54 protein-coding genes (1 of these 54 running past the window's edge) are annotated in these 57,287 nt (G+C 69.4%); 18 read left to right on the top strand and 36 right to left on the bottom strand.

The window, feature by feature from the left end:
- From Raf01_RS40045 to Raf01_RS40030, 4 genes are all read right to left on the bottom strand, one after another.
- Window positions 1-1,441, bottom strand: the 5' portion of a protein-coding gene (locus tag Raf01_RS40045) for an FAD-binding and (Fe-S)-binding domain-containing protein (protein ID WP_203923343.1). The gene continues 1,586 nt to the left of window position 1, outside the view; 1,441 of the gene's 3,027 nt are visible here — the first part of the coding sequence; it begins with the start codon at window positions 1,439-1,441; its stop codon lies beyond the left edge, outside the window.
- Complete coding sequence (locus Raf01_RS40040; protein WP_203923342.1) at window positions 1,441-3,210, bottom strand: thiamine pyrophosphate-dependent enzyme; 1,770 nt, start codon at window positions 3,208-3,210, stop codon at window positions 1,441-1,443. The genes Raf01_RS40045 and Raf01_RS40040 overlap by 1 nt, the downstream gene beginning before the upstream one ends.
- Window positions 3,211-3,310: 100 nt before the next feature.
- Window positions 3,311-4,162, bottom strand: coding sequence for an oxidoreductase (locus Raf01_RS40035; protein ID WP_203923341.1), 852 nt, complete (start codon window positions 4,160-4,162; stop codon window positions 3,311-3,313).
- Between the two features lie 107 nt (window positions 4,163-4,269).
- Entirely contained in the window at window positions 4,270-5,877 is a 1,608-nt protein-coding gene (locus Raf01_RS40030) for a hypothetical protein (RefSeq protein ID WP_203923340.1), read from the bottom strand.
- A gap of 131 nt (window positions 5,878-6,008) precedes the next feature.
- Here Raf01_RS40030 and Raf01_RS40025 point away from each other — a divergent pair, with 131 nt between their 5' ends.
- Entirely contained in the window at window positions 6,009-6,374 is a 366-nt protein-coding gene (locus Raf01_RS40025) for a YciI family protein (RefSeq protein ID WP_203923339.1), read from the top strand.
- 15 nt (window positions 6,375-6,389) lie between these two features.
- On the opposite strand, the gene Raf01_RS40020 is transcribed toward Raf01_RS40025, so the two are convergent.
- From Raf01_RS40020 to Raf01_RS39995, 6 genes are all read right to left on the bottom strand, one after another.
- Window positions 6,390-7,616, bottom strand: coding sequence for a low temperature requirement protein A (locus tag Raf01_RS40020; protein WP_203923338.1), 1,227 nt, complete (start codon window positions 7,614-7,616; stop codon window positions 6,390-6,392).
- A gap of 185 nt (window positions 7,617-7,801) precedes the next feature.
- A complete protein-coding gene (locus Raf01_RS40015; protein ID WP_203923337.1) occupies window positions 7,802-8,602 on the bottom strand; it encodes a phosphotransferase in 801 nt (266 codons plus the stop codon).
- Between the two features lie 76 nt (window positions 8,603-8,678).
- Entirely contained in the window at window positions 8,679-9,050 is a 372-nt protein-coding gene (locus Raf01_RS40010) for an acyl-CoA thioesterase (protein WP_203923336.1), read from the bottom strand.
- Window positions 9,051-9,099: 49 nt separating this feature from the next.
- Complete coding sequence (locus Raf01_RS40005; protein ID WP_203923335.1) at window positions 9,100-9,372, bottom strand: hypothetical protein; 273 nt, start codon at window positions 9,370-9,372, stop codon at window positions 9,100-9,102.
- Window positions 9,359-10,036, bottom strand: coding sequence for an HAD family hydrolase (locus Raf01_RS40000; RefSeq protein WP_203923334.1), 678 nt, complete (start codon window positions 10,034-10,036; stop codon window positions 9,359-9,361). Before Raf01_RS40000 ends, Raf01_RS40005 begins: the two co-directional genes overlap by 14 nt.
- A 90-nt stretch (window positions 10,037-10,126) precedes the next feature.
- The gene (locus tag Raf01_RS39995) at window positions 10,127-11,575 is read right to left on the bottom strand and encodes an alpha/beta hydrolase family protein (protein WP_203923333.1); all 1,449 of its coding nucleotides are present in this window, start codon (window positions 11,573-11,575) and stop codon (window positions 10,127-10,129) included.
- Between the two features lie 138 nt (window positions 11,576-11,713).
- On the opposite strand from Raf01_RS39995, the gene Raf01_RS39990 reads away from it, so the two are divergent.
- Together Raf01_RS39990 and Raf01_RS39985 are read left to right on the top strand one after the other, a co-directional pair.
- Window positions 11,714-12,952: a sensor histidine kinase gene (locus Raf01_RS39990; protein ID WP_239134331.1), complete on the top strand. Its 1,239-nt coding sequence runs from the start codon at window positions 11,714-11,716 to the stop codon at window positions 12,950-12,952.
- Window positions 12,940-13,578, top strand: a complete 639-nt coding sequence (locus Raf01_RS39985; protein WP_203923332.1) for a response regulator — start codon at window positions 12,940-12,942, stop codon at window positions 13,576-13,578. Before Raf01_RS39990 ends, Raf01_RS39985 begins: the two co-directional genes overlap by 13 nt.
- A 15-nt stretch (window positions 13,579-13,593) precedes the next feature.
- Here Raf01_RS39985 and Raf01_RS39980 read toward each other — a convergent pair whose 3' ends face one another.
- The 4 genes from Raf01_RS39980 to Raf01_RS39965 form a co-directional block, all read right to left on the bottom strand.
- On the bottom strand, window positions 13,594-14,766 hold the full coding sequence (locus Raf01_RS39980; protein WP_239134330.1) for a cellulose binding domain-containing protein: 1,173 nt from the start codon (window positions 14,764-14,766) through the stop codon (window positions 13,594-13,596).
- An 84-nt stretch (window positions 14,767-14,850) separates the two neighbouring features.
- Window positions 14,851-16,221, bottom strand: coding sequence for a cellulase family glycosylhydrolase (locus Raf01_RS39975; RefSeq protein ID WP_203923331.1), 1,371 nt, complete (start codon window positions 16,219-16,221; stop codon window positions 14,851-14,853).
- Window positions 16,222-16,440: 219 nt separating this feature from the next.
- Window positions 16,441-18,282: a DUF2207 family protein gene (locus Raf01_RS39970; protein WP_203923330.1), complete on the bottom strand. Its 1,842-nt coding sequence runs from the start codon at window positions 18,280-18,282 to the stop codon at window positions 16,441-16,443.
- Window positions 18,279-18,869, bottom strand: coding sequence for a LemA family protein (locus Raf01_RS39965; RefSeq protein ID WP_203923329.1), 591 nt, complete (start codon window positions 18,867-18,869; stop codon window positions 18,279-18,281). The genes Raf01_RS39970 and Raf01_RS39965 overlap by 4 nt, the downstream gene beginning before the upstream one ends.
- Window positions 18,870-19,123: 254 nt before the next feature.
- Between Raf01_RS39965 and Raf01_RS39960 the strand changes: the two genes are divergently transcribed.
- Window positions 19,124-19,972 (top strand): hypothetical protein, encoded by an 849-nt coding sequence (locus Raf01_RS39960; protein WP_203923328.1) that lies wholly within the window; start codon window positions 19,124-19,126, stop codon window positions 19,970-19,972.
- Between the two features lie 55 nt (window positions 19,973-20,027).
- Here Raf01_RS39960 and Raf01_RS39955 read toward each other — a convergent pair whose 3' ends face one another.
- From Raf01_RS39955 to Raf01_RS39940, 4 genes are all read right to left on the bottom strand, one after another.
- Entirely contained in the window at window positions 20,028-20,873 is an 846-nt protein-coding gene (locus tag Raf01_RS39955; RefSeq protein ID WP_203923327.1) for a hypothetical protein, read from the bottom strand.
- Between the two features lie 142 nt (window positions 20,874-21,015).
- Window positions 21,016-22,194, bottom strand: coding sequence for a TIGR03118 family protein (locus Raf01_RS39950; RefSeq protein ID WP_203923326.1), 1,179 nt, complete (start codon window positions 22,192-22,194; stop codon window positions 21,016-21,018).
- A gap of 320 nt (window positions 22,195-22,514) precedes the next feature.
- Window positions 22,515-22,796: a hypothetical protein gene (locus tag Raf01_RS39945; RefSeq protein ID WP_203923325.1), complete on the bottom strand. Its 282-nt coding sequence runs from the start codon at window positions 22,794-22,796 to the stop codon at window positions 22,515-22,517.
- 51 nt (window positions 22,797-22,847) lie between these two features.
- The gene (locus tag Raf01_RS39940) at window positions 22,848-23,387 is read right to left on the bottom strand and encodes a M15 family metallopeptidase (protein WP_203923324.1); all 540 of its coding nucleotides are present in this window, start codon (window positions 23,385-23,387) and stop codon (window positions 22,848-22,850) included.
- An 87-nt stretch (window positions 23,388-23,474) separates the two neighbouring features.
- Between Raf01_RS39940 and Raf01_RS39935 the strand changes: the two genes are divergently transcribed.
- A complete protein-coding gene (locus Raf01_RS39935; protein ID WP_203923323.1) occupies window positions 23,475-24,170 on the top strand; it encodes a response regulator transcription factor in 696 nt (231 codons plus the stop codon).
- Entirely contained in the window at window positions 24,163-25,275 is a 1,113-nt protein-coding gene (locus tag Raf01_RS39930) for a sensor histidine kinase (RefSeq protein WP_203923322.1), read from the top strand. The genes Raf01_RS39935 and Raf01_RS39930 overlap by 8 nt, the downstream gene beginning before the upstream one ends.
- Before the next feature lie 55 nt (window positions 25,276-25,330).
- Here Raf01_RS39930 and Raf01_RS39925 read toward each other — a convergent pair whose 3' ends face one another.
- The 8 genes from Raf01_RS39925 to Raf01_RS39890 all read right to left on the bottom strand — a co-directional run bounded on the left by Raf01_RS39925 (window position 25,331) and on the right by Raf01_RS39890 (window position 33,088).
- Window positions 25,331-27,106, bottom strand: coding sequence for a carboxylesterase/lipase family protein (locus tag Raf01_RS39925; RefSeq protein WP_203923321.1), 1,776 nt, complete (start codon window positions 27,104-27,106; stop codon window positions 25,331-25,333).
- A gap of 209 nt (window positions 27,107-27,315) precedes the next feature.
- Window positions 27,316-27,957: a response regulator transcription factor gene (locus Raf01_RS39920; protein ID WP_203923320.1), complete on the bottom strand. Its 642-nt coding sequence runs from the start codon at window positions 27,955-27,957 to the stop codon at window positions 27,316-27,318.
- Complete coding sequence (locus tag Raf01_RS39915; RefSeq protein WP_203923319.1) at window positions 27,957-29,189, bottom strand: sensor histidine kinase; 1,233 nt, start codon at window positions 29,187-29,189, stop codon at window positions 27,957-27,959. The genes Raf01_RS39920 and Raf01_RS39915 overlap by 1 nt, the downstream gene beginning before the upstream one ends.
- Before the next feature lie 92 nt (window positions 29,190-29,281).
- Window positions 29,282-29,767: a GNAT family N-acetyltransferase gene (locus Raf01_RS39910; protein ID WP_239134329.1), complete on the bottom strand. Its 486-nt coding sequence runs from the start codon at window positions 29,765-29,767 to the stop codon at window positions 29,282-29,284.
- A 67-nt stretch (window positions 29,768-29,834) separates the two neighbouring features.
- The gene (gene vanX, locus Raf01_RS39905) at window positions 29,835-30,443 is read right to left on the bottom strand and encodes a D-Ala-D-Ala dipeptidase VanX (protein ID WP_203923318.1); all 609 of its coding nucleotides are present in this window, start codon (window positions 30,441-30,443) and stop codon (window positions 29,835-29,837) included.
- Complete coding sequence (gene vanA-Sc / locus Raf01_RS39900) at window positions 30,440-31,480, bottom strand: D-alanine--(R)-lactate ligase VanA-Sc (RefSeq protein WP_203923317.1); 1,041 nt, start codon at window positions 31,478-31,480, stop codon at window positions 30,440-30,442. Before vanA-Sc ends, vanX begins: the two co-directional genes overlap by 4 nt.
- Window positions 31,473-32,432, bottom strand: a complete 960-nt coding sequence (gene vanH / locus Raf01_RS39895) for a D-lactate dehydrogenase VanH (RefSeq protein ID WP_203923374.1) — start codon at window positions 32,430-32,432, stop codon at window positions 31,473-31,475. The genes vanA-Sc and vanH overlap by 8 nt, the downstream gene beginning before the upstream one ends.
- A 203-nt stretch (window positions 32,433-32,635) precedes the next feature.
- The gene (locus tag Raf01_RS39890; RefSeq protein ID WP_203923316.1) at window positions 32,636-33,088 is read right to left on the bottom strand and encodes a VOC family protein; all 453 of its coding nucleotides are present in this window, start codon (window positions 33,086-33,088) and stop codon (window positions 32,636-32,638) included.
- Between the two features lie 138 nt (window positions 33,089-33,226).
- Between Raf01_RS39890 and Raf01_RS39885 the strand changes: the two genes are divergently transcribed.
- Genes Raf01_RS39885 through Raf01_RS39870 form a run of 4 tightly spaced genes read left to right on the top strand, consistent with a single transcriptional unit; the run spans window position 33,227 to window position 35,297 of the window.
- Entirely contained in the window at window positions 33,227-33,616 is a 390-nt protein-coding gene (locus Raf01_RS39885; RefSeq protein WP_203923315.1) for an ArsR/SmtB family transcription factor, read from the top strand.
- The gene (locus Raf01_RS39880) at window positions 33,600-34,172 is read left to right on the top strand and encodes an SRPBCC family protein (RefSeq protein ID WP_203923314.1); all 573 of its coding nucleotides are present in this window, start codon (window positions 33,600-33,602) and stop codon (window positions 34,170-34,172) included. The genes Raf01_RS39885 and Raf01_RS39880 overlap by 17 nt, the downstream gene beginning before the upstream one ends.
- Before the next feature lie 51 nt (window positions 34,173-34,223).
- Complete coding sequence (locus Raf01_RS39875; protein ID WP_203923313.1) at window positions 34,224-34,796, top strand: TIGR03086 family metal-binding protein; 573 nt, start codon at window positions 34,224-34,226, stop codon at window positions 34,794-34,796.
- Window positions 34,797-34,829: 33 nt separating this feature from the next.
- Window positions 34,830-35,297 carry a VOC family protein gene (locus Raf01_RS39870; protein ID WP_203923312.1) on the top strand — a complete coding sequence of 156 codons (468 nt, stop codon included), beginning with the start codon at window positions 34,830-34,832 and terminating at the stop codon, window positions 35,295-35,297.
- Here the strand turns inward: Raf01_RS39870 and Raf01_RS39865 are convergent.
- The gene (locus Raf01_RS39865) at window positions 35,292-36,272 is read right to left on the bottom strand and encodes an aldo/keto reductase (protein WP_203923311.1); all 981 of its coding nucleotides are present in this window, start codon (window positions 36,270-36,272) and stop codon (window positions 35,292-35,294) included. The genes Raf01_RS39870 and Raf01_RS39865 overlap by 6 nt on opposite strands.
- A 113-nt stretch (window positions 36,273-36,385) precedes the next feature.
- Here Raf01_RS39865 and Raf01_RS39860 point away from each other — a divergent pair, with 113 nt between their 5' ends.
- Entirely contained in the window at window positions 36,386-37,294 is a 909-nt protein-coding gene (locus tag Raf01_RS39860; RefSeq protein WP_203923310.1) for a LysR substrate-binding domain-containing protein, read from the top strand.
- A gap of 129 nt (window positions 37,295-37,423) precedes the next feature.
- Window positions 37,424-38,806: a hypothetical protein gene (locus Raf01_RS39855; protein WP_203923309.1), complete on the top strand. Its 1,383-nt coding sequence runs from the start codon at window positions 37,424-37,426 to the stop codon at window positions 38,804-38,806.
- Window positions 38,807-38,824: 18 nt separating this feature from the next.
- On the opposite strand, the gene Raf01_RS39850 is transcribed toward Raf01_RS39855, so the two are convergent.
- From Raf01_RS39850 to Raf01_RS39840, 3 genes are all read right to left on the bottom strand, one after another.
- Window positions 38,825-39,736 carry an SMI1/KNR4 family protein gene (locus Raf01_RS39850; protein WP_203923308.1) on the bottom strand — a complete coding sequence of 304 codons (912 nt, stop codon included), beginning with the start codon at window positions 39,734-39,736 and terminating at the stop codon, window positions 38,825-38,827.
- Between the two features lie 63 nt (window positions 39,737-39,799).
- Window positions 39,800-40,750, bottom strand: coding sequence for an NAD-dependent epimerase/dehydratase family protein (locus tag Raf01_RS39845; protein ID WP_203923307.1), 951 nt, complete (start codon window positions 40,748-40,750; stop codon window positions 39,800-39,802).
- Window positions 40,741-41,244 (bottom strand): hypothetical protein, encoded by a 504-nt coding sequence (locus Raf01_RS39840; RefSeq protein WP_203923306.1) that lies wholly within the window; start codon window positions 41,242-41,244, stop codon window positions 40,741-40,743. Before Raf01_RS39840 ends, Raf01_RS39845 begins: the two co-directional genes overlap by 10 nt.
- Before the next feature lie 91 nt (window positions 41,245-41,335).
- On the opposite strand from Raf01_RS39840, the gene Raf01_RS39835 reads away from it, so the two are divergent.
- The 4 genes from Raf01_RS39835 (at window position 41,336) to Raf01_RS39820 (ending at window position 45,346) form a co-directional block, all read left to right on the top strand.
- On the top strand, window positions 41,336-42,019 hold the full coding sequence (locus tag Raf01_RS39835; RefSeq protein ID WP_203923305.1) for an MFS transporter: 684 nt from the start codon (window positions 41,336-41,338) through the stop codon (window positions 42,017-42,019).
- Window positions 42,020-42,147: 128 nt separating this feature from the next.
- Entirely contained in the window at window positions 42,148-43,440 is a 1,293-nt protein-coding gene (gene serS, locus Raf01_RS39830; RefSeq protein ID WP_203923304.1) for a serine--tRNA ligase, read from the top strand.
- A 164-nt stretch (window positions 43,441-43,604) separates the two neighbouring features.
- On the top strand, window positions 43,605-44,570 hold the full coding sequence (locus Raf01_RS39825) for an ATP-binding cassette domain-containing protein (protein WP_203923303.1): 966 nt from the start codon (window positions 43,605-43,607) through the stop codon (window positions 44,568-44,570).
- A 26-nt stretch (window positions 44,571-44,596) separates the two neighbouring features.
- Window positions 44,597-45,346 (top strand): ABC transporter permease, encoded by a 750-nt coding sequence (locus tag Raf01_RS39820; protein WP_203923302.1) that lies wholly within the window; start codon window positions 44,597-44,599, stop codon window positions 45,344-45,346.
- On the opposite strand, the gene Raf01_RS39815 is transcribed toward Raf01_RS39820, so the two are convergent.
- Complete coding sequence (locus tag Raf01_RS39815) at window positions 45,328-48,303, bottom strand: AfsR/SARP family transcriptional regulator (protein ID WP_203923301.1); 2,976 nt, start codon at window positions 48,301-48,303, stop codon at window positions 45,328-45,330. The genes Raf01_RS39820 and Raf01_RS39815 overlap by 19 nt on opposite strands.
- A gap of 126 nt (window positions 48,304-48,429) precedes the next feature.
- Here Raf01_RS39815 and Raf01_RS39810 point away from each other — a divergent pair, with 126 nt between their 5' ends.
- Window positions 48,430-48,762: a hypothetical protein gene (locus Raf01_RS39810; protein WP_203923300.1), complete on the top strand. Its 333-nt coding sequence runs from the start codon at window positions 48,430-48,432 to the stop codon at window positions 48,760-48,762.
- 88 nt (window positions 48,763-48,850) lie between these two features.
- Here the strand turns inward: Raf01_RS39810 and Raf01_RS39805 are convergent, their stop codons facing one another.
- The 5 genes from Raf01_RS39805 to Raf01_RS39785 form a co-directional block, all read right to left on the bottom strand.
- Window positions 48,851-50,263: a non-reducing end alpha-L-arabinofuranosidase family hydrolase gene (locus Raf01_RS39805; protein WP_203923299.1), complete on the bottom strand. Its 1,413-nt coding sequence runs from the start codon at window positions 50,261-50,263 to the stop codon at window positions 48,851-48,853.
- 34 nt (window positions 50,264-50,297) lie between these two features.
- Entirely contained in the window at window positions 50,298-51,764 is a 1,467-nt protein-coding gene (locus Raf01_RS39800) for an arabinofuranosidase catalytic domain-containing protein (RefSeq protein ID WP_203923298.1), read from the bottom strand.
- A 13-nt stretch (window positions 51,765-51,777) separates the two neighbouring features.
- Complete coding sequence (locus tag Raf01_RS39795) at window positions 51,778-53,142, bottom strand: glycoside hydrolase family 10 protein (RefSeq protein WP_239134328.1); 1,365 nt, start codon at window positions 53,140-53,142, stop codon at window positions 51,778-51,780.
- A gap of 745 nt (window positions 53,143-53,887) precedes the next feature.
- A complete protein-coding gene (locus Raf01_RS51040; RefSeq protein WP_203923296.1) occupies window positions 53,888-54,931 on the bottom strand; it encodes a cellulose-binding domain-containing protein in 1,044 nt (347 codons plus the stop codon).
- 323 nt (window positions 54,932-55,254) lie between these two features.
- The gene (locus Raf01_RS39785) at window positions 55,255-56,139 is read right to left on the bottom strand and encodes a PaaX family transcriptional regulator (protein ID WP_203923295.1); all 885 of its coding nucleotides are present in this window, start codon (window positions 56,137-56,139) and stop codon (window positions 55,255-55,257) included.
- Window positions 56,140-56,436: 297 nt separating this feature from the next.
- Between Raf01_RS39785 and Raf01_RS39780 the strand changes: the two genes are divergently transcribed.
- Complete coding sequence (locus tag Raf01_RS39780) at window positions 56,437-56,919, top strand: hypothetical protein (RefSeq protein ID WP_203923294.1); 483 nt, start codon at window positions 56,437-56,439, stop codon at window positions 56,917-56,919.
- Window positions 56,920-57,287: the final 368 nt, after the last annotated feature.

Here is a 57,287-nt window from a genome sequence, read left to right as displayed (position 1 = left end):
CCAGGTGCGCGGCCCGGGTGACGAACGACCGGAAGTCGGCGATGCCTGCCGCGGTGACCAGATCGAACGGGATGCTGGTGTGCACGCAACCGTGGCCGAAGTGCCCGTACAGCGACGCCGCGCCGTACCCGTACTCGTCGAGCAGCTTGCCCAGGTCGCGCAGGTAGTCCCCGACGCGCTCGGGCGGCACCGCGGAGTCCTCCCAGCCGGGCCAGGTGTCGGCCATTCCGGGTACCCGCGCCGTGGCGCCCAGCGCCGCCTCCCGCACCGAGTCCAGCTCGGCCTGGTGCTCCGGGTCGGCCAGCAGCCGGTGCGTGCGCAGGCCGCCGTCCTTGTCCAGGGCGTCGCGCAGTTCTTCGGCCCGCGTCCGGGCCTCTTCGTCGGACTCGCCGGTCAGCTTGACCATGAGCCACGCGCCGGCCGGCGGCAGTTCGTGCAGCGCCACGGTGTTCATCCGGCGGTCCCGCTCGTACTCGATGAGCTTGTTGTCCAGCCCTTCCAGGATGTACGGGTGGTGCTCGTTGACCAGCGGCACCCGGTCGGCGGCGGAAGCGATGTCGTCGTAGCCGGCCAGCAGCAGCGCCACGTGGGTCGGTTCGGGCAGCAGGTCCAGCTCGGCGCGCAGGATCGTCACACAGGTCGACTCGGAGCCGACCAGCGCGCGGGCCAGGTTGAATCCGTTCTCCGGCAACAGATCGGGCAGGTTGTACCCGGAGATGCGCCGCGGCAGCTGGGGGTAGCCGGTGCGGATCTGCCCGAGGTACGCGTCCCGCAGGTCGTGGACCTGCCGGTAGATCTCCGCCCGCCGGCCGCCCTCGTCCAGGATCCGTTGGTACTCTTCGTCGCTGGTCGGGCCGACCCACATCCGTACCCCGTCGTAGGTCAGCACCTCCATCCGCCGCACGTTCGCGGCGGTGGTGCCGCTCCACTGGGCTGTCGACCCGCAGGAGTTGTTGCCCAGCATCCCGCCGATCGTGCAGTGGTCGTGGGTGGCCGGCTTAGGGCCGAACACCAGACCGTGCGGCCGGGTCGCCTTGTTCAGCTCGTCGAGGACGATGCCGGCCTGGACCACCGCCGTGCGGTGTTCGGCGTCGACGGATTCGACGGCGTTGACGTACTTGGCCAGGTCCAGCATCACCGCGACGTTGGTGCACTGGCCGCCGAGGCTCGTGCCGCCGCCGCGGGAGAAGACCGGCGCGTCGTACCGGCGGCAGACCTCGACCGCGGCCACCACGTCGTCGATGTCGCGGGGAATCACCACCCCGATCGGCACCTGCCGGTAGTTGGACGCGTCGGTGGAGTACACCGCCCGGCTACCCGGGTCGAACCGCACCTCGCCCCGCACCGCCTCGCGCAGCGCCTCGGACAGCTCGAACGGCTGCTCTCCCCCGGCCTCGCTCGGTTTGCGCGCCCGCGGAATCGGCAGCGTGACGACCGTCATCAGCGATCCTTCAGCTGCTGGACTCGGTCCTTGAACAGGGTGGTGGCGATGGCCGCCTTGTGCGGCTGGCCGCGCAGGAATGCCCCGGCGAACTTCTTGGCCTGCTCGTAGGTGACCTTCCCGGGCATCGGCGGCTCGTTCGGATCCACCATCACGTCCACCAGCGCCGGCCCGTCCGTCGCGAAGGCGGTACGCAACGCGTCGGGCAGATCGCCCGCCTTCTCCACCCGCACCCCGTACCCGCCGGCTGACCGTGCCCAGCCGGCATAGTCCGGCTGCGGGTCACCGAAGCGCACTCCGTGCTCCGGGTAGCCCAGTACCATCTGTTCCCACAGGATCTGGCCCAGGCCCGCGTTGTTGTTGATGACCACCTTGATCGGCAGCCCGTGCCACACCGCGGTGTGGAACTCCGCCATCAGCATGGCGAAGCCACCGTCGCCGATGAACGCCACCACCTGCCGGTCCGGGTACGCGTGCTGGATCCCGATCGCGTACGGCAGCCCGGGCGCCATCGTGGCGAGGTTGCCGGACAGGTAGAACTCCCGCCTGGCCCGGATATTCCAGTGCCGGGCGGCCCACGTCGCGATGGTTCCCGAGTCACAGGTCAGCACCGAGTCGTCGGTGCACAACTCGTCCAGCAGGTGGGCCAGGTACTGCGGCGCGATCGGGTCGCGGTCGGGGGACTCCAGGGCGGCCATCTTCGACCGCCAGTCGCTCATCTTGTCCTGGTACTTCTTCAGGTGCGAGCGGTCGTCCCGGGTGCGCAGCAGCGGCAGCAGGTCGGTGAGGCTGGCCCCGACGTCGCCGACCAGCGGCACGTCGGTCGGCATCCGGGAACCGATGCGGGCGGCGTCCGTGTCGATCTGCACGACCGCGACCTTGCCGGGCTCCGGCAGGTGCTTGGTGTAGGGGAAGTTGGTGCCGAGCATCAGCAACGTGTCGATGTCGTCGACCAGTTCGGCGCTCGGCGCGGTACCCAGCAGGCCGAGACCGCCGGTGGCGAACGGCGAGTCGTCGGGGATGACCATCTTGCCGGACAGCGTCTTGATGACCGGTGCGCCGAGCACCTCGGCGACCCGCTCCACCAGCGGACCGGCACCCCGGGCACCGATCCCGGCGAGGATCGCGATCCGCTCGCCACGGTTGAGGACCCGGGCGGCGGCGTTCAGGTCGTCGTCGCGCGGGCGCACCGGCGGAGACAGGTACACCGGCGACGTGGCCGGGGCGTGCGCCGGAGCGACGGTCGGCCACGGATTCTTGCCGGCGTCGGCGACCTGGATGTCGTTGGGGATGGTCAGGTGCGCCACACCCCGGCGGGCGTACGCGGTGCGTACGGCCAGATCCACCAGCCCGGGAAGCTGCGCGGGGTTGGTGACCATCTCGTTGTACTCCGCGACGTCCTCGTACAGCCGGTCCAGGTGGACCTCCTGCTGGTACCCGGTGCCCAGCACGCTGGTCTCCTGCATGCCCGTGATGGCCAGCACCGGCGCGTGGTCCAACTTGGCGTCGTACAGGCCGTTGGCCAGGTGGATACCGCCCGGCCCCGAGGTGGCCAGGCACACACCGACCCGGCCGGTCGCCTTGGCGTACGCGGTAGCCATGAACGCCGCGGCCTCTTCGTGATGCACCAGAACAAAGCGGACCTTGCCCTGATTGCGCCGCAGCCCTTCCATGATGCCGTTGATACCGTCGCCGGGCAGCCCGAAGACCGTGTCCACACCCCACTCGGCGAGCCGGGCGATCAGAGCTTCAGAAACGATCGCAGTCATAGCGTCGGGTACCCGACGCTATGACCCACCAATCATGGCCAATGCGATCGAACTCTCACATCCCGTCGCCCGACTCCCGGGCGCGTCCCCCACCGGGGGATCAGGACGCGAACGCGGTCGAGCGGGCGAGGTGGTCCCAGGCGTCAAGGTCGCGGCGCTGCCCGTCGAGCTTGGCGCGGATTGCTTCGGCCGCCTCTCCGCCGAGCGCGAGCCGCAACGGCGGCTGGTCGGCGTCGACCGCCTCGATGATGGCCTCGGCGACCCGTACCGGGTCGTTGGGCTGGTTGCCGGCCAGCTGTGCGAACAGGCGCAGGGCCTCACCGACGCTGTCGTCGTAGTCCTCGATCTCCGGTGACTTCGCGCTCGCGCCGCCCGCGAAGTCGGTGCGCACCGGGCCGGGCTCGACGATCGTGACCCGCACACCGAGGTGGGCAACCTCCTTGGCCAAGGCCTCACACATGCCCTCGACGGCGAACTTCGTGGCCGCGTAGGCGGTCTCGCCGGCGAGCATCGGTGCGACGCCCTCCAGCGAGGAGATCTGCACGATGTGTCCGGAGCGCTGCTGCCGCAGCTGCGGCAGCGCCGCGCGGGCGACGTTGAGCGAACCGAAGACGTTGGTCTCGAACTGCCGGCGCAGCTCGTCGTCGGGCAGTTCCTCGAGTGCGCCGAACAAGCCGTAGCCGGCGTTGTTGACGACGACATCGACCCGGCCGAAGGCCGCCACCGCGGCGGCCATCGCCGCGCGTGCCGCGGCGGGATCGGTCACGTCGCACTCCGCCGCGATGGCGCGGCCCGGGTAGCGCCGTTCGAACTCTCCGACGCGCTCGCGGTCACGGGCAGTCACGACGACCTGCTCCCCGCGCTCCAGCAGGGTCGTGGCGAGCGTGCCGCCGATCCCCGAGGAAGCGCCGGTGATCAGCCAGGTACGCGTGGTACGGGGCGATACATTCATGGCTCTTTCGCCTTCCCTCTCGGTCTTGCCCCTCGCGCCGGGTACCCGGAACCCACCGGGACAATGCGTGGCACCGGCGACCTGTCGCAAGAACCTCGACGGCCAGCTCAGGAAGCCTTGCTCGTCCAGACCGTGGCCCCCGCCGCGCCGCAGACCGCCACGCTGCCGTCGTCCCGCACCACGAGATACGTGCCGCCCTTGCCGGTGGTGTGGGTGCTCCACAGCGGCGTGCCGGCGCTGTCGGAGATGACCAGGTTGCCGTCGGCCTGCATCTTCGCGGAGGCTCCGGCATGGCCGTAGGTCGCGCTGCTCCAGACGACCTTGTTGGCCGCGTCGTAGAGCACCAGGTTGCCGTCGACCTGCTCCAGGAGCCGGTACTTGCCCTGCGGGGACTTGCGGGACTGGTTGGCGTGCAGCGATTGGCTGGCGGTCAGCTTGGAAACACCGTCGGTCGCGGTACCCCAGAGGGTCTTCGCCTTGCCGCTCACCACGGCGACGTTTCCATCGTTGCCCACCACCGCGGACACCCCGGTGTTGCCGGTGGTGGCCGAGGACCACAACGGCTTGCGGTCGCTGCTGTAGACGACCAGGTTGCCGTCGGCCTGCATCGCCGTGTACGCGCCGGGATTGCCGCCCGTCTGTGAGGTCCAGAGAGTCTGGTTGCTCGCGTTGGACACCACGAGGTCGCCCTGTGGCGACTGCACCAGCGTGTACCGCCCGTTCGGCGACGAGCGCTTCTGTCCGGCCAGCAGTCCCTGCCCGGTGTACAGCCGCGACAGTTCGGTCTTGCTCGACCAGACCGTGGTGTGATCGGCGCGGTAGACCGCGGCGCCGCCGTCGTCCTGGACCGCGAACGAGGCACCCAGCCCGCCGGTGGCCGTGTGCCAGAGCGCGCGGCCCGTCTTGGCGTACACGACGAGGTCGCCGTTGCTCTCGAAGCTGGCGTACGCCCCGGGGAATCCGAAGGTCTGGGACGACCAGAGCGGTCGCTTCGCCTGGTCGACCAGGACGAGATTGCCGTCCGTCTGTTGGACGAGCGTGTCCCGGCCACGGGGCGACCGCAGGGTCTGCCCGACGGTCAGCCGGTCGCCCGGCTTCAAGGTGGTACGGGCCGCCCCGGAGGCGGACGGCGACGGGCTGACCGATGCCGTCTGCTGCGCACCGGCGGCCGGGGCGGGCTCCCCCACCGTGGTGTCGGCGCTGCGACCGGCGCCACCGTTGCTGGCCGCCTCCGCGCCGTGGTCGCCGCCGGTACCGGCCAGCTTCACGGCGACGACACCGCCGGCCAGTACGGCCACCACGGCAGCGGCGGCCAGCGCCAGCCGACCCCGTCGAGGGCGGCGTACCGTGGCCAGCGGCTGGGTCGGCGAGTCCACCACCGGCGCGCCCGGCGACACCGGGGCCGGTCCCGGGCCGGACACCGGTGGCGCGGCGCGCGCGTGCGACAGAGTGGGCGACGCCGTCAGGTAGGGCGGCTGCGTCTCGATTCGGAGCTGGGTCTCGAATCGGGGCTGGGTCTCGAACCCGGTCGGGATGGAATCGGTCGGTGGCGACGGCTCCGGCGACATCTCGGGGTCCGCTGGTTCCGCGTCCGGGACCGCCGGTGGCCTCTGGCTCGGCGCGGCCGGCCAGGCGCGGCGGCCGGTGCCGGGCGAACCGGCGAACGGACCGGGGTCGGCGGAGGGCTGGCCGTATTGGTCACCGTACGACGTCACTCGACCGCCTCACCATCGTCGTGGCCGCGGGCGCTAAACACAGCCGGTAGCACCCCCGTGGCTTTCCGCCGCTCGGTAGGGTAGCGACGCCGCTCCTCCCGCTCAACCCCGAGATCGAAGGGAGATCCGTCATGGCCCAGTACGCGGTGCTGATCTATGCGAACGACTCCGCCCACGCCCCCGACTCGACGCCAGAGGATCGTGAGGACTGCGATCGGCACGCGGACGAGCTGACCGGCCGCAATGCGATGCTCGCCGCGTACGCGCTGACGCCCAGAGCCATGGCGACGTCGATTCGCGGCGACACGGTCACCGATGGGCCGTTCCTGGACTCCAAGGAGATCGTCGCGGGGTTCTACGTGATCGAGGCGCCGACCCTCGACGTGGCCGTGGCGATCGCGCGCACCAACCCCGTGGTGGATCAGGGCGGCGGCGTCGAGGTTCGGCCGATCCACAGTGGAGGGCCCGTCGAGCGCTCGGAAGAACCCGCCGGGTGACAGACCCGAACGCGCTCAGACCGATGTCACCTCGGCGACGTCGACCGCCGCCTCTCCCCGGCGGAACCGTTCCCAGAAGATCTGCCCGACGAGCAGCGCGGTGAGCAGGCCGAGCGCGACCAGCGCGGGCAGGAACCGGCCGGCCGGCAGCAGCACCGGCGCGGCGCAGGCGGCCACCACCTCCGCCCGCGGCACGGACCGGACCGTCAGGGCAAGGAACACGGCGCGCCCGCCTAGGAAGAGGGCAACCCCGCCGTACAGAGCCACCGCCGAGCCCCAGTCCAGCGACGCGCTGAGCAGTCCCGGCATCGGCTGCCGGTCCACCCGGATGAGCACCTGCTGCGAGCCGAGCGCGAAATAGATGACGCCAGCGATCATCGGGAAGTGCGCCAGGCTGTAGGCGCTGCTGGCGGCCTGGTTGCGTGTCTGGCCGGCCAACTTCTCCAGCGCCTTCGCGGCGGCCACGGCGGTGTCGTCGAAGTAGAGCCACCACAGGCACACCGTGGCGACGAACCCGAGGACCGCCGCCAGTAGCTCGGGCCAGCGGACGATCGCCGGAGCGGCATGGGCTCCCGCGGCGACGAGGGACTCGCCGAGTGCGATCATCACGACCAGGCCGTGACGTTCGCTGAAGTGGGCGGGGCTGCGCAGTTGCCAGCCGCTCAGCTTCGAGGCGAGATGCCCCCCGCCGTACTCGATCGCGAACACGGCAGCCCACAGGACGGTCTGCGCGACCCCGCCGAGCATCGCGCCGAGGATCAGCGGCACCCAGGACACGACGACCGCGATCTCGAAGATGCCGAGCGTCCGCCGCGACTGCCGACTGCCCGCGGACGCGTAGAAGAACAGGGCGAGGTGGAGGAACTGCAGGGCGATGTAGGCCAGTGCCAGGACGACCGCCGCGCTGGCCGCGCCACGATGGGTATGCCAGGAACCGGGAATGACCAGCGCGATCACGAAGATCGCGAGCATCGCGAGAAGGACACCGGCCCGAACCAGACCGACGTCGGCGCGGGCCCGGTTGCTCAGCCAGACGTACAGCGTCCAGGACATCCAGAGCAGCAGCAGGAGGACGAGCCCCCGAACCATGCTCACTGCGGCCGGCGGACTTCCCATGACCGCGATGACCCGGGTGAGCGCGAAGATGAACACCAGGTCGAAGAAGATCTCCGACATCGTCGCCCGGTGCCCGATCCTGGTCTTCACCGGTCGAGCCCGGAAGATGTTCGTTACCCGGGGCACTTCCCCATGATTGGGCATCCGGTGGTGCGGTACCGCCGCTTCGGGCGAGGTGTACGGATCCGGAGCGGGCCTCCGCTGGTCGGGCCGGGCTCTCCGGCGGTCGGCGACCGCGGCGGCTCACCGAGCGTGCCGGGGCGCGGCAGCGCGGGGCGCGCGTCCCCGACGCCCCGGGCCGGGCGATCCCGCTACGCCCGAACGGCGTTGTCGAGCAGAGACCGGTGGCGGATCATCCAGGAGGCCGCGCGGGCACGCCACGCCAGCGCCCACAGCGGCGACGGGTCGACGGACTCGGGCGTGACCCGAGCCTGGACCGCCTCGGCGGCACAGTTCCGGATCGCGACCTCGATCAGCCGGTCGACCAGGCCGCTCCGGTCGGCCCGGGGAAGCTCGTAGCCGTCGAGGAACAGCCGTAGCTGCCGCGCCCGGGCGGGCGGGTCGGGCAGGTTCTGGCGCTGCGCGACGTCATCGTCGTGCAGTTGGGCGTTCCACCAGGCGGTACCGGCGATCTCGTCGAGCCGGTCGGCCGGCCCGGCCAGTTCCCAGTCGATGAACGCGACCGGCTGTCCGTCCCGGGCGATGATGTTCCACGGTCCGGCGTCGCAGTGCGTGATCACCGACCCGGGCCCGTCATCGTGCATCCACCACGGATGCCAACGGGCGTCCGCCGGTGGCCGGAAGGAAGCGGTGGCGACGTGCAGGTCGCGCAGCATCCTGCCGACCCGCCACACGCTCTCGTCCGACCAGGCGTGCGGATGCACCAGGGAGCCCTCGACGTAGCTGAGCACCTGATTGCCGTCGGCGTCGATGCCATCGCCGATCACCGTGGGGCAGGCGGTGAAGCCGACCCGTTCGAGGTGGCGGAGCAGCGCGTGAACCGTGCCGGTCCAGGCCCCCGCGGGACGCCTGATGGTGTCGCCGCGACGGATGACCTGACTTGGCCCGCCGTCGGGGGCCGACAGTGGCTCGACGGACGATGGGTGGTCCACGAAAGTCTCCTCGTGTCAGTGGGATACGCGGAAAGCACGCTGGTCACCGCGCCGGCGGTCGCGGCCCGACCACCGATCACGCCAGCGCGGCGCGGACCCGCTCGGGTACGGGAGCCGGTGTCTTGCTGCCCGGCTCGACGTTCACGTACAGCAGCGTGGCGGTGAAGACCGGCCGGTCGCCGACGCTGCCGGTCACCGTCAGGTCGAAGGAGCTCCTCCCCCACCGGCTCACCGCCGGCACCAGGTCGAGCACCTCGCCCCGGCGGGCCGGAGACGACCACTCCACGGTCGCCTTCTTCACCATCACGTCGATCGCGTCCTCGCCGAGGGTGTCGGTGATCCAGCGGTCCACGGTCTCGTCGACATACACCAGGTAGTTCGCGTTGAACACCACACCCTGTACGTCGCACTCGTTGTACCGGACCCGGATCCGCACCGTGTAAGCCACGCCGCGGATGATAACGAGACCGGGTCGCCCGCACGGACTGCCGTCGCCCTCAGCCGTCCACGGGCGGCGTGAGTCCGTGACCGTCGAGAACCAGGAGCGCGGTCCTCACCGCCGGGACCAGCCCGCCATGCCGATCCCGGGCGAGTTGCTCGAGATCGCGTCGGGGCACCGCCTGGAGCAGCTCCCGAAGCCGGTCCGTCACGTCGGCGTCGCGATACACCGACCACCACTGCGCCGCATCGAGCAGGTCGACGACCGCCGACGCGTCGCCGCTCAGGCACTCTCGCGCGGCGGCGGGCGATTCGTGACTACCGCTGTTCACCCAGCGATTGGGGCAGCACCGCACCACGCTCCAGTTCCCGGCACAGCGCGGCCGGGTCGCGGTAGACCGCGATCGCCCCGGCCTCCTGAAGCTCCGCCCGGCTGGTGCCGCCGCACTCCACCGCGAGGCAGGGCACACCGGCACGGCCGGCGGCCTCGACGTCCCAGACCGAGTCGCCGAGGAACACCGCGTCGCTGGCCGCCGTACCGCTGCGTTCCAGTGCCACCTGGAGGATGTCGGGTGCGGGCTTGCTCGTGGAGGCGTCCGCCGCACTGGTCGCCGTGGTGATGACATCGTCGGCCGCCAGCACCTTCCGCAGCGCGGTCAGTTCGTCCGCCGACGCCGACGAGGCAAGGACGACGCCCAGCCCCCGCGCCGCGCAGGCACGCAGCGGATCGCCGGCGCCGGGCAGCGGCTGCAGCTGTGGCCAGTACGGCTGGTACAGCGAGGCATGGGCTGCCGTCAGCGCGCCGGACAGCTCCTCGTCCGGTTCCTCCCCGAGCAGGTACGGCAGCAGCCGGTCCGACCCCATGCCGACCGCCCGGTGGATCCGGGCCATCGGTACCGGACGACCGTGCGCGGCCAGCGCCTGCCACCACGTGACGGCGTGCAGGTACGTCGTGTCGACCAAGGTGCCGTCGACGTCGAACAGGACTGTTCCCATGACGACGGGTACCCACCCGCCACCACGGACAACCGCACGCCCCGCGCTTCGTCGCGGGGTGGCGATCCCCGCGACGAAGGCACCGGCGGGTCAGGGAACGAGCAGGCCCCAGTGGAGGGCCCAGGGGATGAACAGCAGGCCGGCCGCGAACAGAGCCACCTGGATCGGGCCGGCCGCGTTGCGGTGGTGACGACTGGTCTGGGTCGTCGCGCGGCGCCCGACGCGCCGAGCCAGACTGGTCGGACCGCGCCACCAGCCGACGGCGAGTGCCACGGTGGCGACGACTGTACCGGCGGCGAGCAGTTGCAAGACAAGCCACGGAACCGGTCGGCCGGCGAGCACCGGCCCGGTCACCTTGGCCGCGCTGGCGAGCATGAACAGCATGTAGAGCATGGTGCCGGCGATGGTGACCGGGCCGAGCACGGCCAGACAGCGCGCCGACCGGGGCGAGTGGCCGCGGGTACGGCGGCGGACCCGGCGGATCAGGCCGGCCACCGGGTACGCGACGAAGGCGACCAGCAGCACCGCGAGGATGGACAGCTGCGCCCACGCGCTGTCGTACCAGGCGGGTGGCGACAGCGTCGGCGCGACCCGGCCCGCGTCCGAGGCGAGGCTCTGCACCGCCGGTGGCTGGGTCGGGTTCCCGATCCAGGCCGCCTCGTAGTCCCCGTAGTCGGCGGGAAGGGTGGGCAGGCGGTCGAAGCCATCGTCCGCGGTGACGTGCAGATCGTGGTTGACCGCCGGGACGACCCGAGCAGTGTGGTGGGAGTTGCCGCCACCGCGCAGTGCCTCGCCGATCAGCTGGCGGCTGGCCGCGGGTACGGCGTCACGGTCGAGCTGGCCCCACTCGGTCAGCACCGGCTGACGTACTTGTCGCCACAGCGGCAGCGGGTCGAAGTCGGCCTCGGGAAACAGGTGGGCGCCGATGGCGCTGCGCATCGCCGTGCCCCGCATGGTGCGCACCAGCGATCCGCTGACTCCGGCGTGGCGCAGGTACTGCCCGTACTCCCAGGCGGTCTGCTCGGCCACGGTGGTCCCGACCGCGCCGACCGTGATGAGGAACGCGACGTCGGCGGAGCGGTTCGCGGCGATGGGAGCCACGAACGCCCCCTCGGACAGTGCCCACAGACCGACCCGGCCCGGGTCGGTATCCGGTCGCGAGCGCAGCAGCCGCACCCCGGCCAGCGCGTCGTCGGCCAGCACCGAGTAGTCCCGGTGCAGCAACGAGTACCCGACGGTGCGTTTGTCGTACACCAGCGTCACGATGCCGTGGCGGGCATACGCCCGGGCATCCGGCATGAGGTACCCGCGACCGCGATTGCCCGCGCCCTCCAGCATGACGATTCCCGGGTGCCGGCCGGTGCCGGAGGCCGGCGTGAGAACCGTTCCGTGCAGGACCACGCCGCCGCTGCCGGTGAACGATACCTCGGTGGCCGTCACGCCGTCGGGCGCGGCGCGAGCCGGATCCGCCGGTACCACCAACGCGCCCGCGACCACTGCCGTCAGCAGTGCCAGTAGTGCTGTGACGATGCGTCGCATCGCCTCTCCCCTCATCCGTCGCTGTGTCGGGACCGAGCCTCCTGGAGGCGCCACGCGGCCGGCCAGAGCGAGAGCACCCAGCCGGGTCGGGGTGCAGGCACCCTGTCGTGGCGCGAGTGCAGGGCCTACCGTCGTCGCATGAATCGAGGACGGGACCGGATGCGGGAACTGCGGTGGCTCGCTGCCGGCGCGGCCATCGGGGTACCGGCGCTCGCGCTGGTGGTCGTGGCCGTGGTGTCGGTGCCGGCGACCGTGGCCGCCGGGCTGGGCCTGGTGATGTTCGGCGCGGTGATGTGGTCGGCCCGCCAGCTCGCGACGGTGCAGCGCCGCCGCGCCGCAGCCGTACTGGACCGGCAGATCCCGGACCCGTATGCCGCGCTGCCCGCCGACCTGCCGGCCCGGTTCCGGGTCGCGTTGCGCGACCCCGGGACCTGGCGCGACCTCGCCTGGCTGCCGTGCCAGTTCTTCGTCGGGCTGGCCGGCCTCGTGCTCCCGGTCGCGCTGTGGCTGGGCGGGATCGAGTGCCTGATCGCCCCCGGACTGCGCGTCCTGTTGCCCGAGCCGACCGGGTTCGACCCGGCCGTGCTTGAACTGACCGGCCGGTCGGGTCCGTGGACCTGGGCGCTGGTACCGGCGGGTGTCGGGCTGGCGGCGATCGCGTACCGGCTGCCGCGGTACCTCATCCGCGCCCAGGCGTGGCTCGCGGCGGCGTTGCTGGGGCCCACGTCCGCGGCCGGCCTGGCCGCCCGGGTCGACCGGTTGACCGCCACCCGCGCGGCCACCGTGGACGCGTCCGCCACCGAGCTGCGCCGCATCGAACGCGACCTGCACGACGGCGCTCAGGCGCGACTCGTCGCACTGGCCATGCACCTGGGCGTGGCCGAGGACGTCATCGACGCCGATCCGACCGGTGCCAAGGCATTGCTGGCCGAGGCCCGGGCCGGTGCGGGTGCCGCCCTGACCGAACTGCGGGACCTGGTACGCGGCATCCATCCACCGGTGCTGGCCGACCGGGGCCTGGCCGCCGCTGTGGAGGCGCTGGCGCTGAGCAGCCCGGTTCCGGTCGAGCTCGACCTGCGGCTGGATCGGCGGCTGGCCGCCCCCGTCGAGTCCGCCGCCTACTTCGCGACCGCCGAGGCGCTGACCAACGCGATCCGGCACGGCGGCGGCGGGCGGGTACGGGTCTGTCTTGTGGACGCGGCCACGGTCCTGCGCGTCGTGGTCCGCGACGACGGCCGGGGCGGCGCCGACCCGTCCCTGGGCACCGGCCTGCTCGGCATCCGGCGCCGCCTGTCCGCGTTCGATGGGCGGCTGCGGATCTCCAGCCCGCCCGGTGGCCCCACAGTGCTGGACATGGAGCTGCCGTGCGCGTTCTGATCGCCGAGGATCAGGTGCTGCTGCGCGACGGGCTGACCCGGATGCTCGCCGCGTACGGTTTCGAGGTGGTGGCCACGGTGCCCGACGGCGACGGGCTCGCCGAGGAGTTGGTCGCGGTACGGCCGGACGTCGCGGTGGTCGACGTCCGGCTGCCTCCCACGTTCACCGACGAAGGACTGCGCGCCGCCGTCGCGGCCCGGCAGAGTGTGCCCGGCCTGCCGGTGTTGGTCCTGTCCCAGTACGTGGAGCGGCTCTACGCCCGGGAACTGATCGCCGACCGGGCCGGTGCGGTGGGCTACCTGCTCAAGGACCGGGTCGGCGACGTCCGCCAGTTCATCGGCGCACTGCGTCAGGTCGCCGCCGGCGCCACCGTGATGGACCCGGACGTCGTGGCGCAGTTGCTCCACCGCCACGACGCGCTGGCCGTGCTGACGCCACGGGAGCGGGAGGTGCTGCACCTCATGGCGGGCGGCCACTCCAACGCCGCGATCGCCGCCCGCCTGGTCATCACCGAGAAGTCGGTCAGCAACCTCATCAACGCGCTGTTCGCCAAGCTCGGGTTGGCCCCGTCGGGCGACCACCACCGCCGGGTACTCGCCGTGCTGACCTATCTCGACCACCGCTAGGAAACCTCTGTCCGCTCAACTCGACGCGCAGCTGACGGCGGGTACGGCGTTGGTGCCGTTGTTCCACGAGGCGAGAAACCCGAACGAGGTGGAGGCACCGGCCGCCAACGTGCCGTTGTAGCTCAGGTTGCGCGCCGTCACCGTGGCCCCATTCTGTGTCACGGTGGCGTTCCACGCCTGGGTGACCTGCTGCCCGTTCGCGAACGTGAGGCTGGCGGCCCACGCCGAGGAGGCCGTCGACGACCGGTTCGTGACCGTCACGTCGGCCTGGAACCCGCCGCCCCACTGGGACGTCACCTGGTACGCCGCCACACACGTACCTGTGCTCGGCGGACTGCTGGGCGAGCCGGTCGGCCGGGTGCTGGGCGAGCTGGACGGGCGGACTGTCGGCGAGCCGGTCGGCCGGGTGCTCGGCGAGGACGACGGTGGCGGTGGGGTGGCCCCGTTCAGCACCTGCGCGAGCGTCGGGTACCAGCGGTCGGCCATCTTCTGGAATCCGGTGTTGTTGGGGTGCACCCCGTCCACCGTGTCCGCGACCGCGTCGAAGCCGGTCCACTGGTCCACCAACCTGATGGGCGACTGCGCGGTCGTGAGGGTCGCGGCCCAGGCCGGCAGTGCGTTGTTGAACTCGACGACGTCCGCCGGGCAGGTGGCGCAGGCGGCCTCGCTCATCGGGATGATCTGCGCGACGATGATCTTCATGTTCGGGTTGCTGGCCCGCATCTGGCCGACCAGCTTGGTGAACGCGGCCAGCTTGGTGGCCGTCGTGATGTAGTGGCCCCACATGTCGTTGGTGCCCAGGTGCACCAGGACGATGTCCGGCTTGGCCGCGTCCAGCCACGGCGGGAGTTGGTTGTTGTCGGCGATGCCGGTGGCCGAGTAGCCGCCATGGCCCTCGTGATCCCAGTCGTAGGTGTACCCGGGGTTGCAACCGCCGCCGTCGGACTGGCTGCCCACGAAGTCGATGTTCGAGTATCCGGCCGTCTGCAACTCGTGCCACAGCATTGCACGCCAGCAGCCGGGACCGGCGGTGATGGAGTCGCCGAGCGGCATGATGCGCACCGGCGAGGCCGCGGCGACGGCCGGCCGGGCGTTGGCCGGTCCGGCCGGCCGGGCGGCCGCGACAGCGGCGACGGCGGCGGTCAGCAACAGTGCGCCGACGAGGTAGGGAAACGATCTGCGAGGCATGGTGGCTCCCGGGAGGAGTGGTGTGACGGGCTCGACCGGGGTCGGGCGCAGGGGGACGCCCGACCCCGGTACCGGTGCCGCGAACTAGCTCGCGGCGCAGGAGACGGCCGGCACGCTGTTCGTGCCGTTCGACGATCCGAGGAAGCCGAAGGTGGTGCTGGCCCCCGCGCCGAGGCTGCCGTTGTAGCTGACGTTGCGTGCGGTCACACTGGATCCGCTGGAGGTCACCGTGGCGTTCCACGCCTGGGTCACCGCCTGGCCGTTGGCGAACGTCCAGGTCGCCGTCCAACCCTTGATGGCGGCGGATCCCGCGGTCACCTTCACCTCGGCCTGGAAGCCGCCCGGCCACTGCCCGGTGAGCGAGTACGTCGCCGTGCACCCACCCGTCGGAGGAGCGGTGGTCCGTGACGGAGTGGGCGACGGGCTGGCCGTGGTACGCGACGGGGTCGGCGACGGGCTGTTCGGCGGCGGGGTGCCACCGCGGTAGATGCTGGCTTCCTTGGCGGTAGCCTTGATTCCGTTGGTACCGTTGAAGATTCGCTGACCCCAGGTGGTGAGCTGCTGGGGGTCCCAGTTCGTCACCATGTCCAGGATCGGGTCGTTGTTGCCCTCCCAGGACCAGCCGAGGTAGCCGATGCCCCGGGAGACCGCCTGTGCCATCACGGTCTGGTCGTCCACGTTGCTGGAGGTCGCCTGCCACCCGAACTCGCCGATGACCAGCGGCCATCCCTTGCTCTGGAAGGCGTCCAGGTATGAGGTGATGGACGACGCGGTGTTGAACACGTCGTACATGTGGATGGACAGCACCGTGTTGTGCTGGGTGTCGGCGTCGAGCACGGTCTGCGCGTTGTCCCGCATCGTGAACTGCCAGTCCTGGCCCCAGTTCGGCGCGTCGACCATGAGCAGGTGCTCGAAGCCGTTGGCGCGCATCTTCTGGATCGCGGCGGTGGTGGCGCTCGTCCACTGGCCGGGGTTGTTGTTGCCGATCGGCTCGTTGCCGATGTTGATGACGATGTAGTTCTCCTGGCCGGTCAGCACGCTCTTCAGGCTGATCCAGTAGTTGACCGCCTGATCCAGCGTGTAGGCCGCGCCGTCCTCGCCGTACCCGGTGGTGTCGTGGTCTTCCAGCACGCAGATCAGCCGGTTCTGCTTGCACAGCGACACCACGTTGGCCACGTCGCTGGCGGTGTTGGCCGTCCACCGGCCGCCGCTGAGCACCACCCGCACGGTGTTGGCGCCCAGCGACTTGATGTTCGCGAACGAGCTGGTCTGGTTGGCGAACCAGGTGTGCTCATGGCTGATCCCGCGCATGACGAACGTCTGCCCGTTGGCCTCGACGATGTTGCGTCCGCTGACATGCAGCCCGACCGCCGCGGAGGCCGGCCGGACGAACATGAACACGGACGCGGCGAGCGTGAGGACGGCGGCGCCGGCAATGGTGAGTTTCTTCTTCATGACCTACCTCGGGAAATGGCGGCTCACAACGATGTGTGCGCCCGGATCCACGTCCCGGCGGCGGCGCGAGGGGCGCGACGCGATAGGGACGTTGCCATGAACTGCCCGAGGCCCGGCTAGAGACCTGTTGCGGTGCGAACAAGGTACCGCGCGACGGTAATCCAACGCAATCCGTCAATGTCTTGTCGGTTGATGTTGATTCCGGCTCGGTGTGAGCGGTCACCCCGCCCAGGGAGCCGGGGCGGTGGGCAGCGACAGCCGGGACACCGCGATGGAGAGCAGCCAGTACAGGTTGCGCGGGTCGACCGGGAACGGGTTGGTCCGCGCCGACACGCTGACCACGACGGCGCCCTTGCGGCCCACCGCCCACCGGTCCCCGCCGTACGCCTCGTCACCGATTCCCGGCAGCGGCGGATTGCGCCGGTGGAACATCATGGACAGCTTTCCGCCGGTACCGTCGCCCATCTCCAGGGTCACCAGCGTCCGGCCGTCCGGAGCCTCGAACCGGACCATGTTCGCGGCCACCCGCCGCGAGCCCGGATCGCCGACTCCCCGCATGGTCACCGGTACCCCCACCGCCCGGCTCACCTCGTCGGCGGTCAGCAGCAGCCCGGCCGAGGGCAGTGGCGTCCCGCCGGCACCCCGCAGGGTGGACACGCCCAACTCCGCGGCGATCAGGGACTCGGTGTCCACCGAGACCGGGCCCGCCTCCTTCTGATGCGGTACCGGGCCGTGCGCCACCAGGTCGAGGGCGACGACCCGCCGGCTCCAGCGGCGGACCGACATCCGTACCGCGTCTCCCGCACCGCACCGCCCGGTCCACTCGCTGGGCAGACCCCACGCGGTGGTCGTGTCCCCGGTACCGTCGTGGACAGCCAGGTAGTGCAGCCACGGGACGCGGGTGTCCCTGGATTCCTGTTTGGTGCGCCATTTCTGGCACCAGAGCACCTGTCCGGTGACCGTGACAGGGTTGGTCGCGTCGACGACCGCCCGTGCCAGCACGTACAGGCCGCCGCAGAGCGCGAGCACGCCGAGGACGGTGGTGACGCTTCCGGTACCGAGGCCGATCAGCAGCCCACCGCCGACGATGAGCAGGACGCTCTCGATAGCGAAATACCGGGTCTGCCTGCCGTACCGGGGCCAGAAGCGCGGGTACCGCACCCGTACCCGCTGCCACCTGCCGCCGTAGGAGGACCAGACCCGTCGCCGGTTGCCCATGCCGAGGTCGATCACCACGCTGGTGGTTCGAGCCGCGCCCAGCGCCGCGCCGTAGGCCAGGTACCGGTCCCAGACCGCGACCGCGGCCGGTGGAAGGCTCGCCAACTCCTCCGTGTTGCGCAGCCAGGTCTTCACGCCCAGCCAGCGTGCGCAGGCCGCCCGTCCGGCCGGGGTGTCCCGCTCGCCGATCGACCGGTTGCCGAAGCCGGCGAGCAACACCGCGCCGAACAACCACGCCGCGAACGCGGCCTTGAGGGAGGGGCCGCCCTTCGCGTGGTCGGTCAGCAGCAGTACCGCTACCGCGACGCCGAACCCGCACACGACCGCGAGCACGTTGAGGACGGTCAACTCGGTCGGCCCGAACCGGCGCCGGGACAACCCCCGCGCGCGGCAGTCCGCGACCACGGCCGCGTGTACCCGCCTGCCGAACCGGGTGGCCTGAGCGGGGTCCCGAAACGTCAGGGCGGTCAGCGGCACGACGCCGTTGACCGCCAGCGAACACACCCGATCGAAAATCATCCGCTCGTACCGGTTGAGCCCGGCGGGTCGCGGATCGCGCACGTGCACCGTGGTCTGTACCGGGTCGTTGCCCGGCTGGCGGAACTCGAGGTAGCGCCGCGCGGCCAGGTCGATCAGCGTCGCCTCGCCCGCGTCCTCGGTCACCACCCAGCCGCCGGCGAGCAGGCTGGCCACGGCCGGCGGCTCGGGGCCGAGGTCCTGCGTCGGCGGTGCCGGCTCGGGGCGGGCCGGCCGGGTGACGAGCAGGGCCACCAGGTACGCCGCCACCCACACGCCGACCGATGCGACCGCGAGGCCGGTCGCGGCCAACTGACTCGTGGTCATCCCTGGAACCGCACCAGAACCGGGCCGCGCTCCTCGCCCGCGGCCTGGAACAGATCCCGGCCGCGGAAGCCGCCGATGCGAGCGATGAGGTTGGTGGGGATCGACTGGATCGACGTGTTGTACGTCTGCACCGCGCTGTTGTAGAACTGCCGGGCATACGCGATTTTGTCCTCGGTACCGCTCAGCTCGCCCTGCAGTCCGAGGAAGTTCGCGCTGGCCCTCAACGCCGGGTATGCCTCGGCGAGTGCGAACAGCCGGCCCACGGCCTGGCTCAGCGCGTTCTCGGCGTGGGCACGGGCCGCCGGTTCGGCGGCGGTGGCGGCGATCGCCCCGTCGCGTGCCCACGCCACGGCGTCCAGGGTGCCCCGCTCGTGGGCGGCGTACCCCTTCACCGTCTCGACCAGATTCGGTATCAGGTCGTACCGCCGCCGGAGTTGCACGTCGATCTGCGCCCAGGCCGCGGACACCTGATTGCGCCGGCGCACCAGCCTGTTGTACGACAGCACGCCCCACCCGATCGCCACGACGGCGACCAGGCACACCAGGCCGCCCGCGACAGCCACGACAACGTTGCCGGATACATTCATGAACGCCACAGACCTCCGGCGTAGCATCCTGCCACTCGCCGCCGTGAGGAGTTGACCGGGAGTCCGCTCCAGACCGGGTTGTCTACCAGGGTCCGGCAGATTCGCACATGTCCGACTCCGCTGCGCCGCAACCATCCCCGCGGTGAGCCGGACAGCCCTCGCATGCCAGTATGACCTGCTGGTCGAGGCCGGGTTCCTGGCCGACGCCACGCACACGGCGACGAGACACGCTCATCGACGTGGGAGGGAAGAGCATGAAGATGCTATGGCGGCGGCGCGTCCTGACCGTTGCCCTGTCGCTCGCGGCAGCCGCCGGTGGGCTGCTCCTGTCCGGCACGGCCCATGCGCAGGCAGTCACCACCGGATCCCTGAGCTTCAGCGGGGACTCCGGCGACTACATCAGCCAGGGCAAGTCGTACTCGTACTCCACCGGCAACGGCGACGGGCTGAGCGTCTCCAGCTCGAGCGGCAGCGCGGTCAGCGTCTCGATCAACGCGTACAACGGCGACACGTGGACGCTCGACGTGGACGCACCGGGCACGAAGGTCCTCGCCCCGGGCACCTACGCAAGCGCGCACCGGTACCCGTTCAACGGCACCGGCCCGGGCCTGGACCTGAGCGGCGACGGACGGGGATGCAACGAACTGACCGGTTCCTTCACCGTCATCAAGGCCGTCTTCGGTCCCAACGGCTATGTGCAGACCTTCGACGCCACGTTCGAACAGCACTGTGAGGGCGGGACCCCGGCGGCGCACGGCGAGATCCGCATCTCGAACCCGGCCCCGCCCAAGCACACCACGCCCACCAGCCCGCACACCACGCCCACCAGACCGCATGCCACGACCGCCGGCCCGCACGCCACGCCCACCGGCTCGCATGCCGCTTCCACCGGCCCGAGTGCCGCGCCCACCGGCAGTCCGAGCGCCACCGTCGCCGGCGGCGGCGACAACGCCGCCGGCGTCACCGACGCCCCGGCTACCCCGGCGGCCGAGGGGAACGCGCTCCGGCCTCTGATCGGGTTAGGCGCCGTCGTCGCCGCCTGGGTCGGCTTCGGCGTCGTCGCCCTCATCGTCGGTGTCGTCCTCGGCGCCCGCTTCCGGTGACCCGCGAGCACCCTCGACCCGCCGCCCTACGCCGCCGCGGGAATGTGCGGCACGGTCAAGCTATGGGCGGCGGGTCTTCCGCGGTCGGCTTGGCCGCCAGGTAGGCGCGCGAGGTGAGCACGATCGCCTCGGGCGGATGGTCGCGCGGATCCAGCCAGAGTTCGAGCGGGCGCCCCGAACCCGGTGCGCGCCCGCCCGATGCGGCCGGAATCCGGCCGGGCGGCGCCTGGACCGGCAGCCGCCACCTGACGCCCAGGAAGAACGGGTCCACACTGGACGCCAGCTCCACGGCGTCGATCCCGGTCCACGGCACCCCTACGCCATCACCGGACAGGCGCAGTCCGGTCTCGTCCAGCCGTACCGGCAGCGCCGGCGACGTGCGCATGCGGCCGACGGCGACCGCGAGCACGGCCACGACAAGGCAGAACAGCGTCACGGAGTAGGCGCGGGCGACCGCACCGGCCACCGCGTTGGCCACCAGCACTCCCGACACCGACAGCTGGTGCGGCAGGCGCCGACGGACGGGCCCGACGACCTCGAGCGGCCGCGCCGGTACCGCCAGGTCGTCCAGCAACGCGGCGAGGTTGATCCGGTGGATGAGGGCGGCCCGCGGCGGCCCGGCGGCCAGGGCTGCGGCGATCAGGGTCAGCGGCAGGCCGAGCAGGACGATCAGGACGCCGGCCCCGCCCATCGCTCCGATGGCGAGAGCGGCCGCGCCGAGGGTGCCGGTGACGACGGTCGCCGCTATCCGACCGGGCGACGGCGCGGGGCGGCGAGCCCACGCCACCGCACGGTGCCGCACGGCGCGATCGGGATGCGGCCGCCCCTGCGCGGCCAACCGGCGCAGCTCCCGCAGTTGGCGGCCCGGCAGGCGCACCCGCCCCTCTGGCAGATCGAGCACCGGCCCATTATGGACGGCGGCGTCCGGGGAGTGGGGGCGCCCTCATCGGCGGCCAGAGCGGTCCACATTCCAGCGTCTCCGGGGCCGCGCGGGACGCCGCGCCTCACGCTCGGTGAGACGCGGCGTCGCGCATGCGGTCCGGTCAGTTGTCCTCTGGAATCAGCTGGCCCACCAATCCGTGCTGCTCGTCGTCGGGTCCGGAGCTGAACCACACCGTCGATTCGCCGCCGGTGGCCTCGGTGCCCGGCAGCAGGGCCCAGAGGCCATCGAGAGTGATGGGCTCACCGTTCTCGTCCTTCAACTGCCCCTCGAACTTCTTCCCGTCGAAGACGTTGATCCGGCCGTCACCGAAGTTGCCGACCAACAGGTCGCCGGCGAAGCGACCGAAGCTGTCCGGCGCGAAGGCCAGTCCCCACGGGGAGTTCAGGGTCCCCCGGCTGGCGATGCGCTGCACCTTCGAGCCGTTCTTCGTGAACAGGTCGACGAACCCGTTTCCGGGACCGGCCACGTCGTCCATCGCGTCAGCGTCCTGCTTGGCGTAGGACACATATACCTTGTCGCCGAACGCCACGATGTTGAACGGCGCGAACCCGTCGGGAATGTTGTCGTCGCTGAACGGCGAGTCCTTCAGTTCAAGCTTGTTGAAGTTCTCGTCGAAGATGTCGATCCGCGCGTCGTGGAAGTCGGCGGCGAGGAGGAAGTTGCCGAACTTGGTCTTCAGGAGGGTGGCCCCCTTGTAGACCGCGCCGTCCACGTGCGCGACCTGAACCGCCTCGGTCCCAGCGTCCGGGTTCCACGCGGTGACGTCGCCGCCCTCGCTGACCCAGATGAAGGTGGCCGGCTTGTCGTTGCCGGCCCCGGGCACGTCGAAACCGTCGGTGTCGTTGAACACCTCACCGGTCGGCGCGCCACCGGGGATGTCGACGGTGAGGTCAGACTTCACGACGGGCGCGCCGTTGACGCCACCGGTGTAGACGGTGGCCGTGTTGGTGCCGTTGTTCGCCACCCACAGTGGGGTGGTGGGCGCCGGCCCGAAGGCCAGTCCCCAGGTGTTGACCGCGTCCGGATCGACGACCGCGGGGTCGCGCTCCGCCTGATCCGACACCTGGTTGCGGACCTCGAAGCGCGGGGCCTTCTTCCCCTTGTCGCCGTCGGACTTTTTGCCCTCGGCGGACGCCTTGCTGGTGTCGTTCGCCGCGCTCGTGTTCGGTGGTGCCCCCTGATCGGCTGCCGCCGCCGACGCCGCGTTGCCGGCACCGCCGACAGCCACGACAACGCCGACAGCCAGGACCGCCAACGTCTGCCTACGCACACTGATCATGCCGTTCCCTCCCGTGAATGGTTGTCGGAGCCGTCTATCCGTCCCCTTGGCTGCCTCCGCATCACGGGTACGCGCGGAACGACGCATACCGGCGGCGGGCTTCCTGATTCGACCACTGAGCGCCACAAGCCCCGATGGGAAGAATCATCACATAATGGGTACTAATCCCTGTCGGGTTCGCAGCATTTGCCGAGGTTTCTTCGCTTATCGCCCCGGAGGCGTGAATCCAGACTCTGACACGGGTAGCGGCCTGAACGAGGCTGCGGTCTGACGTCAGATCGTCAGACCGCAGCCTCGTCGCCTCCCGAACGGCGGGCCACTCAGGCGTACTTGCGCCAGGGACCCCAGACCGCGAACGACATGGCCGGCTGGTTCGGCGGGTCCTCACCCATGATGTTGAGGAACAGGATGCTGCCGTCCGGGCTGAACGTCGGACCGGTCACATCGTTCACGAGATCGACCGAGGAAGCGATCGGAAAGATCTCACCCTTGGCGGTGATGCCCCGCAGCAGGGTCGTACCGGGACCGTCCTCGCAGACGATCAGGGGCGGTACCGCCCGAGTGTTGAATCCGCATTTGGCGAGCGGATGAATCGTCGGCACAGACTCGACCAACTCGCAGGGAGGCCGCCGGCGGCCCGCGCGGCGGCAGTGTCAGCGCCGCATCCTCGGATCGTGCGTGGGGTCGGCGTACATGGGAGGGCAGCCACGCCCAATCGCCTCGGGGCGCAGTTCGTAGTGCCAGGGCTCGTTGCGGTAGATCTGGCACAGTCCATACCTGGCACCGTGTGCGGACAGCCACGCCGTGGCATCGGCGTGCCCGATGTCGACCGCGTTCCCGGACACGTGAGCGGACGTGTCCGTGGTGGCGACCCACCGGGCGGCCTCCTCGTCCGAGCCGTACTTCGCTATCGCGTCGCGAAGAAGCCGATTCTGGTACTCCGGGGACCGCCATCCGCTGTTGACGCAGAACTCGATGCCGTCGGCTGCGGCGTCGGTCGCCGCCTCGCGCAGGGCGCGGAGCAGATCGGGGTCGAGGTTGGCCACGCCGGGATACCGGTCATCAAACACGGTCACGCCGCCGGGAAGGGCGCCGTCATTCTCGGTAACGGCGTGGTCATCATCGGTAGTCGTGTCACCGCGGTCGCCGTGAAAGACGTCGCCGGGCGGGGGCGCCGATGCCGTCTGGCTCATGCCGCCAGTCAAGGCGGCGCGGTGTCGCCGGCACGTATGTGGTTTTCGGTATGCCGACGATATCTGACGGTTTGTAGCATCGGGAGCATGCGTGTGTTGGTCGTCGAGGACGAGCCCTACATGGCGGAGGCCATCCGCGATGGGCTGCGCCTGGAAGCGATAGCGGCGGACATCGCCGGTGACGGCGACACCGCCCTGGAGTTGCTGAGCATCAACGCCTACGACATCGCCGTCCTCGACCGCGACGTTCCCGGGCCGTCCGGTGACGAGATCGCCGAAAGCATCGTCGCCTCCCGCAGTGGCATGCCGATCCTGATGCTCACCGCTGCCGACCGGCTCGACGACAAGGTCTCCGGGTTCGAGCTCGGCGCCGACGACTACCTCACCAAGCCGTTCGAGCTCCGGGAACTCGTACTCCGGCTCAGAGCACTCGACCGCAGGCGCGCCCACAACAGGCCGCCGGTGCGGGAGATCGCGGGTCTGCGTCTGGATCCGTTCCGCCGCGAGGTCTTCCGGGACGGCCGGTACGTCGCGCTGACCAGGAAGCAGTTCGCGGTACTCGAAGTTCTCGTCGCCGCCGAGGGCGGTGTGATCAGCGCCGAAGAACTCCTGGAACGGGCGTGGGACGAGAACGCCGACCCGTTCACCAACGCCGTCCGCATCACGGTTTCGGCGCTGCGCAAACGACTCGGCGAGCCCTGGATCATCGCCACCGTGCCTGGCGTCGGGTACCGCATCGACACCGCACCCGAGACCGGACGTGAGGAATCGGACCGTGGATAGGCAGCCCGGCCTGAGCGTCCGGCTCAAACTCACCCTCAGCTACGCCGGGTTCCTCATGCTCGCCGGTGCCTTGCTGCTCGCCGTCGTGTGGGTCTTCCTCCTGCGGTACGTTCCCAACCGCGAGTTCCTGTTGCCTCCTCACTCTCACATTCCCGGCGCCAACATTCCCAACCGTTCCGACCTCCAGCGCGCCTTCCTTCCGCGAGCGGCCGAAGCGTTGGCGTTCCTGCTGGTGTTCGGTCTCGTGGGGGGATGGATTCTCGCCGGCCGCATGCTCGCTCCCCTGACCCGCATCACCAACGCCACCCGCAGGGCCGCGAATGGATCGCTCTCCCACCGGATCCAGTTGGAAGGCCCCAGCGATGAGTTCCGCGAACTGGCCGATGCCTTCGACACCATGCTCGCGCAGCTCGAGGCGCACGTCGAAGAGCAGAAGAGATTTGCGGCCAACGCCTCCCACGAACTGCGCACCCCGCTGGCGGTGACGCAGACACTTCTCGACGTGGCCCGCAACGATCTGAACCGCGACACCGGCGAACTTGTCGACCGCCTCCAGGCCGTCAACACCCGAGCGATCGACCTCACCGAGGCGTTGCTCCTACTCAGCCGCGCCGATCAACGGTCCTTCACCCGGGAACACGTCGACCTGTCCCTCATCGCGGAAGAGGCCAGTGAGACGCTGCTTCCCCTCGCCGAAAAACGCGGCATCGCCATCGAGACCTCCGGCGACCTGACCCCCGCCACCGGCTCACACGCGCTCCTGCTGCAGCTGGCCACGAACCTCGTGCACAACGCGATCGTCCACAATCTGCCGGAACAGGGCACGGTGTGGGTCACGACCAGCGTCCACCCCACGACTGTGGTGCTCACAGTCGAGAACACCGGCGAGAAGCTCTCCCCACAGTTGGTTTCCACGCTTGTCGAGCCGTTTCAGCGCGGCACCCGACGCGTACGCAGCGACCACGCGGGCGTCGGCCTCGGCCTGGCCATCGTCAAGAGCATCGCCCAGGCACACGACGGAACCCTCACCCTGAGCCCCCGGGCCGCCGGCGGGCTCGTTGTCACGGTGCGACTGCCCATGGCGTCACCGCACAGCGGCAGCTGACGATCGGCGGACCGACCAGCGGCCCGGGGCCCGGGCCGCTGGTCCGATCTCAGACTCAGAGCATCGTTTGCCAGAACGCGCACTGGTGCTCGGCATAGCCGTCGACCGGGGCCACGCCGCCGGGGCCGGGGGCCAGTCGTCGCGCGGGCTGCTCCGCGTGGGCCGGCCGGGTCGCGGGCCACGCCGCGCCCCGTCCGGAGGGATTGCCGGTACGGGCGAACGTGGTCCAGTAGCCGATCATGCTGGCCGCGAGCCCGCGCTGCTGGTCGGTGTACCCGTCACCAGTGATCGGCGGACGGCCGGCCACGTCGAACAGGTACGGCACCTCGGACGCGTGCGACGCGCCGGCCGGGAAGTCCGGCGGGAGGTCGCCGAACGGCTGGGCGTGCTCATCGGCGAACTCGTAGGTGTAGGTGGGCACATACCGGGCCAGCGCGTTCTCGGTCTCGATCTGGGTGCAGCTCCACATCCGGTCGGTGAACACGGCCGACCAGGCCAGGGCCCCGTCGTTGTCGTAGCGCGACAGCGGGTACCGGGCCAGGACGGCCGGTGCGTCGGCACCGAAGCTCTGTTCGATGAGTGCCGGGTACTCGTCTGGCGCGATCCACCATCCCGCAGCGGCCAGGATGCCGGCGATCAACCGGTGTTCGTCCCGGGTGTGCCCGGACAGCACGGGTACCCGGTGGAAGGCGCCGGACCGCAGCGCGGTCTCGGGGTCCACGGGCAGCACGGGCGTACCGGTGGCGGCGACGCCGAAGTTGGCGAACTGGTCGTCGAGCGCGTGCGTGGGCAGCGACCGCAGGCAGGCGAGCTCAGCTGCGTCGGTGTCCCGCTGGCAGTCCACCGCCGCCGCCGCGGAGTCACCGGCCTGCTGGATGGCGGCCACCGGTTTGAAGAAGGATCCCGCGGGGTCTCCGAGTGCCGCCGAGTTGGCCGGCCAGTCCAGCGCGCACGTGCCGCTCTCCATGATCACTCGCTGGAACAACCCGGCCGCCGGCGGCGAGGTCAGCTGGGCGCAGGTGGCCACCGAACCACCGGACTGACCGAACAGCGTCACGTTGTGCGGGTCCCCACCGAACGCGGAGATGTTGTCCCGTACCCACCGCAGCGCCGCCTGCTGGTCCTGCAACGCGAAGGTGCCGGAGCCGGGCAGGCCCGGATGGCCGAAGAAGCCGAAGATGCCCAGCCGGAAGTCGACGGTGACCACGATGGCCCCGCCCTGCGACGCCATCCGGGTCGGGTCGTAGTCGCCGCCGGCGCCCTGGGTGAAGCCGCCGCCGTGCAGCCACACCATGACCGGTCGGGGTGCCGGGGCCGGCGCCTGACGTGGCACGGTGACGTCCAGGTACAGGCAGTCCTCGCTGGCTTCGGACAGCGCGGCGCCCTGGGCACACGGCGGTCCGGACCGGGTCGCGTCGCGGGTACCCGACCAGGTAGGTGCTGGCTGCGGCGACCGCCAGCGCAGCGCTCCCACGGGTGGGGCCGCGTAGGGCAGCCCCAGGAATCGCTCGACGCCACCGGCCGCGAGTCCCCGGACGGCACCGGACCGCGTGTGTACCACGCCCGCGGAGGCGCCAGCGTCGGCGCCGGCCGCAGCGGTCGACCCGCTGATCGTCGTCGCCGCGATCGTCACGACTGCGAGCAACGCGACACCAGCCGCGGCCCGCGCCCGGCGGCCTCGTGCGCGACGTGGCGACAGGCCGCGCGCCGTGACCGGTCCGCCGGCCGACCGGGCGGACCGGACCGCCCGTCGACCGTTGCCGTTCACCCCGAAGCGGTGCACCCCGGACCCGCGACTCATGACGGGATCCTCGAAGGCTGCCACGGTCATCTCCCCTCTCGTTGCCGTAACCCGTCCAGTCTGTACGGCAGCCGAGCGGGCGGCGGGGCTCCATCGGCTCCCGGTCGGTTCTCGATAGGTGGTGAGGTTTTCACCGATCGGCTATTGCGCCGGCGCGCCCGGCGTGGCCGCGCCCCGCGGGCCACGCCGCCGGGGCCACACGCCGCCGGCAGGCCGGACGCGGCACGGGATCCACACGATCAGGAGAGCATGCCCCGCCGGTACGCCTCGGCCACCGCGGATGCCCGGTCGCGCACGCCGAGGCGTTCGTAGACGCGCAGCAGCGACGCCTTGACGGTGGCCTCGCTCACGAACAGGGCGACGGCGGCCTCACGGTTGGTCGCGCCACCGGCGACCAGCCGGAGCAGCTCGACCTCGCGGGGCTTGAGTACCCGCTCCACCGGCTCCCGGAGCCGGCCGAGGACCCGACGAGCGACCGACGGGGAGAGCATGGATTCGCCCTTCGCGGCGGCGCGCACCGCCGCCAGCAACTCCGCCCGTGAGGCGTCCTTGAGCAGGTACCCGGTGGCACCGGACTCGATGGCCGGCAGAACGTCGGCGTCGGTGTCGTACGTGCTGAGCACGAGTACCCGGGTCTGCGGCGCGACCTCACGCAGCCGGGCGGTCGCCGTCACCCCGTCCATCCGTGGCATGTGCAGGTCCATCAACACGACGTGTACCGGATTCCGCTGCACGTAGGCCAGCGCCTCCAGCCCGTCGGCGGCCTCCGCGACGACCGTGAACTCCCCGCTGCCGCGCAGCAGCTGGCGCAGGCCGTCCCGGAACACCGGATGGTCGTCGACGACCAGTACCCGGATCCCGTCGTTCACCAGCTCGCCCATCAGCTCACCCCGGAGCCGATCGGCACCCTCGCGCAGACCGCGGTACCCGCACCCGGCGCACTCTCGATTTCCAGGTGGCCACCGACCTCGCCCAGCCGCTGCCGCATGCCGCCGATCCCGAACCCGCGGTCCGCCGTACCGGCCACGGCGTGGGCCGGGTCAAAGCCCGCGCCGTCGTCGCGGACGTCCAACAGCACCGCGTCGCCGACGCTCGACAGCGAGACCCGCACCCGCGACGCGTGAGCGTGCTCGGCGACGTTCGCCAGGGCCGTCTGCGCCACCCGCAGCAGCTCCGCCTCGGCCCGGTCGGGCAGCGCCGGCAGGTCGTCGTCGACCCGGCAGGACGCGTCGACTCCGGCTCGCTCGCGCCACTGGTCCACCAGCCGGTGCAGTGCCTCGGGAAGCGCCGCCGTGTCCAGCGGCCGGGGTCCCATTGCCCGTACCGATCTGCGCGCCTCGACCAACCCGTCCCGTGCCAGGTCACGTGCCTGCGTCACCCTGGCCCGCCAGCCCTGTTCTCCGGGATCGGCTGACAACGCCACCTCCAGCTGTGCCACCACGGCGGACAGGTCCTGCGCCAACGTGTCGTGGATCTCCCGGGCCATCCGTTGCCGTTCCTGCTGTACGCCGGCCGCGCAGGACTGCGCCAGCAGCCGGTCCTGCAACGCCGCGTTCGCCGCCGACGACGCGGCCAGCTCGCGGTTCGCGAGGGTCAGGCGGTCGATCAGCCGCCGTCGCGCGTCGCTCTCCCGGCCGAGGTACCAGCCGGCCGCGAGCAGCGGTGCGACCAGGCTGATCAGGAACAGGGGCAGAGACTGCCTCGATTCCGGTACCGGCGACCCGGCCTGAGCCACCGTCAACGCCACCCCGGCCGCGGCGGCGCCGGCGAACGCCCAGCGGGCCTCGAACAGGAGGAAGGCGTAGACGCACGCGACCCACGACACCACCATGAACCACGGGCTACGCATCACGAGCACCGACAAGACCACGAGAAGGCCGGCGTAGTAGACCACTGGCAACGCCGGCCGACCCGCCCAGCTGAAGCGCGGGAGCGCCAAGGCGGCGAGCCAGCACCCGGCAACGGCGGTCAGCACCACCGTCGCGACCACCGACAGCGCCGGGTCGCCACCCGGGCCGAATGTCGACAGTGCGCCACCGACCAGCAGCAGTCCGACGGCGAGACCCACGATGCCGCCGTGGCCGACCAGCCGCTCATCCTCCCCGACAACCACCCGTACGAGTATGTCGCGGCCATCGGGATCCCGCCGTCGCCACATCGCCCCGCTACCGCACCGTCACCACCGTGGTCGACGGTATCTGGTCCTCATGACCGGGTGGTGTCGTCGAGATCGCATAGGAACCGGGACGACCTTCCTGCCTGGTCGAGGTAACCGCGGCGCCGGTAGAACTCGTGCGCGCCTCGGCGGTGATCTCCGCTGGTGACCTCCATGCGGACGCATCCGCGACTGGTCGCGAACGATTCCGCCGCCGTGACGAGCTGACCGCCGACGCCCTCGCCGCGTGCCTGGTCGTCGACGATCAGCGCCACGATCCGCCCCCAGGAGCCGGTGCGTTCGAAGAACGGACAGACGTGGACCGCGACGAGGCCGAGAATGTCGCCGTCGGCATCGGCCACATAGGCCGCGCTGGAGAGGTCGTCACCCCAGGTCTTGATTCGGATCGCTGTTGTCGCGGCGCCGACCTGGGGATAGCCCAGCTGGTGGAGCAGTTCGTTGATGGCCGCGGCGTCGGTGGTGCGCGCCAGTCGTATCTGCATGCCTTCCCCTGTCAGCGTCTGCGGTGCGCCCACACCGGAGACGCCGGTCGAAACGGATCGCTGTGGCAAGCCTTTTGGCAAGCTTCTTTGGCCGGCCCGACTATATGATGGGGAAGTCAAAATACGTGTCCGGATAGGGTTCGTCTTTCAGCGTGTAATGCCACCACTCGCAGTCGTACCGATCGAAACCGCAGTCCTCCATGATCGAGCAAAGGTACCGACGGCACCGCGCTTCGGCCGGTGCGATCCCCTTCGCTCCATGATGCGAGATCGGATCCATCAGATCATGGTCACCGCCCATGGGAGCGAGTTCACCGGTCGTCAGGTCATAGAGCGTCAAGTCGACGGTACTGCCCCGGCTGTGGCCCGATCTGGCGGCCACATATCCCCTTTCGAAAACCTCGGGTCTGAGAATATTCGGATAGTGCCGTAGTTTCGTCCGGCCGTCCTCCGGCGCTTCCGACCAGCGCAGAAAGCAGTCCACGGCGCGTTGCGGCCGGTAACCGTCCCAGAGGAGCAGGCCGAAACCAAGGGACGCGGCCCTCTTCTGCGCTCTTTCCAGGGCCGCGCACAGGGCCTTCGTGCCGACAATTCGATTTGCCACGTATCCGTCCACCGGCTTGCCCGCGAAGTTGTCCCAGGTGGCATACTTGGCATCCCAGCGTATTCCAGGGACAAACTCGTCCACAAAGACGAAGTCGTCTTTCATCGTCCGTTCCCCGTCAACGTCAGCGACACGATCCGGTCGATCACCTCGGCAAGCGGCAATCCGGCGGCCGCCATCATTCTGGGATAACGGCTGTACGAGGTCATGCCGGGCAGGGTGTTGACCTCGTTGAGGACCACCGTCCCGTCCTCCTTGAGGAACATGTCCACCCGCGACAGTCCCCGGCATCCCAGTGCGCGATAGATGGCCTTCGCCGTCTCCCGGACGAGCGAGCGTGACTCTGCCGGGATGTCAGCGGGAACGATCGGTGTCGAGTTCTCAGAGCCGCTTTCGGGCTCAGTCTCCTGATGGATCCTGAAAAAGCCATGAGACAGAGCGATTCGGTCTACCTCGCCCGCGATCAGGTCCGGATCGTTGCCCAGGATGGCACAGCCGACCTCGCTGCCGACCACAGCCTCCTCGATTAACACCTTCGAGTCGTACTGCCTCGCGATTTTCACCGCATCCAGCAGTTCTTCCTTCCGGCGTACCTTGCTGACGCCGAAAGATGAACCCGAACGGGCCGGTTTCACGAAGACGGGATAGGTGAGCCGCTCGGGGTCGATGTCCTCGTCCGCCGTGACGGTCCAGAAATTCGGCGTCGCGATTCCCGCGCTCCTCGCGACGGTGTACGCGAGGGACTTGTCCATGCACAGGGCAGAACTCTGGATGTCGCAGCCCGCGTACGGGATGCCGGAGAGGTCCAGCAGACCTTGCACCGCACCGTCTTCGCCGAGTTTGCCGTGCAGGACGGGAAACACCAGGTCCAGAGTGATCGTCTCGTATCGTCCCTGGTCCAGGACAAGCAACCCGTGGACGCTTCGATCCGGTGACAGCACGGCCGGACGGCAACTGCCGTCTTCCCAGTGTGCGCCCGGACCGTCGCAGAGCTTCCAAGCCCCACTCTTCGTGATCCCGACGTAGAACGGCTCATACTTTTCCGTGTCCAGATTTCTTGCGATCTCCTGCGCGGACTTGACGGAGATGGGGTGCTCTTCGGAACAACCCCCGAAGACGATTCCGATTCTCAACCTATCCATGCTGCTTTCCGCTTTCGAATTTTAGACAGTTGACGATGGAGTTTTCAACGGTGTCCCTGAGGGCGTGGTCCGTGTAATACGCGGTGTGCGGACTGACGATCACATTCGGCAGCTGCTGCAGCCGCAACAGCGGCTTGCTCTCGATGGTTCTGTTTCTGTAGTCCGCGTAGAATATTCCTTCCTCTCCTTCGATGACGTCCAGCGCCGCACCGCCCAATCTGCCGCTTTCCAGTGCCGCGATGAGGGCCCCGGTATCAAGAAGTGAACCGCGTCCGGTATTGACAATGAACGCGCCGTGCCGCATCCGCTCGATACGTCGACGGTCGAGGAGGTGGTGCGTGTCCGCGGTCAGTGGGGTGTGGAGCGTGACAACGTCGCTCTGCTGCAACAGCTCATCGAGAGGGACGTAATGGGCAGCGGTGCCCGGACGGTTGTCGTAGGCCAGTATTCGGCAGCCAAAACCCCGCAGCCTGTCCATGACCGCTGTGCCGATGCGTCCGGTCCCGATCACCCCGACGGTCAGGTCGCGCAGTTCTTTACCGCGTACCTCATTCAGCCTGTAGTCATGAGTCTCCGCACGGCGGATGATGGTTTTCGCATGTCGCACCGCCATCAGCATGAGCATCAGCGTGTAATCCGCCACGCTGTCGGGCGAGTAGGCGACGTTTCCCACCGCGATGCCGACGCTCTCCGCGTATTTCACATCGATGTGGTTGTATCCGATGCTTCTCGTGGAGATGTACTCCACGCCGGCCTGACTCAGCGCGAGAAGAGCGGAGTCTGTGACCTGAGTCTTGTGGCCGACGCTCACGCACCGGTTCCCCGAGGCCAGCTCGACATTGGCTTCGGACACCGCCTCCTCGGTGATGGTCGGCAGTACGCCGAAGCGGGGCGCCAGCTCCCTGAACAAGACGACCTCGTCCCGGCCGCATCCATAAATCGTGATTCCCATCGACGGGACGGCCGAGGAGGACGACGACGCCAGCGATAGGGTGCGGCGAGCCGCTGCTCGTGCTGGTTCGCTATAGGTCACGCATACAGTCAAGGCGGCGCGGTGTTACCGGCACGTATATGGTTTTCGATACGCCGACGATATGTCAGCGGCCGGCAAGCGCCACGGCCCTCAACCCACCCGCGCCGCGGTCAGCGGCCCGATCAGCGCGGGAACCGACCCAGGGGTGACCTGTCGCCTACCGACCACCGGTGACCGAACGGGTCCACGAAGCCACCTTGACGGTGCGTCCCCCACGGCGCGCGATGATCCTCGATCGCCGCTCCGGCGGTGGCGCCCGCGGCGACGGCGCGCGCGATGAAGTCGTCGGGGTTGTCGACGAACACCTCGATGCGGATGCTCGTGACCCCGGCCTGGCCGGGACTGGTCTCCGCGGGGTTATCGGGATTGACCTCGTGGAGGAAGAAGGCGGCGCCACCGATCTCGAGGCCGGCCACGCCGCCGAGGTCCCACAGCTCCGTCGCGCCCAGTGCGGCCTTGTACCAGGCGACCGCGGCGTCCGCGTCGGGGACGATCACCATCACGGAGATCACCGGCGGTGAAGCGGCCACCGTGCCGCCGGACAGGGCGGAACGACCCTTGGGTGCCTCAGTCATTCCCTCAGCATGCCGGATATCGCGAGCGATGTCTCCACGGTCCGGCCGACCATCCGACCACGCGAGTCGGGTTGACAGATGCTCTTGTCGACTGGTTAGGTAACCACAAGGTTAGGTAACCAGTTGGTTAGGTAGCATGTGGTCACTACAGACAGGCTCAGTGCGACCTTTGCCGCACTCGCCGACCCGACCCGGCGGGCGATCCTGGCTCGGCTCGCGAAGGGAGAGGCGAGTGTCAAAGAACTGTCCGCACCGTTCGCCATGACGGGACCGGCGATCTCCAAGCACCTGCGCGTGCTGGAGCACGCCGGGCTCATCTCACGGGGGCGCGCGGCGCAGTGGCGGCCGTGCCGCCTGGAGGCGGGCCCGCTGCAGGAGGTCGCCGCGTTCACCGAGGAGTACCGGCGATTCTGGGACGACAGCTACGCACGGCTCGACGCTTACCTGCAAATGATCCAAGACGGTACGGCGGAGGCCACCGCAGCCGGGGAACCGACGGAGGGACCGCTCGATGCACGGGACGGATGAGCTGGGTGGGCTGGGCGTCACCACTTTCGACCTGCCCAGCGACAGAGAGGTCCGGATCACCCGGGTCGTCGCCGCGCCGAAGCAATTGGTGTTCGACCTGCACACCAAGCCCGAGCACGTGCCCAACTGGATGCTCGGCCCGTCCGGCTGGACGATGCCGGTGTGCGAGATCGACCTGCGGCCCGGCGGCGCGTACCGCTACGTGTGGCGCGCCAGCGACGGTGCGGAGCTGACGATCGCGGGCACCTACGAGGAGATCGTCCGCCCCGACCGGCTGGTCAGCACGGAGGTGTTAAGCGGGGACCTGCCGCCGACGCGCAACACGGTCACCTTCCACGAGCGTGACGGCCGCACCACCATCACCACCACCGTCCGGTACCCTTCGCCAGCCGTCCGCGATGCCGCCGTACGCACCGGAATGCGGGACGGCATGGATGCCAGCTACACCCGCCTGGACGCCTATCTGGCCGGGCTGGAGCCGGTCCCGTCGCCAGACGGCAACGCCTGGCCGCTGCAGGAAATCCCGCCCGGGTCGAAGCCTTCGACCGACGACTGACGCGTCGACGCGAAGCAGTCCCGCGAACATTGAACCGAAAGGATCGTCTTGATGGCACTGCCCGATCGCCCAGCCGAACGACACCGCCACGTTGCCGGACTCTTCACCGACCGGGTCCGCGGCGCCCGATCCTGGGACGCACCGTCCCCGGTCGCCGGCTGGACCGCCCGCGACGTCGTACGGCACCTGACCGACTGGCTCCCCGGGTTTCTCGCCGCCGGTGCCGGCATCGACCTGCCCCGGGGACCGTCGGTCGACGAGGACCCCATCGCCGCGTGGCAGGTTCACCGCGACGGCGTGCAGGCGATGCTGGACGATCCGGAGACGGCACACCGGAAACTCGCCAACCCACACATCGGCACCCTGCCCCTGGATGCCGCGATCGACCAGTTCTACACCACCGATGTGTTCATGCACACCTGGGATCTGGCCAGGGCCACCGGCCAGGACGATCGCCTGGATTCGGTTTTCTGCGCCCAACTCCTCGACGGGATGCGGCAGATGGAAGAGGTACTGCGCTCCTCTGGCCAGTACGGCCCACGGGTCGAGGTACCGGCCGATGCCGATGCGCAGGCCCAGCTGCTGGGCTTCATCGGCCGCGACCCGTACTGGTCGGGACGGTAGAGCCGGAGGGACGCGTTTCGCTAGCGTCGGGACGTGAGTGGTGAACCTCCGGTACGGGTGGCGTTGCGGGTCGATGACGTGGGCACGGCTGCGGCGTTGTACGAGAGCTTTGGGTTCGTCCCGGTGGGGGTCGTGCCTGGTCGGGACGGCCGGGCGATGATGGCGATCCTTCGCCGGGGCCCGTTACAGCTGTTGGTCGATGCGTTGGTGGGCATCCCGTTCACCGACAGCGTCCGGGAGCGTCACACGAGGGTGGGACCACGCGGTCTTGGCGTGGTCATCGGTATCGAGGTGGACGACGTCGATGAGGCGGCCCAGCGCTGTCGGGCCGCGGGATGCGTGATCGGGGCAGGCCCGCTCGACGCGCCATGGGGCGAGCGCTACGTCGAGGTCGAAGATCCCTACGGGTACGCGTGGAAATTCTTCCAATTGCTGCCCGAGGTACCGCACGACGGCCTGCACGCGGCGGCAGGCCAGTGGTTCGGGCCGAGCGAGCTATGAGTAGCCGTACGGCGCCCGGGGTCGGTAGGGAGCCTCGAGCGTGGCGACGTCCTCGTCGCGAAGGGTGAGGTCCACGGCGGCGACAGCGTCGTCGAGGTGGCCGGGTTTGGTCGCGCCAACGATCGGGGCGCTCACCGATGACTTGCCCAGCAGCCAGGCCAGCGCCACCCGCGCGGGCGGCAGGCCATGACCGGCGGCCACGGACCGCAGCGCGTCCACGACATCGAAGTCATTGTCGTCCTGTCGTGAGCCGGCGGCCTGTTCGGCCATCGCCCGGGGGGTGTGCCGAACGCCGTCGCGTTCACGGGTACCCGCGAGCAGGCCCCGGGCCAGCGGGCTGTACGGCAGCAGACCCACCCCCTGGTCCAGACAGCACGGAATCATCTCCCGCTCCTCCTCGCGATAGGCGAGGTTGTAGCGAGTTTGCATCGACACGAACCCGCTCCAGCCACCCGCCCGCGCCGTGTACTGTGCCTTCGCGAACTGCCAGGTATGCATCAGAGACGCGCCGAGATAACGCACCTTGCCCGCCCGGACGACGTCGTCCAGCGCCGCCATGGTCTCCTCGATCGGTGTCTCCGGATCCCAGCGGTGCACCTGGTACAGGTCGATGTAGTCGGTGCCCAGCCGCCGCAACGAAGCGTCGACGGCGTCCATGATGTGTTTGCGGGACAACCCGCGATCGTTGGGCCCCGACCCCATCGGGTAGTAGAGCTTCGTCGCGAGCACGTAATCACTGCGCTGGGCGAAGAATTTGCCGAGCAACCGTCCGGTGATCTGCTCGCTGGCGCCGCCGGAGTACATGTCGGCGGTGTCGAAGAACGTCACCCCGGCGTCGACGGCACGTCGGACGATCGGTTCGGCCGCCTCCTGCGGCAGGCACCACGCCACCAGACCGGGGTCGCCGTAGCTCATCATGCCCAGCCCGATCCGCGACACCTTCAGGCCTGACGTACCTAGCCGGGCGTACCGCATTCCTCGCCTCGCTCTTCCTCGTCAACGGTGTGATGGGTTGGCTGCACGCTACTGGCCTTCGCGATCATGCGTCCAATGAAACAATAAGATGGTTTGATTGATAATTTTCATCGGTGGACACGGACCTCTTGACCTCCTTCCTCGAGGTCGCGCAGCGCCTGCATTTCGGGCACGCCGCCGACCGGCTCGGGATGACCCAACCAGCGCTGAGTCACCAGATCCGTCGGCTGGAGCGCCAGATCGGCGCTGCCCTTTTCGCGCGCACCAGCCGGCAGGTCACGCTGACGGCCGCGGGCGCGGCGTTCGTGCCGCAGGCCCGCCGGGTACTCGTCGAACTGGAGCGGGCGGTCGCGCACTGCCGCTCCATCGCGGCCGGCGGCACCGGCCACCTCCGGATCGGATCCATCGGCGCCGCCCTCAACAGCGTCACGCCGGGCCTGGTCCGCAGGCTGTACGAGCGTCTGCCCGGACTCGCGATACAGCTGACCCAGTTGGACACGCCCCCGCAACTGGCCGCGCTACGCGCCGGCGAACTCGACCTCGGGGTGGTCCGCAGCGCGGATCCGGCCACAGGCGTGACGCTGTTCGACCTGTTCGCCGAACCCATGATGCTCGCCCTGCCAGCCGGTCACCGCCTCGCTACCAAACCCCTGCTGACCGGCGCCGACCTGCGCGACGAAGCGTTCATCCTGTGGCCGCGCGCGACCAATCCGCTCTTCCACGACCAGGTCCTCGGCTATTGTCAGGCCGCCGGATTCTCGCCGAGGACCGCGATGGAGGGCGCCGACATCGAGACCCAGCTCGGACTGGTCAGCGCCGGAATCGGTGTCTCACCGCAGCCGGCATCCTTTTCCAACCTGGCCCGCAGCGGGGTGACGTTCAAGTCGTTGCGGGACGCGCCAGAGTCTGTCGTGCAACTCGCCTGGTCACGGAGTGCACCGCCGGTCCGCCTGGACGATGCCGTCGCCGCGGCCACGGAGACCGCCACCGAGGTCGCCGCGGTTCGGCTGAGCGGGCACTGACACGCCGCGCCGTTCCCGTTGGGAACTCGAAGTATCCGAACAACCCGGGCAGGGCGCACGCTCACCTGGGGGCTACTGTGGCGAATCGTCACGTTCTCGAGGCGGTCGACGGAAAGATGGGGAAATCTTATGCCACAGGTAGTCCGATCCAGCAACTTCGCCGCGGGAGTGGTCGCTGTCGTCGCGGGGGTGGCGCTGGTGGGCTGCGGTGACAGCAAACCATCGGCGGACCATTCGTCGCCGGCCGATTCTGGAAAGGCAGGGGGTGCCACGGCCTCTGTCCCGGCCTACACGGGCAGCCCGTTACCGGGGCTTGACGCCAAACCGGTTGCGGCCGTTCCAGCACACACGGGCGGCAGCGGCGAGGACGACACGCCATACGCGGTCGGCACCTCGTTCGTCTTTGTGAAGGCCACCGACCCGAAGAGCACCGGTGACCAGCAGAGGCCCGCGACCGTGGTGTTCTACCAAGCGTCCACCGGCCGACAGCTTGCCCGCGTCGAGGTCCCGTTGTGGGATGAACAGCAACCACAGGTCGGCGACTTCAACGGCCAACCGGCCATCTATTTCCACGAGACCACGACCGGCGCCTCCGACGGACTGAACCCGCCCCAGACCACCGACCATGAACTCGGCTTCGTCGCCTCGGGGAAGAAGGTGGTGGACGAGAGCTGGCCCGACGCACAGTCCCGGAAGCCGGTCGACGGGTGGCCGGTGAACGCGACCACCTCCAAGGTCTCGATCTATGCGCCGGACGGCACCCTGCGCCTGTCGGTCGATGTGGGCGATGTGAACGCCTATCCTCAACTGCCGACCATCGTCGACAACGTCGCGTTGGTCTCCGAGGCGGAACCCGGCAGTTCGGAACCCCAGTCCCGCCTGGCCGCCTACGACCTCACGAATCCCCGGTCCACCCTCTGGACCTCGGACACGGTGAAGCCAGCCGGAGCGACGAGTCCCAACCCCTCGGTCCGGTTCACGACCGCCGGGCGTCTGGTCCTGGTCTGGAGCGCCGGATCTGATCCGGACAAGGCGATCGTGTCCGTGAACGACCTGCACACCGGGAAGGCGTTGGGCGTCACGGCGTCGCTCACTGTGTCGCACGACTTCTGGAGTTCCTCGGGATCCGCACGAGGGGCCGACAACGCCCAGGCCAACACCGCCGTACTCCCGATACTTCCGGCCGACTCAGACCTGGGCTGCATCGCGCTGAGCGAGGCCGACGCCCAGATCCGGTGGCAGCAAACGGCGACCCAAGAGGGCTTCACGCCCATCCTGGTCGTGGGCGACGCCGTCTACGGATCCACGCGGCTCAACTCCGTCAACGCGTACGTCAACGGCGACAACAGCCTCCCGCTTCCCACACTGGCGCTCAGCCTCACGACCGGTACGGTGGCGCAGAACGGTTTTGACACAGCGGTGCCTTTCCTGGTCACCGACGACGGTTACGCCCTGGTCTACCCGGCTGACAGCAACGCCAACCACTACTGGATCTTCAAGTCCAATACCTGACGCTTCGACGTGCCCCACTCACCCTTGCCCGGCGGCCTCACGCAGCCAGTCAGCCCACTCGTCGACCTCCCTGAGCCCGGCGAACCCGTTCAGGGCCGCGGCGGCCAGCCTCGGCGGCAGAGCACCGCACTCCCGCAGTTCCCGCCACTGGGCCAGGTTGAGCTCGAGTACCCGGAGGCCGGGCAGTTCCGTGAGCCGCCGCAAGTCCTTCACGTCTGCCGCCGACAGATCGAGGTGAGACAGGACCGGCAAGTCAGCCAGCGTCCCGATCGCGACCGGAGAGCCGGATGCCAGCCGCAACCTCCACACGGTCGGATGAAGCAGGGCTCCCGCCCCGAGCAGCCCGTACTCCTCGTCGCTGGACACCGTGCGGTACAGAGCCCGAAGGTCCTCGGGCAGCCGCAGGCCCATGGCGGCCTCGGCGGCACGGATGTCTTTCTCTGAATGCCCGGCGCCGAGCCTGGGCGCGCGCCCCGTCTTCCGCTCGTACTCGTGCGCGAACTCCGCGACGAGGGCGCGGACGGTCGCGAGGACCCGTGGGTGGGTGGGCCGGTCGGTCACGGCGACGCCAGCCGGTGCCGGCGACGGCGAGGCCGAGTGCCTGCGCGATCGGTAACCGGGATCGAGGATCAGCCGCGCCGGTGCCACGGTGGGCAGATCGAACGTGTACCCCAGCTCGGCGTGTCCGGCCCCGTCACGGACGAGTTCGACGACGAGTGGGCGGGCCTCCCCCGCCGGACGGAGCGCCTCGTCCAGCGCGGGCAGCGCAGCGTGCAGAGCGAGGCCGGTGTCTGCGAACGCTGGCCGCCCGGCGGCGTCGAACGTGTGGAGCGAGCTGCCGCCCCGGTGGTACCGCGCCTGGAGCACCGCCACGCTGGTGCCGGCCAGCGCCGACGCCAGCTCCCCGATCAGCGCCCGCAGATCCGTCATCGCCGAGTCCTTCCCCAGGCGCGCAGAGCACGACGGCGCCGCGTGCTCCTGAAGAGTCGCTCCTTACCCGGCGCGGAGGGCCGCGTCGTCCTGCGAGAAGTCATCGCTCCATTCCAGCGGCGGGTTGTTCAGGTGCCACCGCACCGATCGTCGCATGGCCGTCTCGCGGTCGGAGTCCCGCCATCCGAGGACCTCGCGCGCCTTCTGCGCGCTGGCCAGTAGGTGCTGGTCGACGGCTCCAACGGAACGAAGGTCGGCGGGCAACCTGTCGTCGCTGACCCGAACGAGTTCCAGGTCGGCACCCGCCGCCGCGATGACCTGTTCGTAGAACAGCCGCATGGGAGCTGTCTGTGCCTCTACGATGTTGAAACACTCTCCCCCGCCTCGCTCGCTCGCCAGAACGGCGAGTACCGCTTGAGCGACGTCGCCGACGTAGACCCGGCTGAACAGAAAACTGCCGGTACCGACCGGAACTCGTGGCCGCCCTGCTCGAATCCGCCGAAGAACCGGCTCGAAACGGTGCTGGTAGTCGTGTTCGCCGTAGACCGCGCCCAGGCGGAGGATCGTCGCGCCAGCGGTCAGGTAAAGCTCCTCCAGCTCAAGGTTTTCCCAGTGCGGCCCGTCCACGTAACGGGCTGTGCGGAGCGGGGAATCCTCGGTCAGTGGAACGGCATCGGTCTGCCGGTGGTTGAGCATCCCCTCGTAGGCTCGGTACACATCAACGCTGGACAGCGCGATCAGCCGGACGCCCGGCGGCAAGGCCATCAGTGCGGCTCGTGCACCCGTGGCGTTGCCCGCCGACACGTCGATCACCGCGTCCGCCCCGAAGGAAGCGAAGTCTGCCCGGCGGTCCGGCCAGGTCTCCCGCTCATGATGCAGATGCTCGACGTCGGGAAGACCGGCCGGTTCGTCACGTCCTCGATGGACGAGCAGGGGGATGTGTCCGGCTGCCACCAACGCGTGGGCGATGGCCCGACCGACGAACCAGGTTCCGCCAAGAACGATCACCCGCATGATGCCGCCACATGCTCGCACAGGCGGCAGCCGAACTCCCCCTCGTAGAGGTCATGCGACGGGCAGCGGGACAACCGATCCGACGGAGGTGGCTTCCGCCAATCCCCCCACGCCGAAGCTCTCACCGGCACCGGCGTGAACCCAGCCACCATGCCACCGAACGCGGCGAGCTGAGCGGAGATGACAGGCGGGTCGTAGCGAAGCAGATCCCAGCGGTGGCGGCTGGCAGCCAGGTCGACGACTCGGAGCAGGAACGTCTTCTCTCCCGGCCACTCCGTCGTCCACGGCAGATCGCCGAGGTCGAAGCCGTCGCAGCCCAACCCGAGGCGGTGCCCGTCGGCGAAACGTACCACCAGATTCTGCTGCCACGGCGTCTCGGCCAGCGAGCAACCAGCCAGGGTGAGCACGTCGTAGAAGACGTCGGTCGCGCCGTTCGACAAATAGACACCGCCCGCGTCGTACGGTGACCCGTCCGCGGTGAATCGATTGCCCACGACGAGATCGTACCCGCGGTCGCCGACCCGGGGCTTCGTCGAGAGCGCTCATGACGATCGTGGGCAATCGGTCGATACGTATACTCGCCGGATGATTCCATCCGGATACACCGTACCGGCCCAACCACCGGTGGTTCGCCCGCTCTGGTCGCTTGCCGGCCCGGCGCTTGGTGCACTGCTCGCCGCCGGACTGCTGACCGCGCCCATCGGACCGCTGGCCACGGCGATACAGCGTGACCTGGGATTGTCCATCGGGACCGTGATGGTGTTTGTGGGCGCGCCGTACGCGGTGCTGGCGGTGGCCCTGGTCGCGCCCGGCTACCTGCTCGGGCGGCTGGGGCCGACCGCGACCGGGGTGCCGGCGTTGGTACTCATGCTCCTCGGGAACGCGGTCAGCGTGTTCGCGCAGTCGACGGCGTTGATTCTCATTGGGCGGCTTCTCGCCGGGGCGGGTGCCGGAGTCATCGTTGGCGTCGCCTTCGCCCTGTCCGGTCAGCTGAGCCGCTGGCGTACCCAGGCCAGGCTGGCGCTCGCCCTCGCGCTCGGCGTCGCTCTCCTGCTCGGACCCGTCGTGAGCGGCGTGTTGACGAATGTGGCGACCTGGCGCTGGGCGTTCCTGGCCGGTGTGCCGGTCGCCGCGGTCGCACTGGCCGCCGCCGCAGCCAGCGGCATCGCCATGGCGGTCCTGCGCGCATCCCGGCCGGGCCCACTGCCCGGCCCCGCCATGACAGCGCCGTTCCCCAGCCAACCCTGGCCCGGCGGCCCGACCCGCTGACGATCCGCGTCCGCCGCACCAGCGCTCGGGCCTCAACTCCGGCGACACCGGCCACCGGTCTTGCTAACTTCGTCCGCGAAACGCCGCGCCGATCGCACGGACAACCGCTGTTGAGGAAGAGGCCCGTCATGCATGACCCCCGCGCCCTGCTGGACCTGGGCGCTGACGCCGTCCGACGGCTGGCTCGCCGCGGCTACACCCTGGATCTGTCCACACTGGAGGATCTGGTGTCGCGGCGGAGCACGACGATCCAGCGGGCGAACGAGCTGCGGGCGGAGTCGAAGCGGGTCGCCCAGGAGGTTCAGGTCACCGCTCGACGGGGCGGCGACGTTGACGGGCTCAAGGAACGGGCCAGGCAGATCAAGGATGAGATCCGGGGCGCGGAGTCCGAGCAGGATCGGATCGACGCTGGGCTTCGCCCGCTTCTGCTCGAGGTACCCAACCTTCCACTGGACACCGTGCCGGACGGCGACTCCGAGGAGTTCGCCGTCGAGGTACGCCGGCACGGTGACACGCCGGCCTTTTCCTTCGAACCCAAGGACCACGTCGACCTCGGCGAGTCTCTGGGTATCTTCGACTTCGCCCGGGCGACCAAGCTGTCCGGCCCGCGGTTCGCCGCCGCGCGCGGGGCCGGCGCCCGGCTCGAACGCGGCCTCGCGGCGTTCTTCCTCGATCTGCACACGACCCGGCACGACTACACCGAATGCTCCGTGCCGTATCTGGTCACCCGAGAGACGATGACCGGCACCGGGCAGCTGCCCAAGTTCGAGGAGGACCTGTTCAAGACGGGCACCGGCACGCGGGACCTGTACCTGATCCCCACCGCCGAGGTACCCCTGACCAACCTGCACGCCACCGAGATCCTCGACGCCGACACGCTGCCGCTGGCGTACACCGCCCACACCCCGTGCTTCCGTTCGGAGGCCGGCTCCTACGGCAAGGACACCCGCGGGCTGATCCGCGTACACCAGTTCGCGAAGGTCGAGATGGTGCGCATCTGCCACCCCGATCAGTCCCGGGCGGAGCTGGAGAAGATGGTCGGCCACGCCGAGACGTGCCTGACCGAACTCGGCCTGCCGTACCGGGTTGTCACCCTGGCGGCCGGCGACCTGAGCTTCTCCGCTCAGGTCACCTACGACATCGAAGTCTGGCTGCCCGGTCAGGGCCGCTACCGCGAGGTTTCCTCCTGCTCCGACTGCGGCACCTTTCAGGCCCGCCGCGCCGGCATCCGGATGCGTGACAAGCACGGCCGGCGTGGCCTCGTCGCCACCCTCAATGGCTCGGGGCTGCCCATCGGCCGCACTCTCGCCGCCATCCTGGAGAACAACCAGCGCGAGGACGGTTCGGTCGTGATGCCCGAGGCACTCGTCCCGTACCTCGGTTTTCGCGTCGCCCGCCCCGACGGGTCCGTGGGGACCTGACAATCAGGCCGGTGAGATCCCCGGCCGCACTCGCCTCGCTGTCGCTGGCCCGGGAACGGCCCGGGAACCGCCCGCGAGACCGCTCACAGATCGCTCACATCGGCGTGACGAGGTCCTGGAACGGATGGGGCCGATCTGTGAGGCGATGACGCAAGCCTGCTGGCATGGATTATGCGTTTCAGACCAGTGCCCTGGTGAAGAGGTTCGGTCGGACGACCGCACTGGCCGGTATCGACATGGCGGCACGGCCCGGCACTGTGCTCGCCGTTCTTGGGCCCAACGGTGCGGGTAAGACGACCGCGATCCGGATCCTGGCCACTCTGCTGCGCCCGGACGCCGGTGAGGCCGAGGTCGGTGGACTCGATGTCGTCCGGCACGCCGCCGAGATCCGGCGGCTGATCGGCCTCACCGGCCAGTACGCCTCGCTGGATGAGGATCTCACCGGCCGCGAGAATCTCGTCCTGATCGCGCGGCTGCTCGACATGCCTCGCTCGGCAGTCGGCAGCAGGGCCGATGAGCTCCTGGACCGGTTCGGCCTCACCGATCACGCGGCGCGGCGGGTGTCCACCTACTCAGGGGGGATGCGCCGGCGGCTGGACCTGGCGGCCAGCATGGTCGGCGACCCGCGGATCATCTTTCTCGACGAGCCGACCACCGGTCTCGATCCTGGCAGACGCGAGGATCTGTGGCGTATCGTTCGATCGCTGACCGCCGATGGCCGAAGCGTTCTGCTCACGACGCAGTACCTGGAGGAGGCCGACGCGCTGGCCGACGAGGTCGTCGTCTTCGACGAAGGCAGGGTGATCGCCACCGGCACGCCCGCCGTTCTCAAGCAGTCGGTTGGCGGTGGCCAGACCGTCGCGGTCCGGCCCGCCGACCCGACCCAGACCGGCGTCGTGGCGAAGGTGTTGAGCGCCGTGTCGGGGCGTGAGCCCGATCGGTCCGGCGGTGGCGTGGTGACCGTGGCCGTCGATGCGGGTCGGGTCTTGACCGATGTGGTGCTCGGTCTGGACGCGGCCGGCGTGGACGTTGCCGAACTGTCCCTTCGCCTGCCCAGCCTGGATGAGGTGTATTTCGCCCTGACCGGTCACCACCGCACCGGCGATGACGAGAGGAAGGCGGCCGAATGAGCTCCCGGACAGCCGGCGTTCGTACAGTGCGGCAGATTCTCGCGATTGCGGGTCGCAATCTCACCAAGGTTCGGCGCAACCCGGGCCTGTTCCTTGACACGCTGCTCATGCCGATCACGTTCCTGTTGCTGTTCGTCTATCTGTTCGGCGGCGCGGTCGCCGGATCCAGCCACGATTACCTGCGGTACCTGTTTCCGGGAATCCTGGTGATGACGACCGTGCTCGCCGGTCTGACAGCTACCGGCCTGAGCATCAACCGCGACATCAAGAAGGGAATCTTCGACCGGTTTCGCAGCCTGCCGATAGCCCGGTCCGCACCGCTGCTCGGATCTGTGCTGGCTGACTCCGCCCGCTACCTGGTGACCCTGGCCACGCTGTTTGTCGTCGGCTTCCTGATGGGCTTCCGAGTCGAGACCGGTGTGCTCGCCACGTTGGCCGGCTGCGGCCTCGCGGTCGTTCTCGGGTTCGCGTTGAGCTGGGCGACGGTACTGGCGGGCGTCGCCATCAGGGAGGAGGCGATCGTCCAGACGATCGCATTCCTCGGTATCTTTCCGCTCGCCTTCGGCACGACGATGGTCGCACCGGCGACGACGATGCCCGGCTGGCTACGGACCTGGATCGACGTCAACCCGGTCACCCAGGCCGTGGAAGCCGTCCGTGGGCTGCTGCTGGGGGGCCCGGTCGCCGCACCGGCGACCGCGACGCTGCTGTGGTCGGCGGGGTTCCTCGTCGTCCTCCTGCCAGCGTCGGTCGCGGTCTACCGGCGTCGGGTCTGAGCCTCGATGAGGGCGAGCGCGCCACCGCGATCGAGCCCACGCCCCCGATCGTAGGCCCGCGTGTAGGCGCGCTCGCCCAGCGACGCCCGCAGCTCGCGTGCCAGCCGGGCCGCGTCGAGGCTGCAGGCCAACGTGCCCCAGCACCACACGGCGCCCAGCAGCTCGGCGGCGGTCTCCGGATCGGCCCGGCGCAACCGCAGCGCGGCCAGCCCGACGCCGGACACGGCAACCATGCCCATGTCGGGGGCGTCGCGGCCCAGCACGAAGGCCCGGCACAGACAGCTGCGGGCGTCCTCCAACGCGCCCTTGTCCAGGGCGAGTTGACCCCGACCGGCGCACACCATCGCCTGCACCATGGCGTCGTCGGGGTCGGCACGCTTACTCATCCGCTGCAGCCAGTGTTCGGCCTGCTCCAGGTCGCCGGCGTGCCGGGCGAGGTCGGCCAGCGCCAGCCCGGCCATCGCGGCCGATACGCCGGACACCACGTCGATGAGATCGAGCAGCTCGGTACGGGCGCGATCGAGGTCTCCGCAGCCGAGGCGGATGACCGCCGACCAGACCCGCTGGTATCCGTCGGACCTGAGTTCGCCGGCCACGCTGACCGCCTCCGCGATCGCGCGGCCACCGTCTTCGACATCTCCACCGCAGACACTGGCCACCGCCAGGTAGGTCAGCGCGGTGGCGAGGCCCCACCGGTCTCCGGCGTCCCGGAAGCCGTCGCCGGAGTGCTGGAGGTCGCGTTGGGCTGCCGCGAAGTCTCCCTCGTTGAAATGGACGAAGGAACGCACCAGCCCGAACATTCCGCGCTTCCAGGCGTCGCGGGGGTCGGGTGTCAAGGCAGCCAGTGCATCCGCGTTGTCGCCGTTGGCGATGGCGAGCAGGGCCGCGGCCAGCGGATCGGTCACCTGCAGGTCATCGCCGGCGGACTTGACCCGCGCGGAGTCGGCGATGAGCACGGCGTGGAACAGATAGGCGCCGGTCGCCGCCGCTCTGCTGTCGGCGCAGGACGGTCCCGGCACCCGCAGGGCGGCCAGGAGCCGGTCGGCGGCCAGTAGGTGCTCGCCGTGAATGGCCCAGAAGTGACCGAGTGCCGCGGCCAGCCGGGTCGCGGTGTCGGCGTCTCCGGCCGCACAGGCGTGTTCGAGTGCGGCGTTGAAGTTGTCTCGTTCGGGATTCAATTGGTCCAGCCACGACAACTGCTGTTGGCCGCGCAGGCCCGGCGCCGCCCGCGTGGCCAGTTCGAGGAAGTATGCGGCGTGCAAGTCTCTTGCCGCTTCACCATCGTGCGACGCGCCCAGGACATACTCGCGGACCGTCTCCAGCATTCGATACCGGCTGCCGTCGAACTGAAGCAAAGACTTGTCCACCAGCGGGCCAGGGTGCACCTGCAGACTCCGCGCCGCCTCCGCCGTGAAGCCACCGCGAAACACCGCCAACCGCTGGGCCGCCGCGCGCTCCTCACCGGTGAGCAGATCCCAGCTCCACGCCACAACAGCGCTGAGGGTCTGATGCCGCGGTATCGACGTGCGGCTGCCCTCACCGAGCAACGCGAACCGGTCGTTCAACCGTTCCATCACCGTACTCAGCGGCATGGTTCGCAGCCGTGCGGCGCACAGCTCGATCGCCAACGGCAGACCGTCCAGCCGCCGGCACACCTCGGCGACCTGTCCGGCGTTGCCCTCGTCGACGAGAAACCCTGGCCGGACGGCCCGAGCACGCTCGGTGAACAACTGGACGGCGGTGTCCACGTCGAGCGGCAGTACGGGGACCAGTAGCTCACCGGTGACGCCCAACGGCTCGCGGCTGGTGGCCAGGATGCGCAATCGCGGGCAGCGTCCCAACAGTTCGTGCGCGAGACGGGCGACGGCGTCCACCACCTGTTCGCAGTTGTCCAACACCAGCAGGACATCGCGCCCGCCGAGCGCTTCGGCCAGTCGAGCCGCCGGAGCTTGATGCCGGACGCCGGTCTCCCGCAGGTCGAGTGCGGCGACGACGGCGTGTACCACGTCGGCGGGTTTGGCCGCCGCGGCCAGCTCCACCAACCAGACACCGCCCGGCGTCGGCGTCTGCCCAGCGACCGCGATGGCCAGCCGAGTCTTGCCGACACCACCCGGGCCGATCAACGTGACCAGCCGTCCGCTGGCCAGCCGCCGGGCGATCTGCTGCTGTTCGCCCTCACGGCCGATCAGGCCGCCCAGCAGCGCCTTCAGGTTCCCACCCGGCCGTGGCGAGTCAGCCCGGAGCGCGGCCAGGTGCGCCCGGCGCAGCTCGGGCCCGGGATCGACACCGAGTTCGTCAGCCAGCCGCTGTCGCATGCGCTCAAAGGCGGCAAGCGCTTCCGCGCCTCGTCCGTCGGCCTGCAACGCGTTGATCAATAAAGCATGGCACCTCTCGCGCAACGGGTTCGCGGCGGCGAGGGCTTCAGCATCCGCGACCAGGTCTGCTCCCCGTACCGGAAGTTCCGCCTCGAGCTGATCCTCCAACACGGACAGGCGAAGCTCGGCAAGTCGAGCGGCTTGCGCCGAGACGACGGCGCCATCCAATCCGGGGAACGGGTCTGCGCGCCACAGCGCCAACGCGCCGCGCAGGCATTCCTCGGCGGAGCCGTGATCGCCGCTCCGCAGAGCATGCCGCCCTTCCCGTGCCAGCTGTTCGAACTGGCACATGTCCACCGATTCCGCGGGGACTTCGAGACGGTACCCGCCCGGCGCGGCCCGCAGCGACGCGGGCTTCGGCAGCACACCCCGCAGGCGCGACACCAGCGCTTGAAGCGCGTGCCCGGGATCGGCGGGACCACCATCCGACCAGACCGCATCCACCAGAGCCCCGACGGTGACGACTCGCCCCGCTTCCAACGCCAGGCGAACCAGCAACGCCCGCAATCGGGCGCCAACAACCGGCAGAACGCGACCGTCGTCGTCCCGCACCTGTACCGGACCCAGGACCTCAATCCTCATACCACGAACCAACCTACCCGCCGCGGCAACAGGATCACCGCGCAGAGGTCGGTCCGGCAAGGACGGCAGCTGTGCCTCGCGCCGGATGTGAGCGATCTGTGAGTGGCTTCCCGCACAGTCGCTGCCATGACATCCGAAGCGAGCGGCGGCCCCATCATCGGCATCACGCACTTCACGATCGATCCGGCGGACAGTGCGGAAGTGAAGGCCAGGCACGCCGCCATGGTTTCCGCTCTGCGAGCAACCTCACCCGGCCCGCGGGAAGCGTGCCTCGGCAGGATCGACGAGAAGACCTGGGCCGTCATCTGGCGGTGGGACTCGATCGACCACATGCGGATGACGCAGGAAACGGCCCGGAACAATCCCCACGTTGAAGCCGCCTTCGCACTGACATCCGGCATCACGGGAGAGGCCCTGAACGTGATGGACGAATTACCGCGCGTCAGTGAGCACGAATAGTAGGACGTCACCGACGGCGCCGTAGCGAGGGCGTCCACGTCGACGCCCTCGCCTTCGTTCTCTGCCCGTGCCCTTGCTGTAGGAGCGTCTAGCGCTGCAGCGTCAGCACACCCGGCCGGTAGGGCAGGAGGCCGTAGTCGCCGCCGGAACTGGGTGAACGTCCCTGGTAGAGCAGCTGCAGATTGCACGGATCCACGGTCATGGTCTGATCGGCGTTGCTGCGAACGAGGTCGCCGTGGCTGATGTCGTTGGTCCAGGTGGCGCCGCTGTTGGCCTTGCCTGCGAAGGGATTGCTCTCGGTCGCGGCCTGCGGTGTCCACGAACCGCCCAGGCTGGTGGCCGTGAACGAGCGGAAGTAGCGCCCCTGCGAGCCGATCGCCTCGACGAGCATGAGGTACTGGTTCTGGCCCTGGACCTTGTAGACCTGGACTCCTTCGAACAGATTGTTCGTACTGTCGCTCATGACCACGGTGGAGGTCGCCCCGAAGCTGCCCGGGAAATTCCCGATGGGCATACTGGCCCGGTAGATCTTGCCGTTGTCCCCGGCGAAGAACAGGTACATGTTGGTGCTGTCACCGATGAGTGTCTGGTCGATGGGTCCCGTACCGGAGCCGGAGATGCTTCCGGAGAAGAGTGCCTGCTGCGCTGACCATCCGTTGACGTTGGTGGGGTCGCTCGCCGTCCGGTAGGAGAAGGCGGTCGCACCCCACTGGTACGCGAGTACCCAGATGTTCTTCGGGGCGAAGTAGAAGAGGGTCGGGGCGACGGTGGCGAACGGCATCTTGTTCTGGGCGGCCGAGGCCATGTCGGACCAGTTCGTGAAGGTGCCGAAGTTCATCGAGCCCCACGCGGATCCCGTGTCGTGCGTCGTCGCATAGACGAGATGCCTGCCGTTGTAGACGACGTTGGTGAAGTCCTTGAGCGAGACCCACCCCGACTTCGGGGTGGCCAGCGAACCCGTCGACGTCCAGCGGTACGTCGACGGAAGCGTGCACGTGCCGGTCGGCGGCGCCGTCGTGGGCTCCGTGGTCGGCGACGTGGGCGGCGCGGTCGGGGACGTGGGCGGCGCGGTCGTCGGTGCCGCGCTGCCGGTACAGGTCACACCGTTGACGGCGAAGCTCGTCGGCGCCGGATTGCTGCCCGTCCACGACCCGTTGAAACCGAACGACACCGTACCGTTGGTCGCGACCGAACCGTTGTAGCTCACGTTCTTCGCGGTCACTGCCGAACCGCTCTGCGTCAACGACGTGTTCCACGCCTGCGTCACCGTCTGCCCGGCGCCGAACGACCACGTCAACGTCCAACTGGACAACGGATCGCCCAGATTCGTTATCGACACATCGGCGCCGAATCCGCCCTGCCACTGCGACGACACGGCATACTTCACCGAACAGCCCGCGGTCGCGGCACCAGCCGGCAACGCCACCACAGCCGCCGCCGACGTCAGCAACCCGACGCCGGCCACCATCAGACCGACATTGATAGCTCTGGACCTGGTCATGAAGCACTCTCCTGGTAGACGGATGCGGGCGATCTCACCGGTACCCGGCCGCGACGATGTTCGCCTGTACCGCGTTGTCGGTGGCGTCGGACGGGTAACCCGAGACGATTGCTCCCTCGTAGAAGGTTCCGAGGCTCTGGTTGGTGTTGCCGTTGCAGCAGTCGCCGCCGCTGCCCAGCACGATTGCGCCCTGCTTTTTCATCGGGCTGTACCCGCTGGGAAGCGCGCCGTCCCACAAGGTTGTCAGGCTGCCGGACTGTGCGTTGCTGCCCTTGATGGCGAACCGTGAGGTTCCGTTGTTCTTGACCATCGCGGTAACGAACTTGCTCGTGAACGCGCGCTGGTTGGAGTTCCAGGACTGGCTGCCGCCGGGGTAGAGGCCGTATTCCAGGTCTGCCTGCACCCAGGGGCCGGATCCGGAGCATCCGCCGAACCAGCAGCTCGTGCCGAAGTAGATGGCGTCCATGGCGCCGGCGCCGTCGGCCCTCCGGTCGGTTTCGCTGTTGCCGTAGTCGAAGCAGCAGCCGCTGTTGACGTGCGTGCCGCTGGTCACCATGTACTCCCCCTCGGGCGCGCTGCCGGTAGGCACCCCCGACGAGGAACCGTTGCGCCAGTAGCTGTTCTTCGGATTGATGTAGAGCGAGTACGCTTTGCTGCCCCCGACCGTCAGCGACTCGCTGGTCGCGCTCGCCGGAGTGTCGGAGCCGCCGGCGCCACCCGTTCCTTGGTAGGCGAGGTCGTTGCCGTGCCCGGACTGGTCGTAGACGACGGTGATGACGCATGAGGTACCGGAGCAGAACGAGTCCTGGGCGCTGGCGTTGGCGGCCCCGCCCGTGGTCAGCACACCGATGTTCCTGGTGGTGCTGTCCGAGGAGCGACGGACCTGGTAGAGGTTGCCGTGGTACGCGGCGTAGAGCGCCCGTACCGTGCTGTGCGCGGCCACGCACGGCGTGCCGCCCGCGGCGTAGATGTCACACGGCAGCCGGGATGCCGGCGTGGACGGTGACGCGGATGGCGACGACGAGGTCGGCGGGACCGACGGCGACGTCGACGGGCCGGACGTCCCGGTCACGCTGCCCGTGCAGGCCGTGCCGTTGAGCGCGAACGCGGTCGGTACCGGATTGCTGCCGCTCCACGCTCCGTTGAAACCGAACGCCGCCGTACCACCACTGACGATGGTCGCGTTGTACGACACGTTGGTCGCGACCACGGCCGTACCGGACTGGGAAACGGTCGCGTTCCATGCCTGGGTGACGGACTGCCCGGTGACGAAGTTCCAGGTCAACCGCCAGCCGTTGACGGTGTCCCCCAGGTTGGTGACGGTCACATTGGCACCGAAGCCACCGGACCACTGCGCGCTGATCGCATAGTCGACCCGGCATCCGGTGGTGGCCGCCGACGCGAGCGGGGTTCGAGCCACGCCAGCGCCCGTGAGTACCAGCGCGGCGGCGGCGACTGCGATCAGCAACCGCGGCCGGGGTGAGAAGTCGAACCGTCGCATGGGCGCTCCCCTCTCAGCCCGCGGAGCAGGTCAACGACGGTGTGTTGTTGGTGCCGTTCGAGCTGCCGAGGAACCCGAACTGGGTGCTGGCGCCGGCGCCGAGCGACCCGTTGTAGCTGACGTTGCGGGCGGTGACGGCCGATCCGCTGGAGGTGATGGTGGCGTTCCATGCCTGGGTGATGGTCTGCCCGTTGGCGAATTGCCACGTGACGGTCCAGGAGCTGATGGCCGACGATCCGGCGGTGACGGTCACCGCCGCCTGGAATCCGCCCTGCCATTGGCCGGTGACGGAGTAGGTCGCGGAACAGGACCGGCCGCCGGTCGGCGGACTGGACGGCGGCCTGGTAGTGGGCGGTGTCGTGGTGGGCGGGGTGGTCGTCGGCGGGTTGCTGGCCGGGGTACCGCTGCCCAGTGCCTGCAGCACGGAGTTGTAGGCGGATTTCTTGTTCCCGCTGCTGTCAAACAGCAGCGGACTGTCACCACTGCGCCAGGAGTCGCTGTCGCGGATGCCCCAGACGGTGATGCCGGTGCAGCGCGAGACGTTCATGCAGGCTCGGACCGTGTTGGCGTACGCGGTGCCCGACGCCTGCGCGATGTCCAGCTCGGTGAGCTGCACGTCCACGCCGAGCGCGGCGAAGTTCGACAGCGTGGTCTGGAAACTCGACGGCGGCCCGCCGGAGCCGAAGTGGGACTGGAAGCCGACGCAGTCGATGGGAACGCCACGCGACTTGAAGTCCCGGACCATGCTGTAGACGCCCTGCGTCTTGGCGTCGGACCAGTTCTCGATGTTGTAGTCGTTGTAGCAGAGCTTCGCCGCCGGGTCGACGGAGCGCGCGGTACGGAACGCCTCCTCGATGAACCCGTTGCCCAGCACGTTCTGGAACACGGAGCTGCGGTGCTGGGTACTCCCGTCGGCGAACGCCTCGTTCACCACGTCCCACGCGTAGATTTTGCCCTTGAAGTGGGTCATCTCCTGGGTGATGTGGTTGTCCATCACCGAGCGCAGAGTGTTCGCGTCGGTGATGGCGCTGACCCAGCTCGGCAGCTGAGAGTGCCAGACCAGAGTGTGGCCGCGCATCCGCTGGCCGTGGCTGTTCGCATGGCTGACGATCTGGTCTGCCGGGCCGAAGTTGAACGAACCGCGGGACGGCTCGGTCGTTTGCCACTTCATTTCGTTCTCGGGGGTGATCATGTTGAACTCGCGATCGAGGATCGTCGAGTACGTCGTGTCACTGAGCTTGTTCGCCGCGACGGCGGTACCGAAGTATCGCCCGGTGACCGCGGCCTGAGCGCCGAGCGTGCTGGCGGCCTGGGCGGGGCTCGGCATCAACAGCGCCGCAGCGGCCACGGCGAGAATCGCCACGGCCGGAGTTCCCATGGCCAGTAATCGGCGTCGTCGAGGTGAGGTCGGATGCGTCATGGCTGCGGAATCGCCTTTCGGTAGGAGGCCCGGCATGCACGGGGACGGCGGGTGGACCGGCGCACCGGAACATCAGCGATGGAGTCGGATCGATCCGTGTTAGCGGTAACACCGGAGGCTGCGGTGGGCCACGTCCCGGACCGTGAATCCACCTGACCGGCGGGTCGGCCGCGTGCCCACAGCGACCGCTGCCCACTCGGTTGGACTACCAGACGGCGCAGGCGCCCGCCGTCGACGGTAGCGAAACTTTCGATAGCTTGCCAACCGCGCCTTGGGCCGAAAATCTACTCACCGACATCGATGCTGTCAACACGATCCATCCTGTAACCAGCGCAGTCCGCCCGCAAACGAGAACATCGAAGTCGCCCGAACGACGAAGGCGGCACCGCGGGACGGGTTCGAAAGTTTCGTCGACAGACGCCGATCGAGGCCGATCTGTTACCGGTAACGGTCGGCTTGCCGCGCAGACCGCGCGCACGCGACATGGGTCGAGACCTCGCGTCCGCAGCGCCTTCTGCGCCAGTCGGATGGCGTGCTCGCTGGCCGCCGACGACTCAAAGGCAATCTGTGAGCGTTAACAGCGGGTGCTCGACGAACCGTTGCGGCTCGGCCAGGAAGCGGGTGGGGAGGGTGGCCCTGGGCATGCATCGTGGGATGCCGGGACACCGGTGTGGTGTCCCGGCATCGATTGCCGGGAGAGAAACTAGCCCCAGAACGCCAGGGCCTGCCGGCCGAGCGACGACTGGCCCGCCGTGTTGGCGTGGCAGCCGTCGGAGACGACCTCGCTGTTGGCGAGGTGGAACTGTCCGGAGTAGACGACGTTCTGCGTGGTGTCAGCGGCCGCCTGCCTGGCAAGGCTGTCTGTCAACTGTGGACCGTTGGCGCCGGCAAGGGAGCAGACGTGACCGGCGTCGTACTGCGGCTGACCGGTGATGTAGATCGTCGCACCGGAGGCCGCGTGCTGGCGCGAATTGGCGATGAGCCGCTTTACCTCGTCGTAGGTGGCCCCGTTGGTGAAGACGCAGATCTGCACCCACACGGCGGTCGGCCGGCCGTACCTGCCGACCTGCCCATCGAACAGCTGCCAGGCGCTGGAGTTGGGGTCGGTCCACGACTGCACGACCAGGCCGCCGGTCCCGTACGGGCCCCACATCCGGGTGCCGCCGTCCGCGACATACCCCTGCGCGGTGTTCTCCGCCATCGAGCAGCCGATGAAGCCCATCGAGTGGGCCGGGCGGGGGCCGCCGGTCGGACTCGTGGTGGGGCCTGTCGTGGGCCCCGTCGTCGGGCCGGTGGTCGGACTCGTGCTGGGTTGACCCGTACCGCCGTTGCAGGCCACGCCGTTGAGCGCGAAGTTGACCGGCGCCGGGTTGCTGCTGTTGTTCCACGAGCCGTTGAACCCGAAGCTCGTGTTGCCGTTGGTGGCAAGGCTGCCGTTCCAGCTGACGTTGCGGGCGGTCGCCTGGGCCCCGCTCTGGGTGACCGTGGCGTTCCACGCCTGTGTCACCTGCTGGCCGGCGCCGAACGACCAGGTCAGTGTCCAACTGGTGAGCGGGTCTCCGAGGTCGGTCACGCTCACGTTGGCGCCGAAGCCGCCCGGCCACTGAGACGACACCGAATAGGTGACCCTGCAGCCGGCGGTCGCCGCGTTGGCGGTCATGGCGACCGCAGCGGTCGCCATGCCGGCTGCGGCCGTGAGGGCCGCGACCGAGACAACGGTCACGACCCTGCGGATGTGAACACGCATGATCCCTCCCCAGTCATTGGGTAGTCATGTCTCCTCGTTGGCTGTCACGTTCGACCCACCGGGTCAGCGGCCGTCGACACCGTCGAGTCGTTGCGCCCTGGGACGACGACACCGATGCGGCAGCTGCCGGCCTGGTGCGGTCACGAGAGGCACGCCCGGGTGCCGCCGACGGTGTCCGTGCCGATGGCTCCCAAGCTCGCCGCGGCACCCATCGGCAAATCTCGATGCGAAATTCTAACACGACAATCTGACGCGGCTAGTGCGTACGTTCGTCGAACCTCAACGGGCACGGAGACAGTACGACGAGGACGTTCGCCTCCCGTTCAGCTCGTCAGCACGCTGATCCTGTGCCACTCCGCCATCGCGGCGGGCCGCCACCGGCCGTGCTGCCGGTGGAAGAGCTTCGCCGCGCGGATCCCGCTCCAGCCCGCGGGCAGCAGCTCCTTCGGCAGGGTGGGGTCGATGAGCCGGAACCGGCGCCAGGCGTGCACGAGCAGCGCCAGCCGCAACAGCGGATCGTCCGACGGACGGCTGGTGAACTCCGCCACGAACGCCTGGTAGCCCCGATCGAGCTCGTCGAGATCCCACGCCTGACGGATCAGGGTGGACAGGTCGTCGCCAGCGACGTGCTCCGCGATGAAGATCTGTGCGCCCCCGCGCACCCCGGCATCCCTGAGCACCTGCTCTGCGTCCTTCGCCCGCTCGGGATACGTGCTGATCCACACCCCGGGCGAAGGGTTTCCGAACCCGGCCCAGCTCAACCGCGTCTCCAGCAGGTGCCGTCCCGCCCGGTTGTCCTCCGCGACCCGCGCCAGCACCAGCAGCCAGCGGCCGCCCCACTCCGGCTGGGCCGCGGTGAAGCCGTAGATCTTCTCCTCGCCGCCGTTCAGGAACTGCTCGAACGCCGGAGTGAGCCGCCACAGCGTCTGCCGCCCCGAACGCACCGGGACGAACCAACCGTCCTTGGAGGCCCGCAGCAGAGCCTGCCGGCTGGTCGTCTCCGGCACACCGAAGCGACCCAACACATCGATCAACGCCGACGATGGCGTCGGATCCCCGGTCCGGCGCGCGAACTCGCCGAGAATCGTGGTCAGCATCCCGCGGACGCCGCCCGCCCCCGCAGCGTACCGGCGCGACGGCGTCAACCTGTCCCGGCAAGCATCCTCGAACAAGGGTGCCGGCGGCTGGGTCGGCCGCGAGTCAGCCACGTCCACTCCGGTGGACCACCGTGTCGTCGACGGCGCTCACAAGGCCCATGAGCAGATTCTATTGCCGCCGGCCGGCGCGATCCCAGGGCTCGATCCCCCGCTGGGCGACATTCGGATGTGGACCGGGCGGTCGGTGCGCTCGCGAGCCAGCACGGATGGCACAGCGTCTGGTCAAGCCTGCCGCAGGGGACCGAAGCCCCGTGTCGGATAAGACTCGGACCGTGGGCGCGTCTGACCGGCCGGAATTGTCGGTGCCCCGTCGTATGGTGTGCGCCCACCCAGGATTAAGGATCTGATGTGAACGCTGCCCCACCCGTCGACGGACGCTCCGACTTCGACTTCATCTTCGGCCGCTGGCGGGTCCATAACCGCAAGCTGGTCGACGTCACCGACCCCGAGTGCCAGGAGTGGACCGAGTTCGACGCGACGGCCGAGGCCGAACCGATCCTCGGCGGGCTCGGCCACGTCGACCGGATCTGGACCGACACCTTCGAAGGCTTCACCCTCCGCCAGTTCGACCCCGAGGCCAGGGTCTGGCGGATCTGGTGGGCGTCCAGCACTCGACCCGGCCACCTCGACCCGCCCGTCGAGGGATCGTTCAGCGACGGCCGCGGTCAGTTCTTCTGCGACGACGTCGTGGGCGGCCACGCGGTGCGGATCCGATTCGAGTGGACCACTCCGAGCCCGGACACCGCGCGCTGGCAGCAGGCGTTCTCCTACGACGGCGGGGAAACCTGGCGGACCAACTGGACGATGGACCTCACCCACGCCGTCGACTGAGACCGGGTTCGCCAGGTCGGACGAGGCCATGATGGCGCGGCGGACGCCGGAGCTCCCGGCAGCCGGCGTCCGGCCAGCCCGCAATCCCGCGCGGCCGCTTCGTCACGCTGTGGCCAATTCTCCCTTGTGGGCATCAGCGCCGCGTCGAAGTGGCGAGGAGATGAATCCCTCTCTGGTGGTTCTGCGCTCCGCGCCCACCCCACACGCACAACCGCCTTCAGGCTGACGGCAGCATGCTTCTGGATCATGACGCGCACATAAATGGTCGACATCCTCGAACGGGAGCGAGGATCGTCGAAACCCAAGAGGCTTCGAACTGGTTCGGCTTCGGTGTGTTTTAGCGTGCGTATTAGTGTTCTGGCCGGTGG

The organism is Rugosimonospora africana, assembly GCF_016862975.1.
GTDB classification, from domain to species: domain Bacteria; phylum Actinomycetota; class Actinomycetes; order Mycobacteriales; family Micromonosporaceae; genus Rugosimonospora; species Rugosimonospora africana.
Note: the sequence above shows the minus strand (reverse complement) of the source record. Positions and strands in the feature narration are given on the sequence as shown.

Bases quoted from the DNA above. Each gene is read 5' to 3' on its own strand.
- Raf01_RS40040 (WP_203923342.1), bottom strand. From the start codon at position 3,210: ATGACTGCGATCGTTTCTGAAGCTCTGATCGCCCGGCTCGCCGAGTGG.
- Raf01_RS40035 (WP_203923341.1), bottom strand. From the start codon at position 4,162: ATGAATGTATCGCCCCGTACCACGCGTACCTGGCTGATCACCGGCGCT.
- Raf01_RS40025 (WP_203923339.1), top strand. From the start codon at position 6,009: ATGGCCCAGTACGCGGTGCTGATCTATGCGAACGACTCCGCCCACGCC.
- Raf01_RS40000 (WP_203923334.1), bottom strand. From the start codon at position 10,036: ATGGGAACAGTCCTGTTCGACGTCGACGGCACCTTGGTCGACACGACG.
- Raf01_RS39995 (WP_203923333.1), bottom strand. From the start codon at position 11,575: ATGCGACGCATCGTCACAGCACTACTGGCACTGCTGACGGCAGTGGTC.
- Raf01_RS39990 (WP_239134331.1), top strand. From the start codon at position 11,714: ATGAATCGAGGACGGGACCGGATGCGGGAACTGCGGTGGCTCGCTGCC.
- Raf01_RS39980 (WP_239134330.1), bottom strand. From the start codon at position 14,766: ATGCCTCGCAGATCGTTTCCCTACCTCGTCGGCGCACTGTTGCTGACC.
- Raf01_RS39975 (WP_203923331.1), bottom strand. From the start codon at position 16,221: ATGAAGAAGAAACTCACCATTGCCGGCGCCGCCGTCCTCACGCTCGCC.
- Raf01_RS39970 (WP_203923330.1), bottom strand. From the start codon at position 18,282: ATGACCACGAGTCAGTTGGCCGCGACCGGCCTCGCGGTCGCATCGGTC.
- Raf01_RS39965 (WP_203923329.1), bottom strand. From the start codon at position 18,869: ATGAATGTATCCGGCAACGTTGTCGTGGCTGTCGCGGGCGGCCTGGTG.
- Raf01_RS39960 (WP_203923328.1), top strand. From the start codon at position 19,124: ATGAAGATGCTATGGCGGCGGCGCGTCCTGACCGTTGCCCTGTCGCTC.
- Raf01_RS39950 (WP_203923326.1), bottom strand. From the start codon at position 22,194: ATGATCAGTGTGCGTAGGCAGACGTTGGCGGTCCTGGCTGTCGGCGTT.
- Raf01_RS39940 (WP_203923324.1), bottom strand. From the start codon at position 23,387: ATGAGCCAGACGGCATCGGCGCCCCCGCCCGGCGACGTCTTTCACGGC.
- Raf01_RS39935 (WP_203923323.1), top strand. From the start codon at position 23,475: ATGCGTGTGTTGGTCGTCGAGGACGAGCCCTACATGGCGGAGGCCATC.
- Raf01_RS39925 (WP_203923321.1), bottom strand. From the start codon at position 27,106: ATGACCGTGGCAGCCTTCGAGGATCCCGTCATGAGTCGCGGGTCCGGG.
- Raf01_RS39920 (WP_203923320.1), bottom strand. From the start codon at position 27,957: ATGGGCGAGCTGGTGAACGACGGGATCCGGGTACTGGTCGTCGACGAC.
- vanX (WP_203923318.1), bottom strand. From the start codon at position 30,443: ATGAAAGACGACTTCGTCTTTGTGGACGAGTTTGTCCCTGGAATACGC.
- vanA-Sc (WP_203923317.1), bottom strand. From the start codon at position 31,480: ATGGATAGGTTGAGAATCGGAATCGTCTTCGGGGGTTGTTCCGAAGAG.
- vanH (WP_203923374.1), bottom strand. From the start codon at position 32,432: ATGGGAATCACGATTTATGGATGCGGCCGGGACGAGGTCGTCTTGTTC.
- Raf01_RS39890 (WP_203923316.1), bottom strand. From the start codon at position 33,088: ATGACTGAGGCACCCAAGGGTCGTTCCGCCCTGTCCGGCGGCACGGTG.
- Raf01_RS39880 (WP_203923314.1), top strand. From the start codon at position 33,600: ATGCACGGGACGGATGAGCTGGGTGGGCTGGGCGTCACCACTTTCGAC.
- Raf01_RS39875 (WP_203923313.1), top strand. From the start codon at position 34,224: ATGGCACTGCCCGATCGCCCAGCCGAACGACACCGCCACGTTGCCGGA.
- Raf01_RS39865 (WP_203923311.1), bottom strand. From the start codon at position 36,272: ATGCGGTACGCCCGGCTAGGTACGTCAGGCCTGAAGGTGTCGCGGATC.
- Raf01_RS39855 (WP_203923309.1), top strand. From the start codon at position 37,424: ATGCCACAGGTAGTCCGATCCAGCAACTTCGCCGCGGGAGTGGTCGCT.
- Raf01_RS39850 (WP_203923308.1), bottom strand. From the start codon at position 39,736: ATGACGGATCTGCGGGCGCTGATCGGGGAGCTGGCGTCGGCGCTGGCC.
- Raf01_RS39845 (WP_203923307.1), bottom strand. From the start codon at position 40,750: ATGCGGGTGATCGTTCTTGGCGGAACCTGGTTCGTCGGTCGGGCCATC.
- Raf01_RS39835 (WP_203923305.1), top strand. From the start codon at position 41,336: ATGATTCCATCCGGATACACCGTACCGGCCCAACCACCGGTGGTTCGC.
- serS (WP_203923304.1), top strand. From the start codon at position 42,148: ATGCATGACCCCCGCGCCCTGCTGGACCTGGGCGCTGACGCCGTCCGA.
- Raf01_RS39825 (WP_203923303.1), top strand. From the start codon at position 43,605: ATGGATTATGCGTTTCAGACCAGTGCCCTGGTGAAGAGGTTCGGTCGG.
- Raf01_RS39815 (WP_203923301.1), bottom strand. From the start codon at position 48,303: ATGAGGATTGAGGTCCTGGGTCCGGTACAGGTGCGGGACGACGACGGT.
- Raf01_RS39810 (WP_203923300.1), top strand. From the start codon at position 48,430: ATGACATCCGAAGCGAGCGGCGGCCCCATCATCGGCATCACGCACTTC.
- Raf01_RS39805 (WP_203923299.1), bottom strand. From the start codon at position 50,263: ATGACCAGGTCCAGAGCTATCAATGTCGGTCTGATGGTGGCCGGCGTC.
- Raf01_RS39800 (WP_203923298.1), bottom strand. From the start codon at position 51,764: ATGCGACGGTTCGACTTCTCACCCCGGCCGCGGTTGCTGATCGCAGTC.
- Raf01_RS39795 (WP_239134328.1), bottom strand. From the start codon at position 53,142: ATGGGAACTCCGGCCGTGGCGATTCTCGCCGTGGCCGCTGCGGCGCTG.
- Raf01_RS51040 (WP_203923296.1), bottom strand. From the start codon at position 54,931: ATGCGTGTTCACATCCGCAGGGTCGTGACCGTTGTCTCGGTCGCGGCC.